The following is a 57,671-nucleotide window of genomic DNA, read 5'->3' as shown; positions in this document are numbered from 1 at the left end:
AGCTCTGAACCCGGCCGCGGCTGCCGCCCGGCCGCGGCTGCCGCCCGGCCGCGGCTGCCGCGCTGCTGCGGCGGTCGCGGCCGGGCGACGGGAACTCAGCAGGTCTGGTCGATCAGGGAGAACGTGGCGTAGTGGTCGCCGGTGTAGTAGTCCTCCTGGTAGGCCTGGCCGGTCACGATCCGGCGGGCGCCGCGGGTCGGGGAGCCCGGGGTGACGACGGTGTACTCGTGGTAGTAGCCGTAGGACTCGCTGGGCAGGACGCCCTCCCGGTTCTGGAAGACGACGCCGTCCTGGGAGTAGGGGAACGGCCCGTCGGAGGCGATCAGGTCGAGGGTGTCGGTGGCCTGCGGCGGGAGGGCGGAGAGGCAGACCGAGCCGCTCACGTCGGCGTGCGCGTCGGTGGCGACGGCGATCGGGGCGAGGGTCATCAGGGCGACGGCGGTGACGGCGGCGGCGCGGGACTTCCACGCGCGTAGAGGGCGAGTCATGTCCACCAGTGTGGCGAGACACCGTCAACTCCGGAAGCCTTCGGGAAAACTATTAACCAGTGAGTAACTACCCTTTACCCAAGGGGACTTGAGCCGTACGCAAGCTGCCGCGGCCGGCTCTCGAACCGACTGCGGAACGTCCACGAACCGCCCGCCCGGCGCAGGGGCCGACCGTCGTCGAACGGGCGCCGAGGCCGTCCCGCGCGCCCGATCCGGCCCTCGCCGCGCCCGGACCGCACCGCATAGAGTGACGGATCACGGCGGGCCGGACGATCTCTGACGGGGTGGACATGGGTACGGGCTCGGGCACGGCACTGACGGCCCACCAGTTGATCGGCCTGCTGGTCGACCCGGGCGGCTTCCGCGGCTGGGACGAGCCGCCGGCCGTCGACCGGGCCGACCCCGGCTACCGGGCCTCACTCGACCGCGCCCGAGAGCGCACCGGCCTGGACGAGGCGGTCCTCACCGGCGTCGGTCTGATCGACGGCCGGCCGGTCGCCCTGGTCGCCTCCGAGTTCGGCTTCCTCGGCGGCTCGATCGGCGTCGCCACCGCCGAGCGGATCACCCGCGCCGTCGAACGCGCCACCGCCGAGCGGCTGCCGCTGCTCGCCCTGCCGGTCTCCGGCGGGACGCGGATGCAGGAGGGCTCCGCGGCCTTCCTCTGCATGCTGCGGATCACCGCCGCCGTCCAGGCGCACCGCGCCGCCGGCCTCCCCTACCTCACCTATCTGCGCAACCCCACCATGGGCGGGGTCTTCGCCTCCTGGGGCACGCTCGGGCAACTGGTCCTCGCCGAGCCGGGCGCCCGGCTCGGCTTCCTCGGCCCGCGCGTGTACGAGGAACTGCGCGGCGTGGAGCTGCCGCCGGACGTCCAGCGGGCCGAGACGCTCGCCGGCCAGGGGCTGGTGGACGCCGTCGTACCGCCGCAGGAGCTGCGCGAGCTGCTCCGCCGCACGCTCGCCGTCCTCGCCGCCACACCGCCCTCCCCTCCTACTGCGCCACCGTCTCCCACGGCATCGGCGTCCCCCGCTACGGACCCCGCGCGCACGCCGGGAGACCCCGACGCCTGGGACTCCGTCCGCCGCACCCGTCGCCCGGACCGCCCGGGCACCCGCGAGCTGCTACGGCACACCACCGAGGAACTCGTCCTGTTGGACGCCCCCGGCGGCCGTGACGGCGCGCTGGTACGGGCGCTGGCCGTGCTCGGCGGGCGGCCCGTCCTGGTCGTCGGCCAGCAGCGCCGGACCCCGGACCATGATCGCCCCTTCACCGCCGCCGACCTGCGGGCCGTACGGCGCACCGCCCACCTGGCCGAGCAACTCGGGCTGCCGCTGGTCACCGTGGTGGACACGGCGGGCGCCGAGCTGTCCGCCGAGGCCGAGCTGGAGGGCATCGCGGTGGAGATCGCCCACTGCCTGACCACCCTGCTCGCACTGCGCACGCCCGTCCTGGCCGTGCTGCTCGGCCAGGGCTCGGGCGGCGGGGCGCTCGCCCTGCTCCCGGCGGACCGGGTGATCGCCGCCGAGCACGCCTGGCTGGCGCCGCTGCCGCCGGAGGGCGCCTCGGCGATCGTCCACCGGGACGGCGCGCACGCCGCCGAGCTGGCCCGCTCCCAGGGGATCGGGGCGCGCCACCTGGCCGAGGTCGGGCTGGTCGACGAGGTGGTCCCGGAGCTGCCGGACGCCGCCGAGGAGCCGGAGGCCTTCTGCACCCGGCTCGGGCAGGCGGTCGGTGCGGCGCTCGGCACCCTGGCGGCGGCCACCGAGGCGGACCGGCTCGCGGCCCGCGCCCTCCGGCACCGGCGGCTGGGCGACCTGCGCTGAGGAGGGCGTCCTGACCACCGCGGTGTGGCGCCGGCCTCGGGGTGACGGTGTGGCGCCGGTCTCAGCGCCGGATTGATCGTCTGTACCCACCGTGCCGCGCCCGGGCCGGGGCGTGACGCCCACCGGGCCCCGCACGGTGAGTGCGCTCACATGTGATCAACCACCACGACGGGTGGTAGTAGAGGCCTCCGGGGCGCCCGCGCCGCCCCACACCCCCCGCGTTCGCGCAGCTCAGCGCCGCTCGGCGGGCCCCGCGCGAGCGCGCTTTCGAATCCATGGCCGGCCGTTCCGGTACGACCGGGAGTCGTACCGAGAGGGTCTTGGCGACGGCCCGCCCGGTCTGCCAACAATGGCTCCGTCGTCAGCCGCACCGGCTCTGTCCCCCCGGTGAACGGCTTGCCGCCGACTCACGCCCCGTGACCTTTCCGGCCCCTGTCCGGCCGTGGTCCTGGGCGGGGAGTGATTCGGCCCAACCCGATTGAGGTCCTGTTCTTCATGCCCGCTTTCAAGTTCCGTAAGCGCACCTCCGCCGCGATTCTCGCCGGCGCCGCCGGTCTGACCGCCCTGGGCGCGGGTGTCATGCCCGCCACCGCGAACGCCGCCACCGCCTCCCCGCAGGCGATCGCCGCCCGGATCGTGCCGGCCAACCAGCTGGCGTCGTTCAACCAGATCATCGCCCACGAGTCGAGCTGGAACGTGACCGCGACCAACCCGAGCTCGGGCGCGTACGGCCTGGCTCAGGCGCTGCCGGGCTCCAAGATGGCCTCGCACGGCTCGGACTGGAGGACCAATCCGACCACCCAGATCAAGTGGGCGCTGGACTACATGAACTCCCGCTACGGCAGCCCGAACGCCGCCTGGAACTTCTGGCAGTCCCACCACTGGTACTAAGCCGACCCACCGGCTCACCGAACTCCACCCGTGACCTGACCACTCCCCCACACCCCGGGGTCGGACAGGGGCCACCGGGGTGCCCGAGAGGGCCCGGACCCGCGCGACCCGCGTGGTCCGGGCCCTCTCGTGGTTCCCGGGTGGCCCGGGCCCTCTCGTGGTTGCCGGGTGGCCCGGGTGCGGCTCCCCGGGGCGGCGTGGCTCCCCGGGCGGCCCGGACGGCCCGTCCGCGGACTACAGCTCGCCGGTGAGCCCGAGCAGCTCGCGCATCCGCGCGTACTTGGCGCTCAGCCGCTCGGCGGTCGCCGGGTCCAGCGTGGCGAGGCGGGCCGGATCGGAGTTGTGCGCCAGGTCCGCGCGCTTGACCAGCAGGGCGCCCGGCGTGTCCAGGATGCGCGCGGTGTACTCCTCGACCGGCTCGTCCGGGCGCCGGGTGAGCGCGTCCACGATCGCCTTGGTCTCCTGCGGCAGCGCGGCGCCGGCCAGCCACTCCCGGCTCAGCCGGTCGTCCTCGACGGTGTCGTGCAGCCAGCCCGCCGCGATCTGCGCGTCGCTGCCGCCGCGCGCCGCCGTCCCGCGGGCGACCGCCGCGATGTGCTCGCCGTACGGGTGGCCGTTCTTGTCCACCTGCCCCTGGTGGGCCCGGCGCGCGATCGACTCCACCTCGGACAGGCTCAGGTACTGGTGATCCTCCATCGGCTCATCGTAGGCCCGGACGGTCGGCCCGACCCGGGGGCGGGCTCCGTACCACCGGCCCTGCTCCCGTACGACCGGCCTCCTCGGACCGCTCCGGGCCGGGCCCGTCGACCACCCCGCCGGCGGCCACTGCTTTACTGCCCCGGGGGTTCATGGGCTTCGGGGGGGTCACCGCGCTCGGGAGTCGCGCCCCCGACGGGAGACCCCCGTCGCACCCGGCAGACCCGTCCGAGCGATCCGAGGAACCATGCCAGCCCTGCACCCCCTGCTGTCCGCCTTCGCGCCGATCTGGGCACTCACCGGCGTCGGCTACGTGGTCGGCCGTACCGGGCTGCTCGGGCCGCAGGCGGAGACGGTGCTCAACCGGTTCGTCTTCCACGTGGCGATGCCGGCCGCGCTGTTCCTGATGATCTCCCGCACCCCGCTGGACCGTTTCGCCAACGCCTCGATGCTCGCCTTCACGGCCGGAACCGTGGTCGCGATCGGCCTCGGGCTGCTCGCCGGGCGGCTGCTGTTCCACCGCAAGCCCGGCGAACTGGCCGTCGGCGCGATGGCCTCCGGCTACGTCAACTCGGCCAACCTCGGCATCCCGGTGACCATGCAGGTCCTCGGCGACGCCTCCTTCGTCGCGCCCGTCGTGCTGTTCCAGATCCTGGTGGTCACCCCCGCCGTCCTGGCCGTCCTGGACGGCGGCGCGGCCGGCCGGCGGGCCCTGCTCACCCTGCCCGTCCGCAACCCGATCCTGCTGGCCACCGCACTGGGCGCGCTCGCCTCGGCGACCGGCGCACACCTGCCCGCCGAGCTGAATCGTTCCTGCGAACTGCTCGGCGGCGCGGGCGTTCCGACCGCCCTGGTCACCCTCGGCATCTCGCTGCACAACCGCCCGCCGGTCGACAGCCGTCCACGCCGCACCGAGGTCGGGCTGACCGTCGTGCTCAAGACCCTGGTCCAGCCGCTGGTCGCCCTCACCGTGGCCGGCCCGCTGCTCCACCTGCCCGCCCACCAACTCCTCACCGTGGTGCTGTTCTCCGCGCTGCCCACCGCGCAGAACGTGTACACCTACGCGCGCGAGTACCGGCAGGGCACGGCCCTCGCCCGGGACGCGGTGCTCTGGTCGACGCTGCTGTCGATGGCGACCCTGTCGGTGATCAGCTGGACCCTCGGTCCCGCGTAGCCGCGGCCGTTCACCTCTCCCGGGCGGCCGCCACCACCTCGGCCATGGCCGTCAGGAAGCGCCGGGCCGTGTCCAACTCCCTTGGCCCGAACTGCCGCATCGCCGCGAGCAGATCGCCGATCAGCCCGCCGAAGAAGCTCTCCCCGAGCTCCATCGCCCGGTCCTCCACCAGCAGCCGCACCCGGCGCCGGTCCTGCGGGTCGCGCTCGCGCCGGATCAGCCCGAGCCGCTCCAAGCGGTCCACCAGCCCGGTGGTGCCCGCCGAGTTCAGACCCAGCGCCTCGCCGAGTCGGCCCGGGGTGACCACCTCCCCGGCCCTGGCCGCATCCAGCAGATGGATCAGCGCCCGCAGATCGGTCGGGTGCAGACCGTTGCGGGACGCGAACTCGGCGCCGAACAGATCGAGTTCGACGGTCAGACCGCGCAGCAGATGGACCAGCCGCATCGGCTCGGCAACCTCGGACACCGTGTCGTCCTTCCTCGGGTAGGCATGTGCCACTATTCTCTCGTTCAGCGAGATACTTGCTCGGCGTGACACTTGTTGGGCGAGTGGTCCAGCCACTCGGCCGTCATCACACCACACCAGCGGAGGCCCAGATGTCCGCCCGCACCGCCCCCTCCCTCACTCCCTTCCTCGCCGCCTACGACGCCCTGCTCGCCCGCTGGCCCGTCCCGGTCGAGGCGCTCACCGTCCGCACCGCCCAGGGCACCACCCGGATCAACGCCTGCGGACCCGCCGACGGCCGCCCGCTCGTCCTGCTCCACGGCGGCGGCGCCACCTCCACCATGTGGTTCGCCAACGCCGGCGCCTTGGCCCGGGCCGGACACCGCGTCCTCGCCGTCGACCTCATCGGCGACCCCGGCCGCAGCGTCCACGACGGCGCCGCCCTCGACGGCGTCCCCGGGCTGCTCGGCTGGATGAACGCCGTCCTCGACGAACTCGGCGCCCCCCAGGCCGACTTCTGCGGCCACTCCTACGGCGGCTGGATCGCCCTGGAGTACGCCCTGCACGCCCCCGCCCGGGTCGGCCGGCTCGCCCTGCTCGATCCCAGCCTGTGCCTCACGGGCTACCGCCCCGGCTACCTGCTGCGCGCCCTCCCCCTGTTCCTCCCAGGCCGCACTCCGGCCCGTGCCCACTCCTACCTCGACTGGGAGACCGGCGGCACCCCCGCCCTCGACCCCGCCTGGCGCGAGCTGTACGCCCTCGGCTACGCCGACTTCCCCGCCTCCCGCGTCGTCACCGGCCCCCGCCCCTCGGCCGAACGCCTCCGCACCCTCACCGCCCCCGTCCTCGCCCTCCTCGCCGCCCACAGCCGCGCCCACGACCCCCACCACGCCGCCCGGACCGCTCGGACCCTCCCCCGCGCGGAAGTCGCCGTCCTCCCCGACAGCTCCCACCACAACCTCCCCATGGCCGCCGCCCGGACCCTCAACCCCCTCCTCACCACCTTCCTCTGCCCCACCCATCACCCCTGACCACCGACAGAGCACATGCCACCCTCCTGGCCCCGGGTCCGGGGCCCCCTCGGCCTCCCCACCGACACCGCCCCGCCACAGGCTGGCCTCCGCCCACTGCCTCCACGACAATGACCTTCGTCGGCAGAGCGAGCGGGGGCACCATGGGCGATCGGCGCGACGGGCAGCGCTACTTCAAGGCGCCGATCCGGTTCCGGCGGACGGGCCGGAGGACCTTGGTCCTCTTCCCGACCACTCTGGCCTGTGCCCTCGCCTTCGTCCTCACCGCGGCGGCCAAGGGCCCGAATCCCGCGGTGACCGCCCTCTTCGCGGCCTGTGTGATCGTCGCCTACGTCATCGCCGCCTCCTTCGTGGGCCCCTTCTGCGGCAGTACCACCGTGCACACCGCGGGCCTCACCACCCGGACCCTGCTGCGGACACGGGTGGTCACCTGGCCGCAGGTGCGGTCGTTCGGGTTCTCACCGGAGGTCAACCGCGGCATCGATCACTGCCTCCTCGAGGTACGCCTGCACAAGGGGCGGGCGGTCGTCCTGCCGGGCCTGGTCGCCTCGAGCGCCGACGACCCGGAACTCAGGTCGCGCCTCTCGGCGTTGCGGGCCGCGTGGGCCGCGGCCCAGCCCGGTGCCACGACCGAGTGATCCGGAGGACGTCACGGGGAGGCCATCCCCTCCCCGTGCGACGCGGTTCCTCCCACCCGCGTCGAGAGCGTGCCGCGCTTCCCCTGCAACGGGCTCGGGAAGGTCCACAAGAACGTCCTCCGGGCCTGGCTCACCGGCGCCCGGCCGCTGCCCGACATCGATGACGACGAGCCGACCGCGCCGCCCGGCGACCGGCCAGGCGGCGCCTGACCGAACCGGGCCCGGAGGCCGTCGCCTGATGCGGCACCGACTAGGACAGCAACTGCGCGGGAACGTCGGTGGCCCGGGTGAACACCGAGAGCGGGAGCTGGGTGTCGCAGTACTTGTTGCCGGTGGAGACCACGCCGATCACCACGCCGCCGACGACCAGCGGCCCGCCCGAGTCCCCCTTGCATACGCTGTCGGTCGTACCGGCCCGCGGCAGACCGCAGACCTTGAGCAGCGGCGAGTCGCCGGGCGAGGTGTACGGGTCGCAGGAGGCCGGCGGGGCCAGCGTCAGCTGCGCCTGCTTGAGGTGCGTGCCGGGCCCGTCCGAGCCGGTGCGCCCGAAGCCCAGCAGCGTGGCCGTGCGGCCGTACCGGTACAGCGCCGCGTCCCCCTCCCGGGCCACCCGGGCCGGCGTCTGCGGCAGCGGACGGTCCAGGGTGAGGACGGCGGAGTCGTGGTCCAGGGCGGCGGTGTAGCGCGGGTCGACCCGGTAGCCCTTCACCCGGCGGACCTGGCCGCCGGAGCCGGTCAGGTCGGTCCGCCCGGCGATCACCCGCAGTGAGCCCGGGTCCTGCGCCTCGGCGACGCAGTGGCCCGCGGTGAGCACCTTGGTCGGCGCGATCAGCGCGCCGGTGCACCACTGCTCGCCCGTGGCGGTCTCCAGGGCCACGACGAACGGGTGGGCCTTGGTCGTGGTGTCCGATCCGCCGTGGACGGCGGCGGCCGGGGTGGCCCCGGCGGCCAGCAGTCCGACCGCGGCCAGGAGGGTGGCGGTCAGGCGTCGGTTCGAGGTGCGCATGGCGGGGGTTCCTTCTGGGTCGGTGGTGCGTGACGGGACGTTCGATGCCGTGGCCGCGTTCGGCGGCGGGCGGACGGCGTCGGTCACCCGCCCCTCGGGCTCGGTGCCGATCGCCGCCGGACCACAGACTGTCCCGGGATCCGTCCCGCCCGCCAGCCGCGCCCGGCGGTTCGGGACGTTGGAACGGTGACACCCACTGTGACCTGCGTATTCGTCCTTTCCTGGAACGCCGTGGCGGGACGCGGGAGGCCCTGGAACAGGCGGCGTGGGAGCGGCGGCATGCGGGTGACGGTATGGGAGCGGCGGCATGCGGGCGAGGCGAGGCGGGTGACGGCGAGGCGGGCCGGGCGTGGATGCGGCTGACATGCGGTCATTCCGGTGGCGGAGCGCGGTCGGCCCCGGCTTGCGCGCAGGAGCCGCCTCCGGGCGATCAGCGCAGGACGGCGAGTTCGGCGACCACGGCGCGGTGGTCGCTGCGCGGCAGGGCGTGCTCGGAGACGTCGACGGCGGTCAGCGCGGGCCCGTGCAGGACGTGGTCGATCTGGATCACGGCCGGGACGCGGTAGTCCGGGTGGTCCTGGGGCCAGGTCGGGAAGAGGCCCGCGCCGAGCTCCTCGTGGGTGTCGGTGAGGCCGGTGCCGATCAGGTCGCGCATCGGCCTGTGGTCGAGGGTGGCGTTGAAGTCGCCCAGCAGGACCGCGTTGTGGGTGCGCCCCGGTGCGGCGGCCCGCAGGTCGTGCAGTCCCTCGGCCCAGCGGCGGGCGTCGCCGAGCGGATAGTAGGTGTGCACGGCGACCAGCTGCACCGGGCGGCCGCCGACGTCGACGGTCAGGTTGGTGGTCGGCCAGGCCGGGTCGGCGCCCGAGTCGACGGGCAGCCTCGTGTAGAGCGCGGTGTCGGTGCCGGCCGGGCGCTCGCGGTGCGGCAGCAGGGCGCGGATGCCGGCCGCGTCCAGCGCGTCGGCGGCGGAGTCGCTCTGCTCCTCGACCGCGAGCACGTCGATCCGCTGCTCGCGCACCAGGTCGACCAGGGACTTCGGGGAGACCTGCCCCATGAAGTTGTTGCTGGTCGCCACCCGCAGCCGGGGCGCGTCGGCGGGCGCGTCGGCCCCGTCCGGGACGAGCCGGGGTACCAGCCACCACAGCTGCAGGGCCACCAGCGCGGCCGCGGCCCCGGCCAGCCACCGTCCGCGCAGCACCGTCACCACCGCCAGCAGCAGCACGCTGAGCAGCGCCGCGTACGGCAGCCCGGCCATCGGCAGGGCCCACACCGTGCCGTCGTCCCACCCGCACAGCCGCGCCACCGCGAGCACGGCCGGGCCCAGCAGCAGCACCCCGCACCCGATCAGCGCGGCGCGACGCCAACGGCCTCTGCCGGCGGGCGACGCGCTCTTCGACCTACCGTCCGTCACGGTGCTCCTTCCAGGGGCGGCGGCCGACAGCCGTGATCACCGGCCGCCGTCGTGAAGGACGGACGCGCGCGCCCGGGGCCCGGTTCCGCGCCGCGATGACGGTGGAGCCCTCGTGGCCGAGGACGCGGACCTCGCGGAACACCCGGCGGCCCGCCCCACATCCTGACCGGCCCCCGCTCACCCGCCCGGCGCCGTGCGCGAACGCCGCTGCCCGGCCCGCTCGTACGGAGCGGGCCGGGCAGCGGCGGACAGGGAGGGTGCGGCCGGTCAGCCGTCCGTCTCGTCGTAGCGGCCGTGGCCGAGGCGGCGCAGGTCGAAGGACCAGATGCCGCGGCCGAAGGTGGCGGCGTAGAGCTTGCCGTCAGGGCCGGTCTTCAACTGCTGCACCGCGGTGGTGGGCAGGTTGCGGCCGAGGACCCGCCAGTCGGTGGTGCCCGGTGCGCGGTAGAAGGCGGCGAGGTCGCCGCCGAGGACGAGGCCGCCGTTGGGCAGGATCCTGACCGAGGTGGCGGGGACGTCGGGCAGGTTGGCCGAGACGTCGGTCCAGTTGGCGCCGCCGTCACGGGTCTCGAAGAGGTGGCCGACACCGGCGCCGGGGCCCTCGGTCCAGGTGCGGGAGAAGCCGTTGAAGGCGACGAAGACGTGCTGGGCGTCGTTCTCGTCCACCGCGAAGGAGGAGATGTAGCGGTTGGGCAGGGTGCCGTCGACCGGCAGGGCGAGCTGGTGCCAGCCGGTGCCGTCGGTCTTGCCCACCGCGATGCCGCGGCTGAAGCCGACGTTGTTGCACGGGCCGCACCAGCCCGCGTACACCGTCCCGTTCACGGTCGCCACGGCGGTGGCGACGTGGCCGGCGCCCAGGTCGTAGGCGCTGGTCCACTCGCTGCCGCTGCGGATCGCGTAGCCCTTGTGCTGCACCCAGACGTGCCGGCCGCCGGCGATCCAGGTGTCGATGTCCTTCGGGTCGGCGGTGATCGGCGCGATGAAGCGGGCGGTGCCGGCGTCCTTGTCCGGCGGGGCGACCTCGTACGAGGTGGCCTTGGCCGGGTCGGTCTTCCAACTGCCGTTGTTGACGGCGCAGTTCTGGGTGACCCAGATGTCGAGGTAGACGTACTCCTCGGCGATGTTGCAGCCGTTGTTCGGGTCGACGATGGTGTCGGCGCCGTCGCCGCCGAAGTTGGAGCCCATCACCTTGTCGTGGGCGCGCAGGATCGACTCGCCGTTGTCCTGCATGCCGCCGCTGACGATCACGCCCCGCCCGGAGCGGTCCGCCGGGTCCTTGCCGACGCCGACCGAGTAGTACTGCAGGGTGTCCATGGTGCCGTCGGCCAGGGACTTCCAGTCCGTGGCGTGGCCGGAGGCGTCCGCCGCGCCGTTGACCGGGCGGCTGTAGATGCCACCGTCGTTGCCGACGTACACACTGGACTTGCCCTTGTTGGCGCCGAAGGCGACGGCGTGCTGGTCGGAGTGGGTGGTCTGCGGGCAGTCACCGCTCTGCTTGGCCGGGTCGATGCTCCAGCACGGGAAGCCGAAGTTCCAGTACGGGCCCGGGACGGTCCAGGTGGAGCCGCCGTTCTTCGTCTCCAGGACCTCCTCCAGGCCCGCGTAGACGTGGTCCGGGTCGGCCGGGTCGACCTGCAGGGACTGGTTGTACCAGGCCTGGATGCCGGGCTGGTAGCCCTCGTCCTGCAGCGCCGAGCCGGAGTTCCTGAGCTTCTCCTTGTCCGCGATCTGGGTCCACGGCCCGAAGGGGGAGCCGGACTTGGAGACGTAGATGCCCTTGAGGCCGGTGTCGGGGTCGGTCGCCGCGACCTCGGGCGACTGGTCGATGGCGTAGTAGCGGGAGCCGTCCGCCGAGGCGGCGAAGGTCACGTTGCCGACGTTCGCGGCGTCGGTCGGAAGGTCGCCGAGCGAGCCGACGCGCTGCCAGCTTCCGTCCGCGGCCTTGCCGTAGAAGCCGTTGTAGGTGTCGCCGCCGCGCCAGCCGACCGCCAGGACGACCTTGCCAGGGTCCCTGGGGTCGATCGCGATGTCGTTGGCGATGTTCTTGTACGGCGCGGCCGGGTCGCCGGCCTTCGAACCGCCGGGCAGGTACTCGGGGTTGGGGGCGAACTCCAGCACCCACGGGCCCGAGAGGTCCGTCGTGGAGTGGCTCCACACGCCCCGGCTGGTGGCCGCCCACACCTTGCCGCCGCCGAAGCGCAGCGCGTGGATGACGGTGGACTCCAGCTCGGCGCCGCCGACCCGCATGCCGGGCTGGAACTCGCCGCGCTTCGGGTCCGCGAGCACGTACACGCCGGTGCCGACGTACGAGGTCGCGCCGGTGTTGGACTCACCGGTGGCGTACCAGAGCCGGCCGCCGCCGTCCAGGTTCAGGGTGCCCGTCGAGAGGGACGGGAGCTTGTCCGAGATGGACTGCCACTGGCCGCCGCCGGTGCGGGAGCGGAACACGCCGCCGTTGGCGCCGCCCGCGTACACGTAGCCGTCGGCGTCGGCCGCGATCCCGGTGATCCGGCCGGTCACGTACCCGGATCCGCCACTGGAGTTGGAGTTGACGTCCCGGTAGCGCGGGTCGTCGGAGTCGTACGGCTTGTCGGTGACGTGGTCCCAGTTGCCGCCGGTGTGCGGCATCGACTGCAGCTGCGCCCAGGCCGCGCCGTAGGCGCCCGGCGCGACCACGCCGGGGGCGGTGCGGGCCTCGGTGTACTGCGCGGTGCCCTCGGCGGAGTTCTCCGCCTCGTCGCCCCCGTCCTCCCCGGGGGCCTCGGCCTTGGCGCTGAACGACGGGCCGGAGGCAGCCGCCTGGCCCCGGACCTTCTTCGCGTGCTTCTGCCCGATCTCGGCCTGGTGCTGGGCCTGGTGCGGACGCGGCCCGGGCTCGACGGCGGGCGCGGCGAGGGCCTGGGTGCTGGTCAGCCCGAGCACGGTCAGGGTGACGGCGGGCAGCAGCAGCCGTCGGTGTTGCCTCTTGGGCACGATGGTGGGTCCTCCCCGTACGGCGCCGGCGGCGCGGTCGCGCGTTCCGGCGGAAACAGAGCGAAGCCTTGCGGGTCTGCCGTCGCTGAGGAAGGTCGGCGACATAACGAGTTATTAAAAGCATTACTGTTGAAGGCTTGTTGCATTCACCGTATGACAGGGCGCCGACCGGGAACTGCTTCTCCGTCACCCCCGCCGGGGCGTTGCCCGCATCCGGAGGTCGTCCGGTCCGAAGGACGCTCCCAGGACGGGGCGGAGCTTCCCCTGGCCGGGCAGGTGTTCCAGGCTCCAGCGGGCGGTGATCGTGGCGAGGGCGACGGTGGCCTCGGGACCGACGTCTGAACCGAGGGCCCGCCGGCCTGCCCGGGGCCTCACACCGGCACGTTGTCCGGAACTCGAAGACTTGGGAGAGTTGGGCCATGCCCAAGAAACGCCAACGTCCCGAGACCATGGCCGAGATCACGGCCGCGCTGCCGCCGGTCGAGTACTGGTACGGCGAAGGCATTCCGTCCCCGGCCGGCCGTACGGAGTTCACCGACGACGACGGCCGGCTGTGGCGCAAGGTCCGCGGTCCGCTCCACCGCAACCTCGCCAGGCGTCTGGCGACCCAGGCGGACGTGCTGATCGTGGGAGAGGGCGCCGGCGGACACTTCCGCCACGTGCCGGCGGCCGACCGGCTCGCGGCCTGGCACGAGATCAAGGACCGGCTGCACGCGGACGAGGCACCGAGCTACCACCCCTACGAGTTCGCCTCCGCGGACGGCCTCCTGACCCTCCTCTACATCGAGGAGAGCTGCTGAGGCCTCCGGCGGGCGGGAGGGGGTTGGAGCCGGTGCCGGTGCCGGATCGGGTTCGGTTCCCGACCCGGCACCGGCTCCGGCGGCAGCGGCTCCGGCTCCGGCTCCGGCTCCGGTCGCGGCCGCGACCGCGGCCGCGGCCGTCGCCCCGGTGCTACCGCTCGGTCAGCGCCCGTGCCCGGACGGCGCGGCGCAGCGTGTCCAGCTGGTCCACCAGTCCGCGCCGGGTCGCCGCGGTGAGGTCCGGGTCGGCCAGGCAGGCCTCGGCCGCCCGCACCGTCTGCTCGGTGGCGGCGAAGGCCGGGAAGCCCGCCGTGGTGAGCACCCGGGCCAGCGCGGGGCCGCGGCGGCCGGCGGCCGGCCCCAGCTCCTTGAAGTAGCGCGCGGTCAGCTCCTCCAGCAGGTCGGCCTGCTCGGGCTGCCACAGCCCCCGGGCGGTGGCGATGGCCAGGTAGTTGGAGAGCTCGCCGTGGAACAGCGCCTGCCAGGCGGCCTCCTTGGCCGCGGGGTCGGGCAGTGCGGCACGGCAGCGGGCGGCGCCCTCCTGGCTGGTGCTGCTGGGGTCGGCGGCGAGTTCGGCGGCGATCTCCGGCTCACCCACCGCACCGAGCACGCACAGCCGCAGCAGCAGCTGCCAGCGCAGGTCCGGGTCGAGCACCGGCCCGCCGGGTACCGTGCCGGCCGCCAGCCAGTCGCGCAGCTCGGCGGCCTGTGACTCGCCGTCGGCGGTGGCGATCACGCCGCGCACGGTCACCAGGCGCAGATCGGTGCGGCCCGGCTCGCCCTCGGTGCGTCGCAGCAGGGTGCGGCAGACCTGGGCCAGTCCGGCCAGGGCCTGCGGGCGCCCGGACGGCGGCAGCGCGCAGTCCACCACGAAGTCGCGGGCGAAGGAGAGCACCGCGTCCACCAGGTGCACCGAGGTCTCGCCGGGCAGGTGGTCGGCGACCAGCCGCAGGTACTCGCCGGGCGCCAGCTCCCCGTCGCGCACCTGGTCCCGGGCGGCGCTCCAGAGCACCGCCCGGGCCAGCTCCTCGGGCACGGCGCCGAGCGAGGAGCGCACGGCCTGCCAGGAGCCGGGGTCGAGGCGGATCTTGGCGAAGGTGAGGTCGGTGTCGTTGAGCAGGGTCAGCTCGGCACCGGCCGGCGGCGTGACGGTGGCACCGGCCGCCAGGTCGACCGACACGCGGTCGGCCTGCTCCAGGGCTCCCTCGGCGGTGCGCCGGTAGTGGGCCACGGTCAGCTGGTGCGGGCGCAGCGTGCCGTCGGCCGAGGTCTGCTCGATCCGGCCGTCGGTCAGCCGCAGGGTGTCCACACCGGTGGTGCGCAGCCAGCGGTCGGCCCAGCCGTGGACGTCGCGGCCGCTCGTCGCCGCCAGGGCCCGGAGCAGGTCGTCGAGGGTGGCGTTGCCGAAGGCGTGCTCGTCGAAGTAGTCGTTGACTCCGGCCAGGAAGGCCTCCTCGCCGAGCCAGGCGACCAGTTGGCGCAGTGCGGCGGCGCCCTTGGCGTAGGAGATGCCGTCGAAGTTCTGCAGCGCCTGGGCGGTGTCGTCCACCGTGCCGGGTGCCACCGGGTGGGTGGAGGGGCGCTGGTCGGCGTCGTAGCCCCAGGTCTTGCGGTTGGCGGCGAAGCCGGTCCAGGCGCTGGTGAAGCGGGTGGAGGAGGCGGTGACGCTGTAGGCCATGTACTCGGCGAAGGACTCGTTCAGCCACAGGTCGTCCCACCACTTCATGGTGACCAGGTCGCCGAACCACATGTGCGCCATCTCGTGGATGACCACCATGGCGCGCTCCTCGCGCTTGGTGTCGGGCACGGCGGACCGGAAGACGAACTCGTCGCGCAGGGTGACGCAGCCCGGGTTCTCCATCGCGCCGGCGTTGAACTCCGGTACGAAACACTGGTCGTAGCTGTCGAAGGGGTACCGGTGCCGGAAGACCCGGTGGTAGTGGTCGAAGCCCTGTCGGGTGATCTCCAGCAGCTCGTCGACGTCGGCGTCCAGGTGGGCGGCGAGCGAGCGGCGGCAGTGCAGGCCGAGCGGGATCCCGTCGTGCTCGGCGCGCACCGAGTGCAGCGGGCCGGCCACCACGGAGACCAGGTAGCTGCTGATCGCCGGGGTGGGCGCGAACTCCCAGCGGCCGGGCGAGACCTGGCGGCCCAGGCTGTTGCCGACCACGGTCCACTGCTGCGGCGCGGTGACGGACACCGTGTACCGCGCCTTGAGGTCGGGCTGGTCGAAGGACGCGAACACCCGCGGGCCGTCGTCGAGGAAGGACTGGGTGTAGACGTAGTCCTCGCCGTCGGCGGGGTCGGTGAAGCGGTGCATGCCCTCGCCGGTGTGCGAGTAGACCATGTCGGCCTCGACGGTGAGCTCGTTGTCGGCCGCCAGGTCGGTCAGCGGGAAGCGCCCGGCCCGCAGGGCGGCGACGTCCAGTTCGCGGCCGTTCAGCGCCACCCGGTGCAGGGTGGCCGGCTTGACGTCCAGGAACGTCCCGGCGCCCGGGGTGGCGCAGCCGAAGCGGATCACCGTGGTGGAGCCGAACAGCTCCCGTCCGCGGGTCAGGTCGAGGTCGACGTGGACGGTGTGGACGTCGAGCAGCCGGTGGCGCTCGACGGCCTCGGCGCGAGTGAGTACTGAGGTATCGGACACAGGGGCCATGCTGCTCCATCCAAGGGGCGAACGGTACGGGCTTTTCGGCTCCGGGCTTCGTGACGTCCCGCCACGGCGCCGCGCGAACACCGTTCGGCGGATCGCGGTGACGACTGCCACTTTGCCGGAGGCCGTGTGAAAGAACGAGGAGGTGGTACCCGTGAACGCGGTATCGGCATGGGTATCCCCTCCGGGGTCACGGTCGGCCGATGGGTCGTCGTCCGGGAGCGCCGTCTCTGAGCACTCCCGAATGGCACGACCGTGCACTTCACCTCCGAGCAGCGCCCCGACGACGGCGTCCTCGAACGCGAATTCACCCTCGCCTCACCCTCGGCGAGATCCCCGGCACCCTGTGGACGCCTCCTGGGCCCACCTCCGCACCGGCCCCGCTGCGCGGCGCAGGGCTACCCGGCGGCCTCCCTCGACGCTGTCCGGGAAGGGCCGTCGGCAGCCGTCGAAGAGACCCCACCGGCTTCGCCGGGCTGCCGCCCCGTCGTCGCCACCCGCAGCGCCGGGAACGCACTAGTCTCCTTGTCCGGACGCGCCGTTGTCAGTCCGTATGGTTCCGGGTTCCGTGCCCTGCGGCGGGTGGCTACCGTCCGAACCGTCGGACATCCGGCGGTCCGGACGGGCCGCCGTCACGCGCCTTCTGGAGGTCACGGTGACCGCGAACCACCCCACCCGCAGGAGCATCCTCAAGTCCGCCGGCGGGCTCGGCGCCGCGTTGGCGCTCGGCGGCGCGAGCGTCCTCGCGACGGCTTCGGCGGCCCGCGCGGCCGACGACGGCTTCGGGCTGCACATCACCGACCGCAACGAGGGCGACGCCCGGATGTGGTACTACCGCTTCGCGACCGCCGAGATCGGCTGGCAGCCCGCCGTCAACGTGCTGCTCCCCGACGACTACCACACGAGCGGACGCACCTACCCCGTGCTCTACCTGCTGCACGGCGGCCTCCAGGACTTCATCGAGTTCGACCACCAGGGCGTCCGCGACTGGACCATCGGCAAGCCGCTGATCGTCGTGATGCCCGACGGCGGGCAGGCCGGCTGGTACTCCAACCCGGTCGGCACCAACGTCGGCCCCCGCAACTGGGAGAGCTTCCACATCAACCAGCTGATCCCCTGGGTCGACGCCAACTTCCGCACCTACGCCGAGTACGACGGCCGCGCCGTGGCCGGATTCTCCATGGGCGGCTTCGGCGCCCTGAAGTACGCCGCCAAGTACTGGGGCCACTTCGCCTCGGTCAGCGCCCACTCCGGCCCGGCCAGCCTGCGCCGCGACAACGGCGCGGTCGTGCACTGGGCCAACGTGTCCGCCGCCGCCAAGGACCTGGCCGGCGGCACCATCTACGGCGCGCCGCTGTGGGACCAGGCGAGGGTGACCGCCGACAACCCGGTCGAGCGCCTGGAGAGCTACCGCAACAAGCGGATCTTCCTGGTCGCCGGGACCAGCCCCGACCCGACCAACCCCTTCGACACCTTCAACGAGACCGCGGTGCTGGCCGGCCAGCGGGAGTTCCGCGCCCTGTTGGACGGTGCGGGCATCCCGTACGAGGCCCACGAGGAGCCGGGCGGTCACTTCATCCGCGACTACATGTTCCGGCGCGACATCGACGGCATCATCGACCGGCTCCGCAAGGCGTGAGGGGCGCTCCGATGATCTCCCGCTTCTCGCGGCCTGCCCTGGCCGCGGTCGCCGCCCTGTTGCTGCCGTTCACCGTGCCGGCAGCCTCCGCCGTGGCGGCTCCCGCCATGTCCGCTCCCGCCACGGCCCCTGTCGCCCGGGCCGCCACGGCCGCCGGGTTCGCGGCGGCCTGCCCGGCCCGCGGCCAGGTCTCCCAGCACTACTCCGCTGGGCACAACGGCATCGACATCGCCAACGACTACGGCACACCGATCTACGCGGTCGGCGACGGCCAGGTGCTGATCTCCGGCACGGCCCAGGGCTACGGCCAGTGGATCCGGATCCTGCACCCGGACGGGACCATCACCGAGTACGGGCACATGTACGAACGGGACGTGGCCGCCGGCGACCACGTGACGGCCGGCCAGCAGATCGCGCTGATGGGCAGCGAGGGCGAAGCCACCGGCCCGCACCTGCACCTGCGGGTCTGGGCCGACCCGGACGCGTCCGTGCGCACCGACCCGGAGCCGTACCTCACGGAGCGCGGTGTCACCGTGCCCTGCGTTCCCGGAAGCGGCCCGAGCCCCGCCCCGTTGGTGTATCCGGCGGAGTCCGGCCGGGTGGTCTCGGCGCGGTCGGCGGACGGACGCCTGGAGGTCTTCGCCGCCGGGGCGAACGGCGTCTCCCACGCCTGGCAGACCGCGATCAACGGCGGGTGGTCGGAGTGGGAGAACCTCGGCGGCCCGGGCGGCGCGGAGCTGGCGGTCGGGCCCAACGCGGACGGCAGGTTGGAGGTGTTCGCCATCAACGGTGGCACCTTCCAGCACCGCTACAAACTCCAACCTTCCGGCGCCTGGTCCGGCTGGGAGGACTTCGGCACCGGAGGCCACGACATCGCCGTCGGCTCCAACCACGACGGCCGACTCGAAGTCTTCGCCTCAGGACCGGTCGGCATCTACCACCGCTACCAGACCGCGCCCAACGGCGGCTGGTCCGGCTGGGACCCCACGGGCGGGGGACCCGCCGACAGCGAGATCGAGCTCGGCAAGGCCCCCGACGGCCGACTCGAAGTCTTCGCCCTCAACGGCAGCACTGCGCAGCACCAGTGGCAGACCAGCGTCAACGGCGCCTGGTCCCCCTGGGAGGACTTCGGCACCGGCGGCCACGACCTCACCGTCAGCCACAACCAGGACGGACGCCTCGAAGTCTTCGCCTCAGGACCCGCCGGCGTCTACCACAAGTACCAGACCAACCCCACCAGTTGGTCCGGCTGGGACCCCACCGGCGGCCCCGCCGACTCCCGGCTCACCAGCCGGCAGACCGCGGACGGCCGGGTCGAGGTCTTCGCCATCAACGGCAGCACCGCGCAGCACATCTGGCAGACCGGCCTCAACGCCCCGTACGGCCAGTGGGACACCTTCGGCACCGGCGGCACCGAGATCGGCTCCGCCACCAACGCCGACGGCCGGATCGAGGTCTTCGCCTCCAACACCGACGGGGTCCACCACAAGTGGCAGACCGGATTCTCCACCTGGTCCGACTGGGCCTGGCTGAACACCACACCCGGACCCGCCGTCAGTCGAGGAGCCACCCGGTGACCAGAGCGCACCTCCCCCTGCTGTCCGCGCTCACCTCGCTGGGCGTGGCAGCGGGCCTGATGGTCGGCGCCACGCCCGCGCCCGCCGCCACCGGCATCGACCTGTGCGCCGAGGTCGGCTACACCGCGGGCTTCCGCGGCGGCGCCCTGGTGACCGCGATCGCCGTCGGCATGGCCGAGTCCAGCTGCAACCCGCTGGCGTCCAACGTCCAGGGCAACAGCCCGCAGTCCACCGACCGCGGTCTGTGGGAGATCAACGACTACTGGCACAGCGAGGTCACGGACGCCTGCGCCTACGACGCCCAGTGCAACGCCAACGAGGCCTACCGCATCTCCAACCAGGGCATCGACTGGCACCAGTGGTCGACCTACGCCGCGGGCGCGCACCTTCGGTACATGGACGCGGCGCGGGCCGCCGTGGACCGGCTCGGCCACCACGAACCCGGTCCGGCGCCCGTGGTGTATCCGGCGGAGTCCGGGCGAGTGGTCTCGGCCCGGTCGGCGGACGGACGTCTCGAGGTCTTCGCCGCCGGGGCGAACGGCGTCTCCCACGCCTGGCAGACCGCGATCAACGGCGGGTGGTCGGAGTGGGAGAACCTCGGCGGCCCGGGCGGCGCGGAACTCGCCGTCGGCTCCAACGCGGACGGCAGGTTGGAGGTGTTCGCCATCAACGGGAGCACCTTCCAACACCGCTACCAACTCCAGCCTTCCGGCGCCTGGTCCGGCTGGGAGGACTTCGGCACCGGAGGCCACGACATCGCCGTCGGCTCCAACCAGGACGGCCGCCTCGAGGTCTTCGCCTCAGGACCGGTCGGCATCCACCACCGCTACCAGACGGCACCCAACGGCGGCTGGTCCGGCTGGGACCCCACGGGCGGGGGCCCTGCCAACAGCGAGATCGAACTCGGCAAGGCCCCCGACGGCCGACTCGAAGTCTTCGCCCTCAACGGCAGCACTGCGCAGCACCAGTGGCAGACCGCCGTCAACGGCGCCTGGTCCCCCTGGGAGGACTTCGGCACCGGCGGCCACGACCTCACCGTCAGCCACAACCAGGACGGACGCCTCGAAGTCTTCGCTTCAGGACCCGCCGGCGTCTACCACAAGTACCAGACCAACCCCACCAGTTGGTCCGGCTGGGACCCGACCGGCGGCCCCGCCGACTCCCAGCTGACCAGTGAGCGTTCGCCGGACGGCAGGGTGGAGGTCTTCGCCATCAACGGCAGCACCGCGCAGCACATCTGGCAGACCGGCGTCAACGCGCCGTACGGCCAGTGGAACACCTTCGGCACCGGCGGCACCGAGATCGCCGCGGCGGGCAACGCGGACGGCCGGATCGAGGTGTTCGGCTCCAACACCGACGGGGTCCACCACCGCTGGCAGACCGGATTCTCCACCTGGTCCGACTGGGCCTGGCTGAACACCACCCCCGGACCCGCCGTGCCCTGACAACGCCCTGGAGCACAGCGATGCACCCCATCGGCAGGCGCGGCCTGCTGTGGGCGGCCGGAGCGGGAGCACTCGTGCTCCCGCTCGCGGGCCGTACCGCGCCAGTGGCATCCGCCGGCCGCCGCCGGACCCCACCCGTGGGTCGGCGGCGGCCGGCGGCCGTGGGCCGCCTTCGGCGACCGCCCGGCGGCACCGCCGCGTTCGGGGGCGCCGATGCCCTGACCGTCGGCACGCCGATGCCCTGACCCCGGGGGGCGCCGATGCCCTGACCCCGGGGGGCGCCGATGCCCTGACCCCGGGGGGCGCCGATGCCCTGACCGAACACCCGTGCACTCCGCTGCCACCTTGTCAAGTAGCGTGCGGCTCCGGTTTATTGTCGTACGCGAAGAGGTACCGTTCGTCCGTCCGACCTGAGCCGGCACGGCACGGGGGACGGTGTGCGAGGACGGTGCGCGGGGACGGAGGCGCGGTGCGCGGGACGGGGCAACGGTGAGCGGGATCGTCGTCCACCTGCCGGCGGGGAACGGCGACACCCCGGTGACCTTGCGGCTCGGCCCAGGAGAGCGGGCGCGCTTCGGCCGCGGATCCGCCCACACCCCGGTGGAGCTGCGGCTCGGCGACGAGTCGGTCTCACGGCTGGCCGGTGAGATCCACGCCACCGACGACCACTGGCAGTTGAGCAACCTCAGCAACACCCACGCCTACCTGGTGGAGAACCCGGAGGGCGCCGGCGAGTACCTGCGGGTGCCACCACGACGGGTCGGCGCTCCGATCCCCTTCGAGTTCTCCCGCGTGGTGCTGCCATCCCGGCGGGAAACCCCGCTGTCCTTCCAGGTGTTCGCACCCGACCACGTCTACCTGGACCCGGACACCCGCGGCGGCTCCCGGGAGAGCCGAACCATGACGGCGTACTCGCTGGACGAGACCGCCACCTACTTCCTGGTCCTGGTCGCGCTCTGCGAGCCGTGGCTGCGCGACCACTCCCCCGCCGCCGTTCCCACCACCCCGCAGGTGGTCGCACGGCTGCACGGCCACCCCGCCTGCGCCCGGCTCACCGCCCGCGCGGTCAGCTCGCACCTCGACTACCTCGCCGACGAGAAGCTCCGCATCGACCTGCCCGACGGCGACCGAGCGGACCGCCGCGGCGGCAAGCGTGAGGCCGTCGTGGGGATCGCCCTGAAGTTCGGCATCGTTCGCGAGGAGCACCTCGCGCTCCTGCCGAGCCCTGGCCCCGGACCCGGCCGGTCCGGACGGTAGGGAGGGCGGCGATGCTGCAGGACCCCCCGGCCTTCCCCGTGGACAGCGAGGAACTGCTGCCGGCCGGCCATAGGGTCGGCGAGTGGACCGTCACCGGGCCGATCGGCGAGGGCGCCTGGGCCACGGTGTACGCCGCCCGACGGACCGACCACCGGAGCGACCACCGGAGCGACCACCGGACCGAGGGCGGGACCGACCGCGGGAACGACCACCGGACCGACCGCGGGAACGACGAGCCGGACGACACCGTCGCCCTCAAGGTGCTGCCGACCGCCGGACTCGCCCCCCGCCAGGCCCGCCAGGTCGCCGAAGCCGCCCGGCGCGAAGCCGAGTTGGCCCGCACCGTCCCGCACCCCCGGCTGGTACGGCTGCTCGACACCCTCGTCCTGGCCGCCCCCGACCAGCCCTCGCTCGACGGCGCGATCGTCCTGGTCATGGAGCGCGCCCGGTGCACCCTGCGCGACCTGCTCGCCACCGGCGTCGACGAGGCCGAGGGCGCCCGGATCGTCACCGGCATCTGCGAGGGCCTGGCCCACCTGCACCGCTCCGGCTGGGTCCACACCGACCTGAAACCGGAGAACGTCCTCATCGGCGCCGACGGCGAGGTCCGGCTCTCCGACTTCGGCCTCGCCATCGAACTCACCGGCACCCACGGCCACGGCGCCCCGATGGGCACCCCCGACTACCTCCCGCCGGAGCGCTGGCGGGAGCCGCTGGGCGAACACGGCGTCAAGGTCCGTACCACCGCCGACATCTGGGCGCTCGGCATCGTGATCCACGAGGTCTTCACCGCCGGCGGCCGACCGTTCCCCGGCACCACCCCCACCGCCCGCTGCGCCGCCGCCCAGCAGTACGCGGAAGGCCGCGCCGCCCTGCGGCTGGCCGCGGCCGTCCCCCCGTTCTGGCGCGCCCTGGCCGCCGACTGCCTCGCCCCCAGCCACGCCGCCCGCGCCCCGCACACCGCGGAGAGCCTGCTCGGCCGCATCCGCGCCCATCGCCCCGACCGGCGCCCGCACCGCCCCCGCCGCCCGTACCGGCGTCCTCGCCCGCGCACCGCCCTGCTGGCCCTGGCCTCCTGTGCCACGGCCGCCGCCACCGTCACCGCCCTGTGGCCGCACCCGGGACCGTCCGGACGACCCGCCCACGTGCGGGTCTTCAACGCCGAACGCGGCTGCCAGGACCGCACCGACCGCGACCCCCAGTGCAGCCTCGGCCTCGCCGTCGACCCCCTGCGCCCCTACACCGCCGACAACGTCGTCCCCGAGCGGGTCTGGCACGACGACACCCTCGACGCCGACTGCCAACTGCCCACCGGCCTCCCCGTCATCAACGAGGAGGACCTCACCTCCACGCTCTGGTACCGCATCCGTCTGCCGGGCTCCTCCACCACCGCCTGGCTCCCCGCCGTCCGCACCAGGGACCGCCCCGCCCTGCTCCGCTGCCCGTGAGCGCCGCCGACCGGGCCACCCTCCCCTCGGCCGGCCCGCGTTGGGGGTGCCCCGCTGCTCGGGCTCGACGGCGCCGCCGTCACCGAGCAGCGGACGAACCTCCCCCTCCGGAGGACGGGGGTCAGGGAGCGGGTGACCGCCTGCCGGCCGCTCCGGCGGCGCGTTGGCAGAGCTCGACGAGGGAACCGAGGAACTGGCCGCCGTAGGCGCGGGCGGCGGCGCAGGGGTCCGGGTCGGCGGTGGCGGCCTGGCCGGGCGGCCGAGCGGCGGAGGGGGCGGGCCGCGGTCGGTGGTGAGCGCCCGGGAAGTGCGGTCGCTGACCCGGCCGGGCGCCGTCCTCACCCGGCTCGGCGGCCGGGGTTTCCTGCTCGTCGGTGGGCGCGGCGTCCGGCGTGGGGACGGGCTCCGCGGCCGTCGGCTCCGGCGGGGGCGGCGCGGGGACCGGCGCCGGGGAGGGCGACGGCGCGGAGTGCTTCAGGGCCCCCACGACGGCGGGGGCGACCGGCTGGTCGTCGAGTGCCGGTCGCGGGCCCATTCCGAGGTAGGCCCGCGGGCCGGCGTCCGCCGCCCCCGAGAGCAGCGCCGTCGCCAGCACGACCGCGACGACGGCGCCACGCCCGAACGCCCGGACCGGGGACGGGCAGAGGGGCGGACGCCCGGCGCCGGCGTCCGCCGAGGGCTCGGACTCCAGCAGTTCCACCCGGCGCCGGCAGACCTCCGCGTTGCGTGAAGCCGCCCACTGCTCGGACGCCCCCTGGTCGGCCCACGCGGTGGCGGTCCCGGTGAACAGGTCGGCCGCCAGGCCTGGGTCCCCGCCGACCGCCGCGACGTACGCCCGCACCTCCTGCGCGCGCAGCGCCTCCGGGTGCGTGGCACCGCGCTCCAGGGCGACGTGCTGATGGAGCTCCTCGGCCAGGCGAGCGGCGAGAACCGTTTCGCCGACCTCCATGGCGCCCCGGATCAGGGCCACCCTGGGGGCGTAGGCGGCGGGCGGCTTCTCGGCTGCCGTCCTTGACGACGTGTCGGTCGGATCGGTCATGGGCCCCTCGCAGGTGGTCTCCGAACGATGGATCACGTCACCTATACCGGTCGGGGCCACCCGGCGGCCGGTCCGCGGTCGTCCCTTCGGGTGAAACCGTCAACGAGCGATCGGACGCCGTCCGAGGTTTCGGCCGCCCCGATCGGCCTCCGGTCGGGGCGCGGTGGGCCGCCGTAAGGCCTGCGATCGGCCTCCCGTCGGCCGCCGGTCCGCCCGGCGGCCGACCGGCGCGCCCGTAACGGCTCCGCGCCGGGTTCGCCGCTTCGAGTGACAGGCCGACAGCAGGGGCACACGTCCGACCAGCGGTGGACCCGTCCGCGTCATCGGGTCAGCGGACCACGCCGGAAAGGTCCAGTCGCTCCGTGCGACGGTCGGCTTCCGGCGGCGTGGAAGAGGGAGCGGATGACATGGATCAAGCCGTCGTTCCTCTGGATGATGTACCGCTGCGGGTGGGCGCGGAAGGAGGGGCAGGAGACCGTCCTCGCGATCGAGATCACCCGCGAGGGCTTCGAATGGGCCCTGGAGAACAGTTGCCTGTCCCACTACGAACACGGACTGCACTCCGACCGGGCTTCCTGGAAGCGCGAGTTGAAGCGGTCCCCGGCCCGGGTGCAGTGGGATCCCGAACGGGATCTGCACCTCCGGCCGCTGGCCCATCGGTCACTCCAGCTCGGCCTCGCCGGCGAGGCGGCTGGTCGGTACGCGGACGAGTGGATCGTCGCGATCGACGACGTCACGGCGCTCGCGCACACCATTCACGCCCACGTGCGGGACGGGGACCTGGACGCCGCGCGGAGACTGCTTCCCGCCGAACGACCGTATCCGGCGGGCGACACGCTGCTGACCCACCTGGGTTGCTGAGCCGGTACCGAGAACGCGACCGGCGGCACCCGGAACTGTCGGATCGGTGGCTCCGAGCCGGCTGTGGAATCGAGCAAGGACAGCCCTGCCGGGCGGGGCCTCGGGGCTGTCCGACGGCGCCGTGTGAGGACGAGTGCTCCCGAGGCGGTCGCAGATGCAAGGGGCGACCTGGGGGCGTCAGTTCCCGCTCGGGAACTCGCCCTCCTGGATCGCGGCGATGGGGCGGACCCCTCATGCCGAGCACCTCGTCGGCTCTTTCGACCGCGCCAGAAGTCGACCCCGCCGACTTCCCGCGCACTCAGCTGACGGGCCGGGCGGAAACCGCCGTGCGCGAGTGAGCTCCGTGCGCGAGACTGCCCGGATGGACATGGGCAGAGACACGGTGGCAGAGCTGGTCGGACAGGCCCTCGGGGCGCCTGACCGGCACACGAGCGAGGACCTGCTGCGGCGCGCCGCCGAAACCGACGCTCACGGCGCGGTGGCGCGCGCGGTCGACCTGCTCCGGTCGCCTCAGCCCCTGGAACGGGCCCTGGGCTGCGATCTGCTGGGGTTCGCGAGCGACACCCACGAGGACGTCCGGGCCGAAGTCGCCGTCACCCTGACCGCCCTGGCCGCTCGGGAGTCCGACCCCGACGTCCTCTGCTCGCTGGCACACGCCCTGGAGCAGACCGAGGACCCCCGTGCCGCACCCGTCCTGGTGGCTCTGGCCGAACACGAGGACTCCGAGGTGCGGCAGCGGACGGCCATCGCGCTCGGCGGCTTCGCCGACGGGCCGCCCGACGGGCCGGAAGTCCGCGCGCTGGTCGCCCTCACCCGGGACGCGGACCCGGACGTACGCGACTGGGCGACGTTCTCGCTCGGCTTCCAGTCCCGGGTCGACACCCCGGCGGTCCGGGCCGCCCTCTGGGAACGGACGCGGGACGCCGACCCGGACGCCCGCGCGGAGGGCATCCGTGGCCTGGCGCGGCGGCGCGACCCGCGCGCCGCCGCGCTCCTGCGCGAGCTGCTGGCGGACCCCGACGGCGCCGAGGTGCTCACCTTCCGCGCGGCCGAGATCCTGGGCGCCCCCGAACTGCTGCCGCTCCTGGAGGACTACGACCCGGACGACCACGGTGTCGCCGAGGCCATCGCCGCCTGCGATCCGGCGCGCAGGGCCCGGCACGACGAGGCCGCCTGGACACTGGTGCGCACGCTGGAGCAGCTGCGGCCCGAACTGGCGCCCGCGGTCTGGGCGACCCGCTGCGAACCCGGCCTGACCCTCGGCCTCGGCAGCGGCCCCGACGCACCGGTCTACGACGTCGCCGCACTGCTCGCGCGGGCGGGCGGCGATCCCCAGCGGGCGGCCGAACTGGTGGGCGGTGACCACCCGTTGGCCGTCGGCCGCTGAGCACTCCTGACGAGGGTGCCGGCAGCGGGGCGAGGTCGGCCGCGTCATCGCGGGCGAAAACCCGGCGACGTCGGCGGCCTTCCCCGGGATACTGGTCGCCCATGGATGAGGTCGAAGTCGTCGTCGCCCATTCCGAGCGTGCGACTCTGCGGGTCGGCGACGTGTTCCTGAAGGTGGACGCCGACCAGGCGCGCATCGACGTCGAGGTCGAGGCGATGTCCCTGGCGCCGGTGCCGACCCCGGAGGTCCTGTGGCGCAAGCCGCCCGTGCTCGCGCTCGCCGCGGTTCCGGGGACGACGCTCGGGCGCCTCGGTGGGCCGTCGACCGGGTCGTCGGCGGCGTGGGCCGCGGCGGGCGCCGCCATCCGGAGGCTGCACGACGCGCCGCTGCCGTCCTGGCCGGGACGGGCCGGGCGGAGCATCGCCGCGCTGGCGGCGGAACTCGACGACGAGTGCGAGTCTCTCGTGACGCACGGCGTCCTGCCCGCCGACCTGGTCGCCCGCAACCGCCGGGTCGCCGAGGCCGCACTCCGGCCGTGGCCCCCGGCGTTCACGCACGGCGACCTGCAGATCGCGCACGTCTTCGTCGACGGCGACGAGGTCACGGGCATCATCGACTGGTCCGAGGCGGGCCGGGGTGACGCCCTGTACGACCTCGCCACCTTCACGCTCGGACACGAGGAGCACCTCGACGACGTCATCGCCGGCTACGGCACCGACACCGGCGTCGACGTCGACGTGATCCACGCGTGGTGGTCGTTGCGCAGCCTGCTGGCGGTCCGCTGGCTGATCGGGCACGGCTTCGACCCCTACACACCGGGCTGTGAGGTCGACGTGCTGAGATCCCGGATGTGAAGCCCTCGATATCCGCCGGCCGCTCCCGGAACATCCCGAAGCCGGGAACGTGAGAAGTCGGCCCCGCCGACTTCCTGTGCATCCGGCTGTGCATCCGGACCATGGCGAAGACCTGCCCGTCAACGCGTCCGTCCACGGGCCGTCGACGTCGTGTACACCCCGACCAGGTGGCATCACCTCGGGCCGGTTCCAAGAGGGGAGCCGGCCCGAGAGGAGAGCCCAGAGATGATCACCCGTCGTACGGCCGCCGCCGTCGTCCTGTCCGCCGCGACCGTCGTGTCCGGGACGGCCTTCGGTGCCGGGACCGCCGGCGCGGCCGAGTCGCTGCCGACCAGCGGCGCCGCCTACCGCATGTCCAACTACGCGGGCGGTGCCCTCCAGTGGGACAGCCGCGACAACGGCCTCAACGTGGCGGTCCGCGAGTCCGACCAGTCCTCCGCCCGGCAGTCCTGGACGTTCCGGGACGAGGGCCAGGGCACCTGGTCGGTCAGGGCGCCCGGCACCGACATCGCGCTCGACCGCGACCGGGGCGGGAACACCGTCGGGGCCCGGAACTACGTCGGCACGGCCAACCAGCGGTGGTGGCTGGAGAACACCTCGGCGGGCGGCGGCCGGGCCTGGCGGCTGCACAGCGTCTCGGACAACGGCCTCTGCCTCACCCGCGACAGGGACCTGAACGCCACACTGGCCGCCTGCGACCCGGGTGATCCGACGCAGTCCTGGAACCTCGACCGCAGCGGCATCACCACACCACCGACCACCGACCGCCCGGCCATCGACCTCGACTACTCACAGGCCCCGGACCTCGGCCCGTGGCTGGAACAGCAGAAGAAGACCGTCGCGGACTACTACCCGGCGATCTCCGACCTGATCATCAGGGGAGCCTTCAAGGCCCCCGCCCACTTCAAGATCATCATGGACCCGGCGCTGACCGACCACCCCGCGTACGCCTGGACGAACCCCGCCACCGGCGTCAAGGAGATCCACGTCAACATCGGCTACACCCGGGACAACAAGGGCGACACCGGCTTCCTGGTCCACGAGGCCGTCCACGTCGCGGTCGCCGACAATCCGACGGACCGCCCGTGGTGGCTGGGCGAGGGCCTCGCGGACTGGGTGCGCGACTACAACTTCCAACCCGGCACCGGCGCCCAGCACTTCGACCCGGACACCAGCTACGACAGCGGCTACCAGGCCACCGCCCGTTTCATCGACCACATCTCGAAGACCTACGGCAGGCCCGACCTGGCGCACCTGCTGAACACCACCGAGTACAGCGAGCAGCTCTGGGTCCAGCTCACCGGGAAGAGCGCGCAGCAGCTCTGGAACGAGATGCCGAAGTAGCGCCCGAGGGCACCGGAGGGGACATCATCCAGGTCGATGCTCGGCGACACCCCGGTCGCGGCGCGCACTCGGCGGTGCGGATCCGGCGAGGACTCGCACCGCCGAGCCGAGCACACCGCTGGTCGCGCGGGCTACGAGGCGATGATGCCGTAGAGCTTGATGTCCGCGGGAAGCAGCTTCCCGCTCCCGGTGACCGTCACCTTCCCGTCGCTGTACGTGTTGCCCTTGATCCCGGCCTCCGGATCGGCCATGACGGTGAAGCAGAGGCGGGTCGCGTCGGTCGTGCTCGTGTTCAGGTGACTGTCGAGACTGAAGGACAGCACCTTGCCGTCGATACTCGTCGAGAGCACCTTGGGCACGGTGGCCGCGAATTTCTCTTCGTCGTAGTAGTAGTAGCTCCCCCAATCGATCCATTTCCAGCCGGTCGGAGCGGTGAGCTTGTAGGTCAGCACGCCCGGCTTGTATTCACCGTTGCGCGGCTCCACACCCAGCGTGATGGTGAAGATGTGGAAGCCCTTCTTGCCGGCGGGGCCGACGGGAGCGCTTTCCTGCCTGCTCGCCACAGCGGTCGCCGGGGCCTTGGCCAAGCCGGTCGCTTCCTCCGGCGCCAGTGTGGCCGTCGTTTCCGTGGGCATCATGGAGATCCATCTGCCTTTCTGCGCATCGGGTTTTCTCGACCGGGCGGAGGGTCGCCCTCCGTCACCGCGCGGCTACCCGTCCATCGGGTCCGTACACACCGATCGCCCACCCGTTTCAACCGGGCCCGGCGAACGGTCGCCGTGTCACAATCGATGAACGCCAAGGCCGAGCATTCGTCGACGAACCTGGCGATCGTGCTCCACACGGAACGCATGCGATCAAACCGTGCCGCTCGTACGATGATCAGTGGAGGCCAGGTATCAGATGGGAACCTACCCGTACGCCTTCCACATCGCCCTGGACGGGAACGGCATGAACGGCCTGGAGGGCGCCGCCGGCGTCTGCGTCTTCCGCTACGACCCGGACAGCGGCGAGTACGCGTACCGGGTCCAGTACTACGACGGCGTCTCCGGCGGCCACGCCGTCAGCATCACCCCGGACCGCCGGTTCGGGTTCCTCGGCAACGCGGGCCAGCAACTGCTCTTCTACGACGTGCAGTCCCTGGACGAGAGCGAACGCGTCTCCACCCTGCGGTTCGAACCCCCCGACGCGGCCATCAAGAGCAGCACCCACATGGTGTGGCTGGACGGCACCCACGGCATCACCGCGATCGGCGACGGCTTCTGGCTGGTGGACCTCGACCGCCCCACCGAGGCCCAGCGCATCGGCGACCACCTGCTCAAGCTCCCGCACGCCATGAAGCGCACCGCATCCGGCCGCTACCTCGTCTACGGCGGCATGGACCACCCGGGCCGGGGCGAGGCCGCCGAGGTCGGCATCTTCGACCTGGAGAAGCGCGTCGCCCGGCGGGTGCGGCTGCCGACGACCTGCTGGCACGTGGCCTGCCACCCGAGCGACGAGCGCTTCTACGCGCTCTCCTTCCGCGTCCTGCCCCAGGAGGGCCGGGACTGGCACGAGTGGGCCATGGCCTACTTCAAGGAGTACGTGTACGAGATCGACGCCGAGACCGGGCAGATCCTGCGGCACTGGGCCGCCGGCCAGTCCTTCCCCGCGCACATCAACTCCGACGTCTGTGTCTCCGACCGCGAGCTGATCTACTGCAACGGCGGCAGCGGCACCATCGTCATGATCGACCTCGCCGACTTCGCCTCGTACCGGGTGATCGACGAACGTCCGCGCCTGGCAGCCCAGTTGCGCTCCGCGCGACAGGCGGCGCGGCAGGTCACCGACGCCTTCACCCGGGGCTCGCCCGGCCCGAGCAGCAAGCACTTCGTCGGGGCCCTGCGGGTCACCCGCGGCACGCTCGTCGACGGGGTCTACGCCTGCCAGCTCTCCGCCGACCAGTCCCTGCTGTTCACCGCCAACCGGGGACTCAACACGATCACCGTGTACGACTACCCGGCCAACACCGTACGGCTGCGGGTCGCGATGCCGGAGCTGCGCACCCACGTCCCCGACCTGCCCGTCTGGACCGACCCCCGTCTGGGGTTCCACCACAGCACGCTGCTGAGCCCCCGGCCGGCCGATGCCGGGAACCCGAACTGAGGAGTGGCCATGAGCCCCGAGACCCCCGAGCAGCTGAACGACGAACTCCGGGCGGGCTGGGAGAACCTCCGGTCCACCGCGACCACGATCGCCGAGCTCCAGACCACGATGTGGGGCGACTGGGCGGAGCTGACCACCGGACTGGCCACCGGCAAGGTCGCCTGGGGGGAGGTCTACACCGAGTTCTGGAAGTTCGTCGCCGACGAGGACCTGAGGTTCGCCCAGGAGCTGAGCGGACTCGGCATCGACTACGCCCAGCGGGTCGCGGAGGTGACCTGGGAGCACGAACAGCGCCTGCGCGACCAACTCCGCAGGATCCTGCGAGGACGCGACGTCGATCCCGCCACGGACGGTGACGCGGCGGCCGGGGGCGGCCCGGGCGGTGCCCCGGACGCCGACCCGGGCGGCGACACGGCCGCTGACCCGGGCGCCGGCACGAACGGTGACACGGACGGCGGCACGGACGGTGACACGAACGGCGCCGGAACCGCCTCCAAGCCCTCCCGGCCCAGGAGCACCAAGCAGTGACGGTCAGCCCTCCGCCGCCTCCCCGTCCTCCAGCGGCCGGGGCAGCAGCTCCCGCGCGGCCGTCACCTCCGGGTGCGGCCGCAGCCCGGACCTGACCCGGTCCGACAGGTGCGGGCTGGTGAGCAGCCAGCCGAGCGCCTCGACCAGCGCCTGTCGCGCGGGCCTCGGCCGGTAGCCGAGTCCCGCGGCCTTGTCGTGCCGGTACCAGTAGAAGCGCCCCATGGTCCGGGCCTCCGCCCGGGTGGTCGCCGGGGCCCGGGCGGTCAGCACCGCGCGGATCTCCCCCAGCGTCGCCGCCAGGTACGCGCCGGTGTGGCTGGCGGTGGCCCACGGTCCGCGGGTTCCGCACAGCTCGGAGACGGTCTGGTGGATGGTCCGCCAGGCCCAGTTCTCGCCGCCGAGCAGGTACCGCTCCCCGGGCAGGCCGCGCTCGGCGAGCAGCACGTGGCCGGCCGCGACGTCCCGGACGGAGACGATGTTGCAGCCTCCCGGATAGGTGGTGCGCAGCGAGTCGGCCAGGTACCGGGTGATCAGCGCGTTGCTGGGCACCAGCCGCCAGTCGGGCCCGCCGACCACGATGGTCGGGCAGGCCGCCACCACCTCCAGGCCGAGTTCGGTGCCCAGGGCGAACGCCGTCCGCTCCTGCTCCAGCTTGGTGACGAAGTAGTCCGGCAGGTACTCCTCTCCGGGCAGCCACTCCTCGTCCCGGGCGACCGGTCCGCCCGAGGAGCCGCAGGTGATGGAGGAGGAGGTGACCACGACCCGCCGGACCCCGGCCTCGGCCGCCGCCCGCAGCACCTCGCAGGTGCCCTCGACGTTGGCGCGGGCCAGTTCCTCCCGGCTGGTGTCCCAGTAGGCGAACACGGCGGCGCAGTGGAAGACCGTGTCGCAGTCCTCGAACGCGGGCCGCAGGGTGAGCGGGTCGCGCAGGTCCGCGTTGACCAGCGGCACGTCCAGGCCGTGCAGCTGGCGGAGGTCGCTGCTGCGGCGCACCAGTGCCCGCGCCTCGTGGCCGGCGGCGCGCAGCGTGCGCACCACCTGGGACCCGACGAGCCCGCTGGCGCCGGTGACGCAGGCCCTCACGGGGCTTGCCTCGACCGCCGGTCCCGGGCGGCGGCCTCGCGCAGGCCCTGCCAGAAGCCGGCCACGGCGGGGCGCAGCGACTCGCGGAACTCGTCCAGCAGGGGGGAGCGGGTGGGGATGTCGCCCGGCGTGACGTGCCAGAAGCCGTCCGGCCCCAGGCGTCCGGGCGGGGTCGGCACGGTCAGGGCCTGGGCGGCGACGGTGCGCACCATCCGGGCGGCCTCGGTCAGCCGCCGGGTGGGCAGTTCGGCGGCCTCCAGGTCGTCGTACTCCTCCCAGGGCCGGCCGATCCGGTAGGGGCGGCCCTCGTACTGGGCCTCGAAGTTGTCCAGGGTGCGGGTGAAGAAGCGCTGGTAGGAGTCCTGGACGAGGGGGTCCCTGAGTCTGGGCCGGGTGTCGGGGCGGATCACCTGCCAGGTCAGCGGCAGGGTGAACCGCTGGCGGACCCGGATCACGATCCGGGTGCGGTCGCCGTCGGCGGCGGGGAGGAAGGTCACCGAGCCGTCGTCGTACTCGGCGGAGCCGTTGGGGCTGCGGACGGTGCGCCAGGAGATCCGCTGCCGCTGTTCCCGGTAGTCCACCGACTCCAGCTTGCAGACGTCGATGGGCGGGCCGCCGTAGTACGCCAGGTAGTTCGGCTGCGCCAGGTACAGGTTGCGTTCGATCTGGCGGGTGGGGCGGCCCTGGGCGTCGCGGGTCACCACGTGGAGCCGTCCGCCCAGGTAGTCGGTCATGTGGCTGATGGACCGGCTGATGTCGACGCGTCGGACGAACTCCCGGTAGGGGGCGTTGACGGTGCGTTCGCAGCCGAACAGGATCGAGTGGCCGACGTGTTGCCAGCGCATCTGCCAGGCGTCCGGGGGCAGTGCGTCGATGACCGTCTCCAGCGGCCGCAGGAGATCGGTGATCCGGTCGAAGTCCTCGTGGGTGTAGGCGGCGGGGTCGACGCCGAGGGAGACGTCCCGGTGCCGCAGACCGTCCTTGGCGTTCCCGGTCCGCCAGGCGCGGACGGCGGAGGAGGCCGAGGCCGTCGCGCCGACCATCGCGCACAGGGTGGCGGCGGCCGCCGGGTTGGTGTCCGCCGCGCGGATCAGCGAGGTGAGGAGGCGGGAGAGCCGGGCGAGCGCGGGGTCGGTGACCTCTCCGGCGTTCGGGGCGACGCGCCAGGCGGCGACGGTGAACAGTCGGTGTGCCGATCCGTCCGGAGCGAGTCGGCGCACCGCCTCGACCAGGGACCGCGGCGGGTTGCGCCACCCCCGGTAGGGCGTGAGGTCTCCGTCGATCCGGTACGCGTCCGGCAGTCCTCGGTCACCGAGCACGCGGGCGTTGAGCGGTGAGGAGACGGGGTCGACGCCCATCAACAGGGACCCGACCACGTCCGCGAGCACGCCGTCGGGCGCGGCGATCACGGTGTCCGTCCGCAGCGGCCGGCCGACCTGCGAGCCGGCGCAGCCGTGGCTGCTCACCACGGCGTCGATGAGGTGGAAGTCGGGCGGGTAGGAGCGCAGCAGGTCGACGATGACCTCGGCGCCGTCGCGCCGGGCGCGGTAGTGGTGGTGCTTGTCGGTCTGGGGGAGCACGCCGAACAGGTTGGCCAGGCACAGGGCGTAGCCGAACTCGTGGTGGGTGCTGTTCTTGGCGATGTTGATCCGGAAGCCCGCCTCCAGCCAGCCGCGGGCCATGCCGCTGCCGTGCAGGACGGCGCTGTCGGGGAAGTCGGCCGGCTCGACGTCCTCGGAGAGGTCCACGAGGCGGTAGGCGTTGCCCTGCGGGGTGCGTCCGCCGTAGCCGAGCCGACGGCAGGCCTGGCCGAGCCCGGGGCCGGACAGCCAGGTTTCGGGGCCGCAGCGGGCGGCGCCGACGTTGACGTCGCGGTAGCCGCGGTCGTGCAGCAGGTCGATCAGGTGCTCCACCAGGGCGGCGCTGACCGCGGTCGCCGGATCGCCGTACGCGGACGCGCCCGGGGTCAGCAGTACCGGGACCGTCTCCGGAGCGCCGTGCGCCCGTTCCGCGAGCAGTTCCCAGAGCCCGGCCCGGGCTACGGCGTCCGCCAGCAGGTCGGTGGCGGTCAGCGGTCGGCCCCGGGTGGAGCGGGCCACGGCGGCGACGACGGTCACATCTCCCCCAACGCCGGCGGACGGTCCTCCCGCGCACGGCCGGGCCGTCACCGATTCACCGGAAAGCATCCCAAAGAGGTCGAAAGGGATGCTACTGCCCGGGGGCGGATAGCGGGGCGGGGCGCGCTCGTGTTCCCGGGCCGGCCTCTGGCGCCGGGCCGGCTTCAGGCGCCGGGCCGTCGGAAATCAGCGGGCAACCGAACAGACCGGGGCACAGTCGGACCGATTCGGGCGGGATGGGACGATACCTGCCATGTCAAGCACGTCTTCCCTGGTCCGGGTCACCGATGCCCCGCCCGAACCGCTCCGCCGCCTGCTCCTCGACCTCGGCGAGGCCCTGCTCGGCGGCGGCCTGCCCGTCCATGACGTCGAAGAGGAACTCCACTGGCTGGGGCGGGCGTTGGGGGCGCCGGAGGTGCGGGTCGCCGCGCTGACCAACGGGCTGTTCGTGTCGCTGGACGCGGACGGGGCCACCCGGTTCCAGCCGGTCGGCGGCGCGCTGCGGTTCGAGCAGACGGCCGACGTCCTGCACCTGGTGCACCGGCTGCGGGCGGGCGAGCTCGACGGGCCCAGGGCGCTGGCCGAACTGGACCGGATCCGGCGGGCGCCGGCCCGCTGGCCCGCGTGGGTGGCGGATCTCGGGGCGCTGCCGGTCGGCGTGGGGGTCTGCCTCTTCCTCCAGCCGGCGGCGGCGAACGTGCTGGCGGCCGGGCTCGGTTCGCTGATCGTGGTGGGGCTGACCGTGCTCGCCCGACGGCTGCCGTACCTGCGGCCGCTGCTGCCCGTCACGGCCGGCTTCCTGGTCGCCCTGCTGGTCCTGGCACTCGCGCGGGCCTCGCTGCTGGAGGGCCCGCTGCGGACGATCGTGGCCACCCTGGCGATCCTGCTGCCGGGCGGGCTGCTGGTCACCGGGCTGTCCGAGATCGCGGCGGGCGCGGCCAGCGCGGGCACGGCCAGGCTGGTGTCAGGCGCGGTCCAGCTGGCGCTGTTCCTCGCCGGGGTGGCCGCGGCCGCGACGGCGACCGGCATGCCGGCCACCGCGCTGGCCAACGTCCAGGTCGCCAAGCCCAGCTGGTGGGTGATCGCGCTGGGGTTGGCGATCGCGGTGGCGGGCGTGGTGGTCAACGTCCACACACCGCCCTCGGCCATCCCGTGGATCGTCGCCGTGATCGCGGTCAGCGTGACCGCCCAGGTGGCGGTGGGGTCGGTGCACGGCGCGGCGATAGGCGGCCTGGCCGGGGCGGTCGCCGCCGCGGTCGCGGCCACCCTGGTGCACTGGCTGCCGGGCGGTCCGCTCTGGCAGGTGCTCTACCTGCCGGCGTTCTGGATCGTGGTGCCGGGCTCCTTCGGTCTGTTGAACACGGCGCAGATAGAGGTCGGGAACGGGGCCCAGTCGGTCCTGGCGGCCGTGTCGGCGGTCTTCGGGGTGTCGATCGGCACGCTGATCGGCGCGGTGATCAGCCGGATCCCCCGCCCCTCCCGCGCCGTGCTGCTGTCCCGGGCCTGACCCGGGGCGGCGGCACCCTGACGGGATGGCGGGCGGACCCGGGTCCGCCCGCCATCCCGTCAGGCGTGGCGCAGGGCCTCGGTGAGGCGGCGGCCCGCCTCGACGACGGCCTGGGAGAGCTGGGCGCCGGGGTGGCGGGTGAGCCGTTCGATCGGGCCGGAGACCGAGACCGCGGCCACCACCCGGTTGGACTGGCCGCGGACGGGCGCGGAGACGGAGGCGACCCCGAGTTCGCGCTCGCCGACGGACTGCGCCCAGCCCCGGCGCCGTACGCCGCTCAGGGCGGTGGCGGTGAAGCGGGCGCCCTGCAGCCCGCGGTGGAGGCGCTCGGGCTCCTCCCAGGCGAGCAGGATCTGGGCGGCGGAGCCGACCTTCATGGGGAGGGTGATGCCCACCGGGACGGTGTCCCGCAGGCCGGTGAGGCGTTCGGCGGCGGCCACGCAGATCCGTACCTCGCCCTGCCGGCGGTAGAGCTGGGCGCTCTCGCCGGTGAGGTCCCGCAGCTGGGTGAGGACCGAGCCGGCCGCGGCCAGCAACCGGTCCTCGCCGGCGGCCGCGGCGAGCTCGCCGACCCGGGGGCCGAGCATGAACCGGCCGTGCACGTCCCGGCTGACCAGGCGGTGGTGTTCGAGTGCGACGGCCAGCCGGTGGGCGGTGGGGCGGGCCATGCCGGTGGCCGCGACGAGGCCGCCGAGGGTGGCGGGGCCCGCCTCCAGGATCCCGAGGATCGAGGTGACCTTGTCGAGCACGCCGACGCCGCTCGTGTTCTCCATGGGTGGGGTACTCCAGTCTCAAGGCCCGGGAGCAGCGGGTCGGCGCTGCTCACGGCGGCTCCTGGCGGGGAGCCGGGGGGTGGTCAGCGAGGACGGGCCGCGGAAGTCGGCCGATTGCCTGCGCCGGGCACGAGACGGGTACGCGAAAGCGCCGGGGCGGGAAGCGCCCGGGCGAAGGACAGCACAGAGAGCACCGTGTCTCCTCATCTTTCCCGCGCCACATTGGCGACAGGCCGGAGTTGGCACTGATCCCGGACGGCACGGCGCGTACTTCGGACGCCGGGTCGAACGGGGAGTTGCCGGGGCTTCGTAGGGCCGGTCCCTCCACCCCTCTGGATGATTCGCCAGGAACGATACAAGACTCTCCGGGCCCGCTGCCAAGCCCCCTGCTCTCGACGGCGGGCGGGCGGGCCCGCTCAGCGGTGGCGCGGCTCCGGCAGTCCGGTGCGCGGGGCCGGGTCCGGGCCGCCGGGGGCGGTGGTGTCCCAGGCCCGCAGCGCGGCGAGGGCGGCGGCGCGTTCGGGCGCCGTCGGCCGGGTGCCCTCGGCGCCGAGCATGTAGTCGGCGACCGGGGTGAGCAGCAGGGTGGCGCCACCGGCCGGGAGCAGCAGGGCCTCGTCCCACTGGTGCCGGATGACGGTGCGGCGCAGCAGGGTGCCGTGGCGCGGCAGGGTCCCCCTGCGCGGCCGGTGTGCGCGGGTGAGGGTCCGGCGGCGGCGGAGTTCGGGGCCGACCTCGGTCTCCAGGACGGTGCGCACGTCCCGCAGGGAGCCGAGCGGCACGTGCTCGGCGGCGAGGTCGAGCAGGGCGGCGGCCTCCGGGGCGAGCCGGTAGGCGGCGAGGACCGCGGCGGTCTCGGCGGGGTCGAAGGGCTGTCCGGCGAGCTGGGCCACGTCGATCACGTCGCCGGTCAGGAAGGTGCGCGCGAGCCCCTCCTCGGCGAGGGCGATCAGGCATTCCACGTGTTCGTCGGCGGCCAGGTAGGGGCGGACGGGGACGGTGGCGAGGTCGCCGGTGAGCGCGGCGGTGGCGACCCGCACCTGGTACCAGGGGTCGAGCAGCGGGTCCTCGGCCGGCCAGCGCAGGGTGACGGTGGTGTGCCGGGGCCGCTCGCCGAGCAGGGTGACCTCGACGGACTCCACCGGGTGGTCGGTGACCAGCCGGTTGACGGCCTGCCAGAGCGTCGCCTCGGTGGGGCTGACGAGGCTGAGCCCGCCCAGCGGCCGGGGCAGGTCCGGCGGGTAGTAGCCGGCCAGGGGGAGGTCCCGGATCGGGCGGACACCGGTGGCGTCGGCGAGGTCTCGGGCGACCCGGGCGTAACACTCGGCCCGGTCGCGGGCGCGCTGCAGCTCGGCCCGGGCGTGCCCGCCCATCCGCACGCCCTCGCGGGAGAGCGCGGCGAGCACCAGGTACGGGAGGTGGCGGTCGGCGCGGGCGCGGTGGAGCAGTTCGGCCGGCCCGGCGGCCGGGTCGACGTCGAGCAGCCGGTGGAGCAGGTCGCTGGTCAACGGGTCGGTGCCGACCGGGGCGGTGTCGAGCCGGTCGGTGTGCAGCAGGTCGGTGTCCATGGGCGTCCGCCTCCGAGAGCCGTGGGGGGCGCCCGGGCGGCGGCCGGGCGGCCGGGGACGTGGCGGGTCCGACGGCCGGGGCCGGGCCGGCGGCGGGTGCCACACCACCGATTGTGGTGACGGCCGATCAACACCGGATCACCACCGGGTCGACGATCTCTCGACACCACGCCCGGTGGCGTGGGTTGATAGGGGCTCATCAAATCGGGGGACGGCACGTGCGCGGGCGGGGGCGAGCACATGAGGCGGGCAGGTGCAGTCATGGATGAATTCCGGTTCTCGGTGCTGGGACTGATGAGAGCGCAGCGCGGCACGACCGCGCTGAAGGTGGGCAGCCCCCAGCAGCAGGCGATGCTGGCGGTGCTGCTGCTCCGGCCCGGGCACGGCGCGAGCGCCACCGACCTGATCGACGCCCTGTGGGGCGAGGAGCCGCCGGGCACCGCGATGACGACGGTGCGCACCTACGCCTGGCGGTGGCGCAAGGTCCTGCACGGCGAGGAGCCGGACGCACCGACGGTGCTGACCTCGGTCGGGGACGGCTACCGGCTGGTGCTGCCCAAGCACGCGGTGGACGCGGCGCAGGCGGAGGAACTGGCGGGGCAGGCCGAGCGGACGGCGGCGGCCGGGGAGCCGCAGCAGGCGCGCGACCTGCTGAACCAGGCGCTGGAGCTGTGGCAGGGCGAGCCGCTGGCGGGCATCCCCGGCCCGTTCGCGCAGCGCCAGCGCCAGCGGCTGCAGGAGCTCCGGCTGACCCTGCTGGAGGAGCGGATCGCGCTGGACCTGGCGCTGGGCCGCTACTCCCGGTGCATTCCGGAGCTGACCTCGCTGACCACCGAGCACCCGCTGCACGAGCGGGCGTACGGGCTGCTGATGCGGGCGCTGTACCAGGCCGGACGGCAGGCGGACGCGTTGGCGGTGTTCCGGGGCGCGCGTCAGCTGTTCCTGGCCGAACTGGGCGTGGCGCCGGGGGCGGAGCTGGACCTGCTGCACCAGCGGATCCTGGAGGGCGACCCGTCGCTCGCCGCCCCGGCGCCGGCCGTCGCGCCGCGGTCGGCCCCGCCCGTCTCCGTGCCGCCGGCCTCCGTCCCGCCCGGCTCCGGACCGGCGGAGCCCGGCGCGCCCGGGGCCGAGTCGTCGGACCCGCGCGCCAAGGTCGGGGCGGCAGCGGACGCACCCGCCGCCCCGGCCGGGAGCGGCGCCCCCAGACCGGCCCAACTGCCGCCCGACGCAGCGGACTTCACCGGACGTACGGCGCTGGTCGAGCGGCTGGGCGGGGCCCTCGGCGCACCGGGCCAACAGGCGCTGGCGATCGCGACCGTGGTCGGCATGGGCGGGGTCGGCAAGACCGCGCTGGCCCTGCACGTCGCCCACCGGGTCCGCGAGGCCTACCCGGACGGGCAGCTCTACGCGGACCTGCGGGGCGCCGACGCCACCCCGGCCGATCCGGAGGCGGTGCTCTGCGGCTTCCTGGTGGCGCTCGGCGTGTCGGCCGACGCGGTGCCCGACGGCCTGGACGCCCGCTCGGCGCTGTTCCGCTCGGTGGTGGACGGCCGGCGGCTGCTCCTGGTGCTCGACAACGTCCACGACACCGCGCAGATCAGACCCCTGCTGCCGGGCGCGGTCGGCTGCGCGGTGCTCACCACCAGCCGCACCCGGTTGTCCGGCCTGCCCGCGACCGTCCAGGCCGACCTCGGCGTCTTCGAGCCCGAGGAGGCGCTCGAACTGCTGGGCCGCACCATCGGCGCCGAGCGGCTGGCCGCCGAGGCGGAGGCCGCCCGGGAACTGCTGCTCATGTGCGGGCACCTCCCGCTCGCGGTGCGGATCGTGGCGGCCCGACTGGCCGCCCGGCCGAGCTGGACGGTACAGACGCTGGGCCGCCGGCTGGCGGTCGAACGCCGCCGGATCGACGAGCTGCGCATCGGCGACCTGGAGGTCGCGGCCGCCTTCGAGCTGAGCTACCGCCAGTTGACACCCGCCCAGGCCAGGGCGTTCCGGCTGGCCGCCTCGGTGGACGGCCCCGACCTCGGGCTGCAGGCCGCGGCCGCCCTGCTGGACCTGGACGAGTACGACGCCGAGGACCTGCTGGAGGCCCTGGTGGACGTGGCGATGATGGAGTCGCCGTTCCCCGGCCGCTACCGCTTCCACGACCTGCTGCGCGCGTTCGCCCGGCGCCGTCCGGACGATCCCGGCGCGGCCGTGGCGGCCCGCGACCGGATGCTGGACCACCTGCTGGCCACCGCGTGCACGGCCTTCCAGCACGCCGTCCCCGGGGACCCGGCGGCCGGGGCGCTCGGGCCGGCGCGCGGTGCGGGCGTCCCGCTGGACGGCCCGGACGGGGCGCGGGCCTGGGCCGAGGCGGAGGGCTCGGGGGCGATCGCGCTGGCCGCGCAGGTGGCGGGCTGGACGATGACGAACGACGGCACCGACGGTTCGGCCCCCGACCCCCTGGGCGCCGCGATCGACCTGCTGATCGCGCTCACGCCGTTCCTCCTCGCCCCGCCCAGCCGCCAACTGGCCACCACCGCCGAGGCCCTGGCCGCCGCCGCGGCCCATCGCGCCGACCACCGGGCAGCTGGCCGGGCGCACTTCCTCCGCGGCAACGTCGCCCTGGCCACCACCCGGCTGGAGGAGGCGGAGGCCGCCTCCCGGCTGGCGGTGGCCGCCTCCCGCGAGGCGGGCGACACGGTGATCCTGCGCCAGGCGCTCAACGACCTCGGCCTGGTCTGCCAGTTCCTCAGCCGCTACGACGAGGCCGTCGGGCACTACGACGAGGCACTGCTGCTGGCGCGCGAACTCGGCCACCGCTCCGGGGCGCTGGTGACGACGGTGAACGCCGCGCTGGCGCGGGTGCGAAGCGGGCGGGCCGCCGAGGCGGTGCAGATCTGCCACGAGGCGCTGGCCGAGCTGCGGACCCGCAACGACGATCCGGGCCGGGCGTACACGCTGTACGTGCTGGGGCTGGCGCTGCACGGGCTGGGGCGGCACGAGGAGGCGGTCACCTGGTTCGGCGAGTGCCTGGCGGTGGCCTCGGCGGCCGGTCTGCGGGCCCGGGCCGGGCACGCCCGCTACCGGATGGCGGACAGTCTGCGCTCGCTGGGCCGGACGGACGAGGCGCTGGAGCACGCCGGGCGGGCGCTGGAGCTGTGCGAGGAGCTGGGCGCCGAGCGGGACCAGGGCCACGCGCTGGTGGTGCTGGGGCGGACGCTGGCCGACCTCGGGCGGGAGGCCGAGGCGGACGTCCGGCTGCGGGAGGCGCACCGGATCTTCGTGCGGCTGGGGCTGCCGGAGGCGCGGGAGGTGGCGGGGCTGCTGCCCCGGGGGGAGGGTTCGGCCGCGTCGGGCCGGTCGTTGCCGGGTGGGCGGCGGGCCGCCGACCGGCTGTCCTCGGGCTGCTGAGGAATCGATCCTGCGGGCGGTTTCCTCGCTGAGCTCAGGAGCCGGTGCTGTTCCAGTCGCCGGTGCTCAGGAGCCGGTGCTGTTCCAGTCGCCGGTGCTGCCGTGCCCGGTGCTGGTGGGGGTCGGGGTCGGGGTGGGCGTCGCGTCGCCGCTCACCACCGCCGCCGTCCCGCTGTCCACCGTCTCCGCCACGGCCGCCGTGGCGGAGAGGCCGGCGCCCAGGGTGAGGGCCACTCCGAGGCCGACCGTGAACAGGCGGAGGCGGGTGCGGGCGGTGGCCGGACGCTGCGTCATCTCTGCTGCTCCCTTGAGTCGCTTCCCTGGTGGGAAGGGGTTCCGTCGTGGTGTGGCACCAGTCTGGCCGGGAGCGTTCAACGGCCGATCTACAGCCGAGCACCGGTGATCACCAGGCCTCGCCAGGGATCACCGGTGCCCGGCACCGCCCGATCCGGCGGCTCAGGCCGCCGAACGGATCTCCAGGGTGCAGCACTTCACGCTGCCGCCGCCCTTGAGCAGTTCGCTGAGGTCCATCCCGATCGGCCGGAAGCCGCGCTCCCGCAGCCGCGCCGCCAGGCCGACGGCCGCCTCCGGCAGCACCACGTGCAGGCCGTCGCTCACCGCGTTGAGGCCGAACACCTCGGCGTCGGCCCCGTCCACCAGCAGGGCGTCCGGGAACAGCCGGTGCAGGACGGCGCGGCTGCCGGCCGAGAAGGCCTCCGGGTTGTACATGATCTCGTCGCCGTCGAGCACGGCGAGCGCGGTGTCCAGGTGGTAGTAGCGCGGGTCGACCAGCTCCAGACCGACCACCGGCCGGCCGAAGAACTCCTGGGCCTCCGCGTGCCCCTCGGCCACGCTGCGGAAGCCCCGTCCGGCCAGCACGTGGCCGGCGGTCAGCAGGAGGTCTCCCTCGCCCTCGTTGACGTGCTCCGGATCGCAGGTCTCGAAGCCCCGGGCGCGGAACCACTCCAGGTACGCCGGGCCCTCGGCGGCCCGCTCGGCGTTGCGGAAGCGAGCGCCGAGCACCCTGCCGTCCACCACGGTGGCGCCGTTGGCCGCGTACACCATGTCGGGCAGGCCGGGCAGCGGGTCGATCAGGTCGACCCGGTGGCCGAGTTCACCGTAGAGGGCGTACAGCCGCTCCCACTGGGCGACGGCGAGGTCGGTGTCCACCGGCTTGGCCGGATCCATCCACGGGTTGATCGCGTAGCTGACCTCGAAGTGGGTCGGACGGCACATCAGGTAGTGGCGCGGACGGGCGGTGCGGGTCATCGGGGCCTCCGGGTGAGGGCAGGTGGGGCGGGAGGTGCGGCGGGGAGGTGGGGTGGTGCGGTCAGGCGGCGGGGGCCGACGGCCGGGTCGGGAAGTCACGCAGGCCGCGCAGCGGGCTGGCCAGCAGCACCCCGCCGGCCGAGAGCAGCACGCCCGCCATCAGCCAGATGGTGCCGCGCGCGCCGATCGTCTCGCCGAGCCAGCCGCCGAGCAGGGCACCCACCGGGATCGCGCTGTAGTTGAGGGTCGCGGAGCTGGCCCGGACCCGGCCGATCAGCTCGGGCGGGCAGTAGGCCTGGGAGAAGCTGCCGGCCAGGACGTTGCCCGCCACCACGCCGCAGACCGCGACGGCCCAGGCGAGCGCGCTGACCACGAGCGGCAACCGCTCCCCCGCCAGCGGCAGCAGCAGGATGAAGGGCGCGACCACCAGCTCGCAGACCAGCAGCCCGCGCGCGGTGCCCAGCCGGCGGGCGATCCGCCCGGCCAGCATCGCGCCGGCCAGCCCGCCGACGCTCACCAGGGCGAACACCGCACCGACCGCGCCCGGTTCGATCCCCACGCTGCGCACCAGGAAGACCGTCTGCACCGCCTGGATGCCGTTCAGCCCCAGGTTGCCGACCGCCGCGAAGCAGGCGAACGTGCGCAGGTACGGGTCACGCAGCAGGAACCGGACGCCCTCGCCGATCTCCCGCGGGATGCCGCGCCGCTCGGACACCGGCGGGGGGCGCTCCTCCGTCCTGATCCGCCGCAGGAAGACCGCCGACACCAGGTAGCTGAGCGAGTCGGCGAGCATTCCGCTGGCGGCGCCGAGGGCCTGGGCGAGCAGACCGGCCACGCCCGGGCCGGCGATCTCCGCCGCCGACGCCCCGGAGCGCAGCTTGACGTTGGCCTCCAGCAGGTCGGACTTGGCCACCAGGGTGGGCAGCACCGCCCCGTAGGCGGTGGAGAAGAACACCTTCACCGCCCCGGTCAGCAGCGCCACCACCACCAGCTGGGCGAGCGAGAGCGCCCCCAGCCAGGCGGCCACCGGGACGCTGCCGAAGAGGACGAGCAGCAGCAGGTCGCAGACCAGCATCACCCGCAGCCGGGGCCAGCGGTCCACCCAGGCGCCGGCCGGCAGGCCGAGGAACAGCCAGGGCAGCCAGGCGGCGGCGTTGACCACGCCCACCGCGAGCGGTCCTGCGCCCAGGGTGACCACGGCCACCAGGGACAGCGCCACGCTCCCGACGGCCGTACCGAGGGTGCTGGTGGTCTCACCGATCCAGAGCCGGCGGAAGTCCCCGTGGGCCCACAGGCCCCAGCGGCCGCGCGGGCCGTCCGGCGGGGCGGCCGGGGACTCGATCGGGACGGTGGTGGTCATCGCGGGTCACGCTCCCGGCTTCTCGGTGGGCGGGTTCTCGGACGGCTTGCCGGACAGCGCGTCGGACGGCGCGTCGGACGGCGCGTCGGACGGCACGCCGGACGGCTTCTCGACGGCGTGCAGCTTCTCGGCCAGCACGGCGGCGATCCGTGCGAGCGGTTGCGGCCGGGTCAGTTCGCCGTGCGCGCAGTCGAGGCGGTGGCCGTCGATCCGGCCGTCCAGGTACGGCCGCCAGGCCTGCTCGTACGGCCAGTCGGCGGGCTTGCCGGTGGTCGCCCCGAAGAAGACGGCATCCCCCGGGTAGCGGGCGGGCACGTGCTCGGCCATCAGCTTGCGGTGCCGGTCGAAGACCTCCGGCAGCACCGTCACCGCATCGCCGAGCACCGCCCGCAGGCCGGCGAGGCCCCGGCCGTCCGCCGGGTCGTAGCCGAGCGAGTGCAGCAACTCGGCCAGGCTGTCGGCGGTTTCGACGGGCGGCGGGGCGGCGTCGGTGCGGGCCGCCGGGGCGCCGTCGAGCAGGGCCAGCAGCCCGACCTCGGCGCCCTCGGCCCGCAGCCGCACGGCCATCTCCTGCGCGACCACCGCGCCGAAGGACCAGCCCAGCAGGTGGTACGGGCCGTCGGGGCGCACCGCGCGGATCTGCCGCACGTAGTCCTCGGCGATCTCGGCGACGCTCGCCGGTGCGTCGCCGCGCAGGCCCCTGGCCTGGAGGCCGTACACCGGCCGTTCGGGGCCGAGGTGGCGCAGCAGCCCGGAGTAGACCCAGCTGATGCCGGCCGCCGGGTGGACGCAGAACAGCGGGGGCCGGTCGCCTCCGGCGCGCAGCGGCAGCAGGACGTCCAGGGCGTCGGCCGCCGGGCCGTGGTCGGGGCTCCGGTCGAGGTGCCGGGCGAGGCCGGCCACGGTGGGTGCCTCGAACAGCGCCCGCATGCCGGGGTCGGCGCCGAGGGCGGTGCGGACGCGGGCGAGCAGCTTCATGGCGAGCAGGGAGTGGCCGCCGAGGTCGAAGAAGTCGTCGTCGATGCCGACGCGCTCCAGGCCGAGGGTCTCGGCGAACAGCGCGCAGAGCAGCTCCTCCCGGGGGGTGCGGGCGGCGCGGCCGCCGGTGAGCGGCCCGAAGTCCGGTGCGGGCAGCGCCGTCCGGTCGAGCTTGCCGGTGCCGGTGAGGGGCAGGGCGGCCAGCGGGACGACGGCGGCGGGCAGCATGTAGCCGGGCAGGTGGCCGGCGGCGAAGGCGCGCAGCTCGGCCGGGTCGAGCGGGCCGTCGGTGACGACGTACGCGACCAGGCGCAGCCCGTCCTGGTCGGGCAGGACGGCGGCCTGGTGCACCCGCGGGTGGCGCGTCAGCACGTGCTCGATCTCGCCGAGTTCGATCCGGAAGCCGCGGATCTTCACCTGGTGGTCGGTGCGGCCCAGGTACTCGACGCCGCCCTCGCGGGTGCGGCGGGCGAGGTCCCCGGTGCGGTACATCCGCGCGCCGCCCGGCTCGAAGGGGCAGGCCACGAAGCGCTCCGCGGTCAGGCCCGGCCGGTCGAGGTAGCCGCGGGCCAGCCCGGCGCCGGCCAGGTACAGCTCCCCCGGCACGCCCGGCGGGACGGGATTGAGGTACTCGTCCAGGACGTACGCCCGCACTCCGGGGATCGGGCCGCCGAGGCCGGGGCGCGGTGCGGCGGCGACGGGCTGGCCGAGGGTGTAGACGGTGGCCTCGGTCGGGCCGTACAGGTTGTGGGCGACGGTGTCCGGTGCCTCGCGCAGGGTGGTCCAGAGCTGCTGTCCGACGGCTTCGCCGCCGAGCACCAGCACGGACGGTGCGGCCTCCTCCAGCAGGCCCTCCGCCAGGAGTCGCTCGGCGTAGGAGGGGGTGAGGTCCATGGCGCCGATGCCGGTGGCGCGGATGTGCCGGACCAGGGCGGCCGGGTCGCGGCGCAGTTCGTCGCCGATCAGGTGCAGCTCGTGCCCGGCGAACATCCAGAGCAGGCTCTCCAGCGATCCGTCGAAGGACAGTGAGGCGGTGAGCGCGGCGCGCAGTCGGCCGTGCGCGGCCTCGGCGGGGGCGACCACCCCGGCCAGGTGGGCGGCCAGCCGCGCGGCGATGCTCCCGTGCGGGACGACGACGCCCTTGGGGCGGCCGGTGGATCCCGAGGTGTAGATCAGGTAGGCGGCGTTGTCGGCCGAGGCGCGCGGTGCCGGATCGGTGTCCGATCCGGTGGCCTCAGTGCCGGCCAGGGCGGGGGCGACGACCAGGGCGGGGGTGCCGGCCAGGGCCTCGGGCTTCGGCCAGCCGTCGTCGGTGAGGACGAGGGCGGGGGCGGCGTCGGCGAGGGTGCGGGCGGTGCGGTCGGCGGGGTGGTCGGCGTCCAGCGGCAGGTAGGCGCCGCCGGCCTTGAGCACGGCCAGGATCGCGATCACGCTCTCGGCCGAGCGGGGCAGGGCGAGGGCGACGACGGACTCGGGGCCGACGCCCTGCCCGATCAGGTGGTGGGCGAGGCGGTTGGCGTGGGCGTTCAGCTCGGCGAAGGTCAGCGCGGTGTCGCCGCAGACCAGCGCGACGGCCTCCGGGGTGCGGGCGGTCTGCGCCGCGAAGGCGGCCGGGAGCAGCGGGACTTCGGCCGGCAGGGCGGCTCCGGCGGTCGGGAGCGCGGCCCGCTCCTCGGCCGGGAGCAGCTCGATCCGGCCGATCGGCAGCTCCGGCTCGGCGGCCACCGCCGTCAGCAGCCGGCCGAAGCGGACGGCGATCGCCTCGACCGTCTCGCGGTCGAAGAGGTCGGTGGCGAAGTCGATCGCGCACTCCAGGCCGGCGGGCGCGCCGTCGGGGTCGAAGGACTCGCCGAGGCCGACGCTCAGGTCGAACTTGGCGACCGTTCCGGCGGAGGACTCCACGGAGGCGTCCAGTCCGGCCGGGGCGAGCGGCGCGCAGTCGCCCGACCGGCCCTCCAGCAGCAGCGCCACCTGGAAGAGCGGGTGGCGGGCCAGTGAGCGGGCCGGGTTCAGCTCCTCGACCAGGCGCTCGAAGGGCACGTCCTGGTGGGCGTGGGCGTCGAGTTGGGTCTCCCGGACGCGGGCGAGCAGCTCGGTGAAGCTCGGGGAGCCGGTAGGGGTATCCCCAGCGGAGCGAGGGGAAGTGTCGGTGCGCAGCACCAGGGTGTTGACGAAGAAGCCGACCAGGTCGTCCAGCGCCTCGTCGGAGCGCCCGGCCACCACCGAGCCGATCGGGATGTCGGTGCCGGCGCCGAGGCGGGTGAGCAGGGCGGCGAGCGCGGCCTGGACGGTCATGAACATCGTCACCCGGTGTTCGCGGGACAACTCGCGGAGCGCGCGGTGGAGTTCGGCGCCGTAGGGCACGACGACCCGCTCGCCGCGGTGGGTGGCGGCGGCGCGGCGCGGCCGGTCGACGGGCAGCGACAGTTCCTCGGGCAGGCCGGCCAGCTTCTCGCGCCAGTGGGCGAGTTGGCGGGAGAGCGGGCTCTGCGGGTCGTCCTCCTCGCCGAGCAGCTCGCGCTGCCAGAGCGCGTAGTCGGCGTACTGGACGGGCAGCGGCGCCCACTGCGGGGCCCTACCGCCGGTGCGGGCCGCGTAGGCGGTGGCGAGGTCGCGCAGCAGCGGGCCCATCGACCAGCCGTCCCCGGCGATGTGGTGCAGGACGAGGGCGAGCAGGTGCTCGCCGGGCCCGGCCGGGATGAGGTGGGCGCGGACGGGCAGGTCGGCGGCCAGGTCGAAGGGCAGGGTGGTGCGGCTCTCGGGGTCGGTGCCGGGCGGCAGTTGCTCGACCGAGACGCGGGCCTGCCCGGCGGGCAGGACCCGCTGGTACGGGGTGCCGTCCTCGCTCTCCGCGATCAGGGTGCGCAGGCTCTCGTGCCGGGCGACGACGTCACCGAGTGCCAGTTCCAGTGCGGCCGGGTCCAACTCCCCTGCCACGCGCAGCAGGAGCGGCAGGTTGTAGAGGGCGCTGGGGCCCTCCATCCGGTCGATCAGCCACAGCCGCTGCTGGGCGGAGGACAGCGGCACCCGCTCGGGGCGCTCACGGTCGGCGGTCAGTGCCGCCCGCTGCGGGCCGGCGCCCAGCCGAACGGCCAGCCCGGCCGCGGTCGGCGCCTCGAAGACGTCCCGGATCGCCAACTCCGCGCCCAGCGTGGACCGCACCCGGCTGAGCAGCTTCATGGCGAGCAGCGAGTGGCCGCCGAGGTCGAAGAAGTCGTCGTCGATGCCGACCGCCTCCAGGCCGAGCACCTCCGTGAACAGCCCGCAGAGGATCTCCTCCTGCGGCGTGCGGGCGGCGCGGCCGGCCGACAGCGAGGCGAAGTCCGGTGCGGGGAGCGCCCGGTGGTCGACCTTGCCGCTGCCGGTCAGGGGCAGCGCGTCGAGCAGGACGACGGCGGCCGGCACCATGTAGCCGGGCAGCGTCTCGGCGGCGAACCGCCGCAGTTCGGCGGCGAGTTCGGGCGCGTCCTGGGCCGCCGCGCAGTGGGCGACAAGGCGTCGGTCGCCGGTGTCGCTCTCCCGGACGGTGACCACGGCCTGGCGGACGGCGGGGTGGCGGGCCAACACCTGCTCGATCTCGCCGAGTTCGACGCGGAAGCCGCGGATCTTCACCTGGTGGTCGGTGCGGCCCAGGTACTCGACGCCGCCCTCGCGGGTGCGGCGGGCGAGGTCCCCGGTACGGTACATCCGCGCGCCGCCCGGCTCGAAGGGGCAGGCCACGAAGCGCTCCGCCGTCAGGCCCGGCCGGTCGAGGTAGCCGCGGGCCAGCCCGGCACCGGCCAGGTACAACTCCCCCGGCACGCCCGGCGGAACGGGATTGAGGTACTCGTCCAGGACGTACGCCCGCACCCCGGCGATCGGGCCGCCGAGACCGGGGCGCTCCACCGCGGCGAACGGCTGGGTCAGCGCGTAGACGGTGGCCTCGGTCGGGCCGTAGAAGTTGTGGCCCGCCGTGTCGGGGTGCTCCCGCAGCCGCTGCCACAGCGCCCGGCCGACGGCCTCCCCGCCGAGCAGCAGCAGGCGTGGCGCGGGTGCGTCCAGCAGCCCCTCCTCGATCAGCTGCTCGGTGTAGGACGGGGTCAGGTGCAGGGCGTCGATGCCGGCCTCGGCCGTGTGCCGGACCAGGGCGGCCGGGTCGCGGCGCAGCTCGTCGCCGATCAGGTGCAGCTCGTGCCCGGCGAACATCCAGAGCACGGGCTCCAGGGAAGCGTCGAAGCAGAGCGAGGCGGTGAGCGCGATCCGCTGCCGGCCGTGGGCCTCCTCGACGCCCCGGATCAGGGCGGCGCGGTGGGCGGCCAGCAGGGCGGCGACGGCGCCGTGCGGGACGACGACGCCCTTGGGGCGGCCGGTGGATCCCGAGGTGTAGATGACGTAGGCGGCGTCGCCCGGGTCGACGGCGCTCCACTGCGGATCGGCGGCGCTCCACTGCGGGTCGTCGGTGTCGCCTTCCGGCGGGGCGGTGACGTCCAGGGTGCGCAGGCCGGTCAGCACCTCGGGCAGCGGCCAGCGGTCGTCGGTGAGGGCGAGCGCCGGGCGGGCGTCGGCGAGCATGTGGGCGGTGCGCTCGGCCGGGTACTCGGCGTCGAGCGGCAGGTAGGCCGCGCCGGCCTTGAGCACGGCGAGCATGGCGATCACCGTCTCCGCCGAGCGGGGCAGGGCGAGGGCGACGACCGACTCCCGTCCGGCGCCCGCGGCGCGCAGGCGGCGGGCGAGGCGGTCGGCGCGGGCGTTCAGCTCGGCGAAGGTCAGCCGGGTGTCGCCGCAGACCAGTGCGACGGCCGCGGGGGTGCGGGCGGCCTGGGCCGCGAAGGCGGCGGGCAGCAGCGGGACTTCGGCCGGCAGGGCGCCGCCGGAGGCCGGGAGCGCGGCCCGCTCCTCGGCCGGGAGCAGCTCGATCCGGCCGATCGGCAGCTCCGGATCGGCGGTCACCGCCGCCAGCAGCCGGCCGAGTCGGACGGCGATCGCCTCGACCGACTCGCGGTCGAAGAGGTCGGTGGCGAAGTCGAGGGCGCAGTCGATCCCGGCGGGCTCGCCGTCGGGGCCGAAGGACTCCTCGGCGATCAGGCTGAGGTCGAACTTGGCGGAGCCGGTGCCCGCTCCGAGCGGCTCGACCCGCAGGCCCGCCGTCGACGGCTCGGCCCGCTCGTTGCTCTGGAGCACCAGCATGACCTGGAACAGCGGGTGGCGGGCCAGTGAGCGGGCCGGCTTGAGCTCCTCGACCAGGCGCTCGAACGGCGTGTCCTGGTGGGCGTAGGCGCCGAGGGCGGTCTCCCGGGCGCGGCCGAGCAGTTCGGCGAAGCTCGGGTTGCCGGAGGTGTCGGTGCGCAGCACCAGGGTGTTGACGAAGAAGCCGACCAGGTCGTCCAGCGCCTCGTCGGAGCGCCCGGCGACGACCGAGCCGATCGGGACGTCGGTGCCCGCGCCGAGGCGGGTGAGCAGGGCGGCGAGCGCGGCCTGCACCGTCATGAACAGGGTGACCCGGTGCTCGCGGGACAGGGCGAGCAGTTCGCGGTGGCGCCGCGCGTCGAGGGTGAGCGCCACCCGGTCGCCGCGGTGGGAGGCGACGGGCGGGCGGGGGCGGTCCAGCGGCAGCGTGGCCTCCTCCGGGAGGTCGGCCAGGGTGTCGCGCCAGTAGGCGAGTTGGCGGGCGGCCAGGCTCTGCGGGTCCTCCTCGTCGCCGAGCAGTTCGCGCTGCCAGAGCGCGTAGTCGGCGTACTGGACGGGCAGCGGCGCCCACTGCGGGGCCGCACCGCCGGCGCGGGCCGCGTAGGCGGTGGTGAGGTCGCGGACCAGTGGGCCGAGGGACCAGCCGTCGCTGGCGATGTGGTGCAGCGCCAGCACCAGCACGTGCTCCTCGGGCGAGACCCGCAGCAGGGTGGCGCGCAGGGGCAGTTCGGTGCGCAGGTCGAAGGCGTGGCGGCACAGCCCGGCCACGGCGGCGGCCACCTCGGCGGCCGGGCAGGCGCGCGTCTCGAGGGGGGCGGCGGCCTCGCCGGCCGGGAGGATCCGCTGGTACGGGGTGCCGTCCTCGCTCTCGCCGATCAGGGTGCGCAGGCTCTCGTGCCGGGCGAGGAGGTCGCCGAGCGCCGACTCCAGTGCGGCGGTGTCCAGTTCGCCCGCCAGGCGCAGTGCCAGCGGCGCGTTGTAGAGGGCGCTGGGGCCCTCCATCCGGTCGATCAGCCACAGCCGCTGCTGGGCGAAGGACAGCGGCACCCGCTCGGGGCGCGTGCCGGTTCCGCTCAGCGCCGCCCGCCGCGGGCCGGCGCCCAGCCGGCCGGCCAGTCCGGCCACGTTCGGCGTCTCGAAGACGTCCCGGATGCCCAGTTCGGCTCCGAGTGCGGACCGCACCCGGCTGAGCAGTTTGGTGGCGAGCAGGGAGTGGCCGCCGAGGTCGAAGAAGTCGTCGTCGATGCCGACCGTCTCCAGGCCGAGCACCTCCGCGAACAGCCCGCAGAGGATCTCCTCCTGCGGCGTGCGGGCGGCGCGGCCGGCGGACAGCGCGGCGAAGTCCGGTGCGGGGAGGGCGGTGCGGTCCAGCTTGCCGTTGGCGTTCAGCGGCAGCGCGTCCAGCGGCACGATCGCGGCGGGCAGCATGTAGCCGGGCAGGGTCCTGGCGGCGGTGGCGCGCAGGTCGGCCGGGTCGAGCGGGCCGTCGGCGACGACGTACGCGACCAGGCGCAGCCCGTCCTCGTCGGGCAGGACGGCGGCCTGGAGCACCCGGGGGTGGGCGGTCAGGGCGCGTTCGATCTCGCCGAGTTCGATCCGGAAGCCGCGGATCTTCACCTGGTGGTCGGTGCGGCCGAGGTACTCCAGCTCCCCGTCGCGGGTGCGGCGCAGCAGGTCCCCGGTGCGGTACATCCGCGCGCCCTGCTCGAAGGGGCAGGCGACGAAGCGTTCCGCCGTCAGGCCCGGGCGGTCGAGGTAGCCGCGGGCCAGCCCGGCGCCGGCCAGGTACAACTCCCCCGGCACCCCGGTCGGGACGGGGTTGAGGTACTCGTCCAGGAGGTAGCCGCGCGTGCCGGCGACGGTGCGGCCGAGGACGGGCCGTCCGGTGGCCGCCAGCGGGTGGATGAGGGCGTCGACGGTGCACTCCGTCGGGCCGTAGAGGTTGTGGGCGGCGGTGCCCGGCGCCTCGCGCAGCCGGGTCCAGAGCGCCTGGCCGACGGCCTCGCCGCCGAGCAGCACCAGGGCCGGCGCGGGCTCGTCCAGCAGGCCCTCCTCGAGTAGCTGCTCGGCGTAGGAGGGGGTCACCTCCAGGACGCCGATCCGCTGTTCGCGCACGTGGCGGACCAGGGCCCGGGCGTCGCGCCGCACGTCGCCGCCGATCAGGTGCAGCTCGTGCCCGGCGACCAGCCAGAGCAGGCCGTCCCAGGAGGCGTCGAAGCAGAGCGAGGCGGTGAGGGCGACCCGCTGCCGGGCGGTGTCGGCCATCACCCCGGTGCGGTGGGCGGCCAGCAGGGCGGCGATGCCGCCGTGCGGGACGACGACGCCCTTGGGGCGGCCGGTGGATCCCGAGGTGAAGATGACGTAGGCCGCGTCGGCCGCACCGGCCCGCGGCGCCGGGTCCGTCTCCGGGCCAGGGCCCGGTACGGCGAGGTCGAGCGCGGGGTGTCCGTCGAGCGCCTCGGGCAGCGGCCAGCGGCCGTCGGTGAGCACCAGTGCGGGGCGGGCCTCGGCCAGCATCCGGGCGGTGCGCTCGGCCGGGTGGTCGGCGTCCAGCGGCAGGTAGGCGCCGCCGGCCTTGAGCACGGCCAGGATCGCGATCACGCTCTCGGCCGAGCGGGGCAGCGCGAGGGCGACGACGGACTCGGGGCCGACGCCCTGCCCGATCAGCCGGTGGGCGAGGCGGTTGGCGCGGGCGTTCAGCTCGGCGAAGGTCAGCCTGGTGTCGCCGCAGACCAGCGCGACGGCCTCCGGGGTGCGGGCGGCCTGCGCCTCGAAGGCGGCGGGCACCAGGGGCACCCGCTCGGGCAGCGGCGTGTGGTCGCCCGCGGCGGCGGACCGATCCCCGGCGGGCAGGACGTCCAGTTCGGCGACGGACCGCCGGGGGTCCTCGACGACCTGACGGAGGATCAGGTCCAGTGCGGTGGCGAGCCGTTCGGCGCTCTCGCGGTCGAACAGGTCGGTGGCGTACTCCAGGACGCCGGCCAGCCCCCCGGCGGCGCCGTCGGCGCCCTGCCGCTCGACCAGGCGCAGGGTGAGGTCGAAGGTGGCCGTCCCGAAGTCGACCGGCTCCTCCGTCACCGTCACGCCGGGCAGGTCCGGGCCGTCCTCGACGGCGCCCGCGAAGGCGAGCATCACCTGGAACAGCGGGTGGCAGGCGGTCGACCGGGTCGGGTTCAGTTCCTCCACCAGCCGCTCGAAGGGCACGTCCTGGTGGGCGTGGGCGGCCAGGTCGGTCTCCCGGACGCGGGCCAGCAGGTCGGCGAAGCCCGGGCGGCCGGCGAGGTCGGTGCGCAGCACCAGGGTGCCGGCGAAGAAGCCGACCAGCTCCTGCACGGCCTCGTCGAGGCGCCCGGCCAGCGGGGTGCCGATCGGCAGGTCGGTGCCGGCGCCGAAGCGGTGCAGCAGGGTGGCGTACGCGGCCTGGAGGACCATGAAGAGGGTCACGCCGTGTTCGGCGGCGAGCGCGGTGAGCCGGGCGTGCAGGTCGGCGTCGAACTCCAGCGGGACGACCGCGCCGCGGTGGGAGGCGACCGGCGGGCGGGGGCGGTCCAGCGGCAGCGGCAGCTCCTCCGGGGCGCCGGCCAGGGTCTCGCGCCAGTGGGCGAGCTGGCGGGAGAGCAGGCTCCGCGGGTCCTCCTCGGAGCCGAGCAGCTCGTGCTGCCAGAGCGCGTGGTCGGCGTACTGGACGGGCAGCGGTGCCCAGCGCGGGGCGTCGCCGGCCAGGCGGGCCCGGTAGGCCTCGGCGAGGTCGCGGTAGAGCGGGCCGAGCGAGGCGCCGTCCCCGGCGATGTGGTGGACGACCAGGACCAGCACGTGCTCCTCGGCGCCCTCGGGCCGCAGGTAGGCGTGGACCGGGAGGTCGGTGGCGAGGTCGAAGGTGTGGCCGGCGAGTTCGTCGGTCGGGCGGTCGGTGACGGTGAGCAGGGCGGCGGTGGGGGCGTCGAGGACGCGCTGGTACGGGGTGCCGTCCTGCTCGCCGATGACGGTGCGCAGGGCCTCGTGCCGGTGGACGACGTCGCCGAGGGCGGCCGCCAGGGCGGTGGGGTCGAGCGGCCCGCTCAGCCGCAGGGCGAGGGTCACGTTGTAGGTGGCCGAGGGGCCGTCGGCCCGGTCGAGGAACCAGAGGCGGCGCTGGGCGAAGGAGAGCGGCACCCGCTCGGGCCGGACGGCGGAGCGCAGCGCCGGGCGGGCCGGGGCGGGGGTGTCGGCCGCGCGCTCGGCGATCCGGTCGGTGAGCCCGGCGACGGTGGGCGCCTGGAAGAGGTCGCCGATGGCGAGTTCGACGCCGAGTTCGGCGCGGGCCCGGCCGACCAGGCGGGTGGCGAGCAGGGAGTGGCCGCCGAGGGCGAAGAAGTCGTCGTCGATGGTGATGCCGTCGATGCCGAGGAGGTCGCCGAAGAGTTCGCAGAGCACCCGTTCGCGCTCGTCGCGGGGGGCGCGCCCGGTGTCGTCGGCGGCGAGGTCGGGGGCGGGCAGGGCCCGGCGGTCGACCTTGCCGTTGGCGTTGAGCGGCAGCGCGTCCAGCAGGACGACCACGGCGGGGACCATGTAGCCGGGCAGCACGGTGCCGGCGAAGGCGCGCAGTTCGGCCGGGGTGAGCGTGGCCTCGGCGGTGCAGTAGGCGACCAGCCGGGTGTCGCCGGGGCGGTCCTCGCGGGCGATCACGATGACCTGGCGGACGGCCGGGTGGCGGGAGAGCGCGGCCTCGATCTCGCCGAGTTCGATCCGGAAACCGCGCAGTTTGACCTGGCCGTCGATCCGGCCGAGGAACTCCACGGCGCCGTCGGCGCGCAGCCGTACCAGGTCCCCGGTGCGGTACATCCGCTCGCCGGGCCGGTACGGGCAGGCGACGAAGCGCTCGGCGGTCAGGCCGGGCCGGCCGAGGTAGCCGCGGGCGAGGCCGGCGCCGGCGAGGTACAGCTCGCCGGGGACGCCGGGCGGGACGGGGCGCAGCCGGGCGTCCAGGACGTAGGTGCGCATGTTGTCCATCGGGCCGCCGATCGGCACCCGGGGGCCGTCGAGGTCGGCGGGGACGAGCGGGTGGTGGGTGGCGAAGGTGGTGGTCTCGGTGGGCCCGTAGACGTGGGCGAGCAGCAGGTCGGGGCAGGCCTCCAGGACGCGCCGCATCAGCACGCCGGAGGCGGCCTCGCCGCCGGTGCAGACGACGCGCAGGGCGGCGAAGGTCTCCGGGGCCTGCTCGGCGACGAGGTCGAACAGGGCCTTGGTGAGGAAGACGGCCGTGACGCCCTGGCGGACGGTGACGGCGTGCAGGGCGGCGGCGTCGAGGGCGCCGGGCGGGGCGACCACGACGGTGCCGCCGGCCAGCAGGGGCGTCCAGATCTCGTACGTGGCGGCGTCGAAGGCGTGCGGGGAGTGCAGCAGGACGCGCCGGTGCCGGCCGTCCCGCCAGCGGCGGTCGGCGGCGAGGTCGAGGACGTCGCGGTGGCGTACGGCGACGCCCTTGGGGCGGCCGGTGGAGCCGGAGGTGTACATCGCGTAGGCGAGCTGGTCCGGGTGGACGGGCAGGCCGGGGCGGTGGTCGGGGGCGCCGGCCTCGTCGCCGGGGCGGACGACGGCGGCGCCGTGCGGGAAGCCGGGGTCGGCGCGGTCGGTGAGCAGGACGGGGGCGCCGGTGTCGGCGAGCACGCCGGTCATCCGCTCGGGCGGCAGGCCGGGGTGCATGGGGACGTAGCAGCCGCCGGCCTTGAGGACGGCCAGGGTGGCGACGACGACGTCGGCGGAGCGCTCCATCAGCATCGCGACGGGGGTCTCGGGGCCGACGCCGAGGGCGCTCAGGTGGTGGGCGAGGCGGTTGGCGCGGGTGTCGAGTTCGGCGTAGCTGAGGGCGCCGTCGTCGTGGACGAGGGCGGTGGCGTGCGGGGTGCGGTCGGCCTGGCGCTCGAAGGACTCGGCGAGGGTGCCGGACCAGCGGGGGGCGTCGGTGGCGTTCCACTCGGTGAGGATGCGGGTGCGCTCCTCGGGGGCGAGCACGTCGAGGGTGCCGATGGGGGCGTGCGGGTCGGCGGCGGCGCCGGCCAGCAGCCGGCCGAGCCGTTCGGCCAGCGCGGCGACGGTGTCGCGGTCGTAGAGGTCGGCGGAGTACTCGATCGAGCCGGTGAACCCGGCGGGGGCGCCGTCGGGGCGGTGCCGTTCGGTGATGCCGATGTTGAGGTCGAACTTGGCGACCCGCAGGCCGATCGGTTCGGGGGCGGACTCCAGCCCGGGCAGGGCGAGTTCGGCTTCCTGGCCGTGGTTCTGCAGTACCAGCAGGGTCTGGAACAGCGGGTGGCGGCCGAGCGCCCGGGGCGGGTTGAGCTCCTCGACGATGCGCTCGAAGGGGAGGTCCTGGTGGGCGAAGGCGTCGAGTTGGGCCTCCCGGACCCGTCCGAGCAGTTCGGCGAAGCCCGGGTCGCCGGACGAGTCGGCGCGCAGGACCAGGGAGTTGACGAAGAAGCCGACCAGGTCGTCCAGGGCCTCGTCGGAGCGTCCGGCGACGCCGGTGCCCAGCGGGATGTCGGTGCCGGCGCCGAGCCGGGTGAACAGGGCGGCCAGGCCGGCCTGGAGGACGGTGAACAGGGTGGTGCGGTGGGTGCGGGCGAGGTCGAGCAGGGCGGTGTGCAGGCCGGCGTCCCAGGCGAGGTCGACGGAGTCGGCGGCGCCGGTGGGGGCGGGCGGTCGGGGGCGGTCGGTCGGCAGCTCCAGTTCCTCCGGGAGTCCGGCCAACGCGGTTCGCCAGTGGTCGAGTTGGCGGGCGAGCAGGCTCCCGGGGTCGTGCTCGTCGCCGAGCAGGTCGCGCTGCCAGAGCGCGTAGTCGGCGTACTGGATCGGCAGCGGTTCCCAGTCGGGGCCGTGGCCGGCGAGCCGGGCCCGGTAGGCCTCGGCGAGGTCGCGCAGCAGCGGGCCGAGC

38 protein-coding genes and 1 riboswitch (2 of these 39 running past the window's edge) are annotated in these 57,671 nt (G+C 74.5%); of the genes, 21 read left to right on the top strand and 17 right to left on the bottom strand.

Annotated features, from left to right (window positions below):
- Positions 1-8, top strand: the end of a protein-coding gene (locus tag ACZ5OX_RS13050; protein ID WP_449787561.1) for an MOSC domain-containing protein. The gene continues 811 nt to the left of window position 1, outside the view; the window shows 8 of its 819 coding nt (coding positions 812-819); its start codon lies beyond the left edge, outside the window; the stop codon is at positions 6-8.
- A gap of 87 nt (positions 9-95) precedes the next feature.
- Here ACZ5OX_RS13050 and ACZ5OX_RS13045 read toward each other — a convergent pair whose 3' ends face one another.
- On the bottom strand, positions 96-488 hold the full coding sequence (locus ACZ5OX_RS13045) for a ribonuclease (protein WP_465629962.1): 393 nt from the start codon (positions 486-488) through the stop codon (positions 96-98).
- A 290-nt stretch (positions 489-778) separates the two neighbouring features.
- Here ACZ5OX_RS13045 and ACZ5OX_RS13040 point away from each other — a divergent pair, with 290 nt between their 5' ends.
- Positions 779-2,311, top strand: coding sequence for a carboxyl transferase domain-containing protein (locus ACZ5OX_RS13040; RefSeq protein ID WP_465629961.1), 1,533 nt, complete (start codon positions 779-781; stop codon positions 2,309-2,311).
- 495 nt (positions 2,312-2,806) lie between these two features.
- Entirely contained in the window at positions 2,807-3,202 is a 396-nt protein-coding gene (locus ACZ5OX_RS13035; RefSeq protein ID WP_465629960.1) for an aggregation-promoting factor C-terminal-like domain-containing protein, read from the top strand.
- A gap of 234 nt (positions 3,203-3,436) precedes the next feature.
- Here the strand turns inward: ACZ5OX_RS13035 and ACZ5OX_RS13030 are convergent, their stop codons facing one another.
- Complete coding sequence (locus tag ACZ5OX_RS13030) at positions 3,437-3,898, bottom strand: HD domain-containing protein (protein ID WP_449787564.1); 462 nt, start codon at positions 3,896-3,898, stop codon at positions 3,437-3,439.
- Between the two features lie 247 nt (positions 3,899-4,145).
- Between ACZ5OX_RS13030 and ACZ5OX_RS13025 the strand changes: the two genes are divergently transcribed.
- Positions 4,146-5,072, top strand: coding sequence for an AEC family transporter (locus ACZ5OX_RS13025; RefSeq protein WP_449787565.1), 927 nt, complete (start codon positions 4,146-4,148; stop codon positions 5,070-5,072).
- A gap of 10 nt (positions 5,073-5,082) precedes the next feature.
- Here ACZ5OX_RS13025 and ACZ5OX_RS13020 read toward each other — a convergent pair whose 3' ends face one another.
- On the bottom strand, positions 5,083-5,517 hold the full coding sequence (locus ACZ5OX_RS13020; RefSeq protein ID WP_465630136.1) for a MarR family winged helix-turn-helix transcriptional regulator: 435 nt from the start codon (positions 5,515-5,517) through the stop codon (positions 5,083-5,085).
- Between the two features lie 152 nt (positions 5,518-5,669).
- Between ACZ5OX_RS13020 and ACZ5OX_RS13015 the strand changes: the two genes are divergently transcribed.
- The 3 genes from ACZ5OX_RS13015 to ACZ5OX_RS13005 all read left to right on the top strand — a co-directional run bounded on the left by ACZ5OX_RS13015 (position 5,670) and on the right by ACZ5OX_RS13005 (position 7,396).
- Positions 5,670-6,548 carry an alpha/beta fold hydrolase gene (locus tag ACZ5OX_RS13015; protein ID WP_465629959.1) on the top strand — a complete coding sequence of 293 codons (879 nt, stop codon included), beginning with the start codon at positions 5,670-5,672 and terminating at the stop codon, positions 6,546-6,548.
- A 143-nt stretch (positions 6,549-6,691) separates the two neighbouring features.
- Complete coding sequence (locus ACZ5OX_RS13010; RefSeq protein ID WP_465629958.1) at positions 6,692-7,186, top strand: PH domain-containing protein; 495 nt, start codon at positions 6,692-6,694, stop codon at positions 7,184-7,186.
- Between the two features lie 69 nt (positions 7,187-7,255).
- Positions 7,256-7,396: a hypothetical protein gene (locus ACZ5OX_RS13005; RefSeq protein WP_465629957.1), complete on the top strand. Its 141-nt coding sequence runs from the start codon at positions 7,256-7,258 to the stop codon at positions 7,394-7,396.
- Between the two features lie 40 nt (positions 7,397-7,436).
- Here ACZ5OX_RS13005 and ACZ5OX_RS13000 read toward each other — a convergent pair whose 3' ends face one another.
- The 3 genes from ACZ5OX_RS13000 to ACZ5OX_RS12990 form a co-directional block, all read right to left on the bottom strand.
- Positions 7,437-8,192: a S1 family peptidase gene (locus ACZ5OX_RS13000; RefSeq protein ID WP_392876383.1), complete on the bottom strand. Its 756-nt coding sequence runs from the start codon at positions 8,190-8,192 to the stop codon at positions 7,437-7,439.
- 430 nt (positions 8,193-8,622) lie between these two features.
- Positions 8,623-9,603 (bottom strand): endonuclease/exonuclease/phosphatase family protein, encoded by a 981-nt coding sequence (locus ACZ5OX_RS12995; RefSeq protein ID WP_465629956.1) that lies wholly within the window; start codon positions 9,601-9,603, stop codon positions 8,623-8,625.
- A 267-nt stretch (positions 9,604-9,870) separates the two neighbouring features.
- Entirely contained in the window at positions 9,871-12,576 is a 2,706-nt protein-coding gene (locus tag ACZ5OX_RS12990) for a glycosyl hydrolase (protein WP_465629955.1), read from the bottom strand.
- Between the two features lie 419 nt (positions 12,577-12,995).
- Here ACZ5OX_RS12990 and ACZ5OX_RS12985 point away from each other — a divergent pair, with 419 nt between their 5' ends.
- The gene (locus ACZ5OX_RS12985; protein ID WP_465629954.1) at positions 12,996-13,376 is read left to right on the top strand and encodes a hypothetical protein; all 381 of its coding nucleotides are present in this window, start codon (positions 12,996-12,998) and stop codon (positions 13,374-13,376) included.
- 151 nt (positions 13,377-13,527) lie between these two features.
- On the opposite strand, the gene pepN is transcribed toward ACZ5OX_RS12985, so the two are convergent.
- Positions 13,528-16,017, bottom strand: a complete 2,490-nt coding sequence (pepN, locus tag ACZ5OX_RS12980; protein ID WP_465629953.1) for an aminopeptidase N — start codon at positions 16,015-16,017, stop codon at positions 13,528-13,530.
- 661 nt (positions 16,018-16,678) lie between these two features.
- On the opposite strand from pepN, the gene ACZ5OX_RS12975 reads away from it, so the two are divergent.
- The 5 genes from ACZ5OX_RS12975 (at position 16,679) to ACZ5OX_RS12955 (ending at position 23,389) form a co-directional block, all read left to right on the top strand.
- Positions 16,679-17,662 (top strand): alpha/beta hydrolase, encoded by a 984-nt coding sequence (locus ACZ5OX_RS12975; RefSeq protein WP_465629952.1) that lies wholly within the window; start codon positions 16,679-16,681, stop codon positions 17,660-17,662.
- Positions 17,663-17,673: 11 nt separating this feature from the next.
- Complete coding sequence (locus tag ACZ5OX_RS12970; RefSeq protein ID WP_465629951.1) at positions 17,674-19,239, top strand: DUF8189 domain-containing protein; 1,566 nt, start codon at positions 17,674-17,676, stop codon at positions 19,237-19,239.
- Between the two features lie 59 nt (positions 19,240-19,298).
- A complete protein-coding gene (locus tag ACZ5OX_RS12965; protein ID WP_465630135.1) occupies positions 19,299-20,684 on the top strand; it encodes a DUF8189 domain-containing protein in 1,386 nt (461 codons plus the stop codon).
- A 489-nt stretch (positions 20,685-21,173) separates the two neighbouring features.
- On the top strand, positions 21,174-21,941 hold the full coding sequence (locus tag ACZ5OX_RS12960; protein ID WP_465629950.1) for a serine/threonine protein kinase: 768 nt from the start codon (positions 21,174-21,176) through the stop codon (positions 21,939-21,941).
- Positions 21,942-21,952: 11 nt separating this feature from the next.
- On the top strand, positions 21,953-23,389 hold the full coding sequence (locus tag ACZ5OX_RS12955; protein ID WP_465629949.1) for a serine/threonine-protein kinase: 1,437 nt from the start codon (positions 21,953-21,955) through the stop codon (positions 23,387-23,389).
- 121 nt (positions 23,390-23,510) lie between these two features.
- On the opposite strand, the gene ACZ5OX_RS12950 is transcribed toward ACZ5OX_RS12955, so the two are convergent.
- The gene (locus ACZ5OX_RS12950; RefSeq protein WP_465629948.1) at positions 23,511-24,428 is read right to left on the bottom strand and encodes a hypothetical protein; all 918 of its coding nucleotides are present in this window, start codon (positions 24,426-24,428) and stop codon (positions 23,511-23,513) included.
- Positions 24,429-24,695: 267 nt separating this feature from the next.
- Here ACZ5OX_RS12950 and ACZ5OX_RS12945 point away from each other — a divergent pair, with 267 nt between their 5' ends.
- The 4 genes from ACZ5OX_RS12945 to ACZ5OX_RS12930 all read left to right on the top strand — a co-directional run bounded on the left by ACZ5OX_RS12945 (position 24,696) and on the right by ACZ5OX_RS12930 (position 28,874).
- Positions 24,696-25,289, top strand: a complete 594-nt coding sequence (locus tag ACZ5OX_RS12945; protein ID WP_465629947.1) for a DUF4291 domain-containing protein — start codon at positions 24,696-24,698, stop codon at positions 25,287-25,289.
- A gap of 361 nt (positions 25,290-25,650) precedes the next feature.
- Positions 25,651-26,676 carry a HEAT repeat domain-containing protein gene (locus ACZ5OX_RS12940; RefSeq protein ID WP_465629946.1) on the top strand — a complete coding sequence of 342 codons (1,026 nt, stop codon included), beginning with the start codon at positions 25,651-25,653 and terminating at the stop codon, positions 26,674-26,676.
- A gap of 101 nt (positions 26,677-26,777) precedes the next feature.
- Positions 26,778-27,530, top strand: coding sequence for a phosphotransferase family protein (locus tag ACZ5OX_RS12935; protein WP_465629945.1), 753 nt, complete (start codon positions 26,778-26,780; stop codon positions 27,528-27,530).
- Between the two features lie 225 nt (positions 27,531-27,755).
- On the top strand, positions 27,756-28,874 hold the full coding sequence (locus tag ACZ5OX_RS12930; protein WP_465629944.1) for a basic secretory protein-like protein: 1,119 nt from the start codon (positions 27,756-27,758) through the stop codon (positions 28,872-28,874).
- A gap of 131 nt (positions 28,875-29,005) precedes the next feature.
- Here the strand turns inward: ACZ5OX_RS12930 and ACZ5OX_RS12925 are convergent, their stop codons facing one another.
- On the bottom strand, positions 29,006-29,512 hold the full coding sequence (locus ACZ5OX_RS12925) for a hypothetical protein (RefSeq protein WP_465629943.1): 507 nt from the start codon (positions 29,510-29,512) through the stop codon (positions 29,006-29,008).
- 265 nt (positions 29,513-29,777) lie between these two features.
- Between ACZ5OX_RS12925 and ACZ5OX_RS12920 the strand changes: the two genes are divergently transcribed.
- Positions 29,778-31,019, top strand: coding sequence for a hypothetical protein (locus ACZ5OX_RS12920; RefSeq protein ID WP_465629942.1), 1,242 nt, complete (start codon positions 29,778-29,780; stop codon positions 31,017-31,019).
- A 9-nt stretch (positions 31,020-31,028) separates the two neighbouring features.
- Positions 31,029-31,547 carry a hypothetical protein gene (locus ACZ5OX_RS12915; protein WP_465629941.1) on the top strand — a complete coding sequence of 173 codons (519 nt, stop codon included), beginning with the start codon at positions 31,029-31,031 and terminating at the stop codon, positions 31,545-31,547.
- A gap of 3 nt (positions 31,548-31,550) precedes the next feature.
- On the opposite strand, the gene ACZ5OX_RS12910 is transcribed toward ACZ5OX_RS12915, so the two are convergent.
- Complete coding sequence (locus ACZ5OX_RS12910) at positions 31,551-32,630, bottom strand: NAD-dependent epimerase/dehydratase family protein (RefSeq protein WP_465629940.1); 1,080 nt, start codon at positions 32,628-32,630, stop codon at positions 31,551-31,553.
- Positions 32,627-34,747, bottom strand: a complete 2,121-nt coding sequence (locus ACZ5OX_RS12905) for a DUF362 domain-containing protein (RefSeq protein WP_465629939.1) — start codon at positions 34,745-34,747, stop codon at positions 32,627-32,629. The genes ACZ5OX_RS12910 and ACZ5OX_RS12905 overlap by 4 nt, the downstream gene beginning before the upstream one ends.
- A gap of 253 nt (positions 34,748-35,000) precedes the next feature.
- Between ACZ5OX_RS12905 and ACZ5OX_RS12900 the strand changes: the two genes are divergently transcribed.
- A complete protein-coding gene (locus tag ACZ5OX_RS12900) occupies positions 35,001-36,254 on the top strand; it encodes a threonine/serine exporter family protein (RefSeq protein WP_465629938.1) in 1,254 nt (417 codons plus the stop codon).
- Between the two features lie 59 nt (positions 36,255-36,313).
- Here ACZ5OX_RS12900 and ACZ5OX_RS12895 read toward each other — a convergent pair whose 3' ends face one another.
- Together ACZ5OX_RS12895 and ACZ5OX_RS12890 are read right to left on the bottom strand one after the other, a co-directional pair.
- Entirely contained in the window at positions 36,314-37,027 is a 714-nt protein-coding gene (locus tag ACZ5OX_RS12895; RefSeq protein WP_449787585.1) for an IclR family transcriptional regulator, read from the bottom strand.
- 200 nt (positions 37,028-37,227) lie between these two features.
- Positions 37,228-37,370, bottom strand: a riboswitch (SAM riboswitch).
- A gap of 73 nt (positions 37,371-37,443) precedes the next feature.
- On the bottom strand, positions 37,444-38,595 hold the full coding sequence (locus ACZ5OX_RS12890; RefSeq protein WP_465629937.1) for a hypothetical protein: 1,152 nt from the start codon (positions 38,593-38,595) through the stop codon (positions 37,444-37,446).
- A 261-nt stretch (positions 38,596-38,856) separates the two neighbouring features.
- Between ACZ5OX_RS12890 and ACZ5OX_RS12885 the strand changes: the two genes are divergently transcribed.
- Positions 38,857-41,991 carry an AfsR/SARP family transcriptional regulator gene (locus ACZ5OX_RS12885; protein ID WP_465629936.1) on the top strand — a complete coding sequence of 1,045 codons (3,135 nt, stop codon included), beginning with the start codon at positions 38,857-38,859 and terminating at the stop codon, positions 41,989-41,991.
- A 66-nt stretch (positions 41,992-42,057) separates the two neighbouring features.
- On the opposite strand, the gene ACZ5OX_RS12880 is transcribed toward ACZ5OX_RS12885, so the two are convergent.
- From ACZ5OX_RS12880 to ACZ5OX_RS12865, 4 genes are all read right to left on the bottom strand, one after another.
- Positions 42,058-42,285: a hypothetical protein gene (locus tag ACZ5OX_RS12880; protein ID WP_465629935.1), complete on the bottom strand. Its 228-nt coding sequence runs from the start codon at positions 42,283-42,285 to the stop codon at positions 42,058-42,060.
- 162 nt (positions 42,286-42,447) lie between these two features.
- Positions 42,448-43,260 (bottom strand): dimethylargininase, encoded by an 813-nt coding sequence (gene ddaH, locus ACZ5OX_RS12875; RefSeq protein ID WP_465629934.1) that lies wholly within the window; start codon positions 43,258-43,260, stop codon positions 42,448-42,450.
- A 61-nt stretch (positions 43,261-43,321) separates the two neighbouring features.
- Positions 43,322-44,620: an MFS transporter gene (locus tag ACZ5OX_RS12870; RefSeq protein ID WP_465629933.1), complete on the bottom strand. Its 1,299-nt coding sequence runs from the start codon at positions 44,618-44,620 to the stop codon at positions 43,322-43,324.
- A 6-nt stretch (positions 44,621-44,626) separates the two neighbouring features.
- On the bottom strand, positions 44,627-57,671 hold the 3' portion of the coding sequence (locus ACZ5OX_RS12865; RefSeq protein WP_465629932.1) for a non-ribosomal peptide synthetase. 410 nt of this gene lie beyond the right edge of the window; only the last 13,045 of its 13,455 coding nucleotides appear in the window; the start codon falls outside the window, past its right edge; its stop codon occupies positions 44,627-44,629.

The organism is Kitasatospora sp. NPDC032121 (assembly GCF_055580145.1).
The sequence above is the reverse complement of the archived record's forward strand: the minus strand, read 5'-3'. Positions and strand labels throughout refer to the sequence as shown.

Coding starts and splice junctions, on each gene's coding strand:
- ACZ5OX_RS13045 (WP_465629962.1), bottom strand. CDS start 488: ATGACTCGCCCTCTACGCGCGTGGAAGTCCCGCGCCGCCGCCGTCACC.
- ACZ5OX_RS13040 (WP_465629961.1), top strand. CDS start 779: ATGGGTACGGGCTCGGGCACGGCACTGACGGCCCACCAGTTGATCGGC.
- ACZ5OX_RS13035 (WP_465629960.1), top strand. CDS start 2,807: ATGCCCGCTTTCAAGTTCCGTAAGCGCACCTCCGCCGCGATTCTCGCC.
- ACZ5OX_RS13030 (WP_449787564.1), bottom strand. CDS start 3,898: ATGGAGGATCACCAGTACCTGAGCCTGTCCGAGGTGGAGTCGATCGCG.
- ACZ5OX_RS13025 (WP_449787565.1), top strand. CDS start 4,146: ATGCCAGCCCTGCACCCCCTGCTGTCCGCCTTCGCGCCGATCTGGGCA.
- ACZ5OX_RS13020 (WP_465630136.1), bottom strand. CDS start 5,517: ATGCGGCTGGTCCATCTGCTGCGCGGTCTGACCGTCGAACTCGATCTG.
- ACZ5OX_RS13015 (WP_465629959.1), top strand. CDS start 5,670: ATGTCCGCCCGCACCGCCCCCTCCCTCACTCCCTTCCTCGCCGCCTAC.
- ACZ5OX_RS13010 (WP_465629958.1), top strand. CDS start 6,692: ATGGGCGATCGGCGCGACGGGCAGCGCTACTTCAAGGCGCCGATCCGG.
- ACZ5OX_RS13000 (WP_392876383.1), bottom strand. CDS start 8,192: ATGCGCACCTCGAACCGACGCCTGACCGCCACCCTCCTGGCCGCGGTC.
- ACZ5OX_RS12985 (WP_465629954.1), top strand. CDS start 12,996: ATGCCCAAGAAACGCCAACGTCCCGAGACCATGGCCGAGATCACGGCC.
- ACZ5OX_RS12970 (WP_465629951.1), top strand. CDS start 17,674: ATGATCTCCCGCTTCTCGCGGCCTGCCCTGGCCGCGGTCGCCGCCCTG.
- ACZ5OX_RS12965 (WP_465630135.1), top strand. CDS start 19,299: ATGGTCGGCGCCACGCCCGCGCCCGCCGCCACCGGCATCGACCTGTGC.
- ACZ5OX_RS12955 (WP_465629949.1), top strand. CDS start 21,953: ATGCTGCAGGACCCCCCGGCCTTCCCCGTGGACAGCGAGGAACTGCTG.
- ACZ5OX_RS12950 (WP_465629948.1), bottom strand. CDS start 24,428: ATGACCGATCCGACCGACACGTCGTCAAGGACGGCAGCCGAGAAGCCG.
- ACZ5OX_RS12940 (WP_465629946.1), top strand. CDS start 25,651: ATGGACATGGGCAGAGACACGGTGGCAGAGCTGGTCGGACAGGCCCTC.
- ACZ5OX_RS12935 (WP_465629945.1), top strand. CDS start 26,778: ATGGATGAGGTCGAAGTCGTCGTCGCCCATTCCGAGCGTGCGACTCTG.
- ACZ5OX_RS12930 (WP_465629944.1), top strand. CDS start 27,756: ATGATCACCCGTCGTACGGCCGCCGCCGTCGTCCTGTCCGCCGCGACC.
- ACZ5OX_RS12925 (WP_465629943.1), bottom strand. CDS start 29,512: ATGATGCCCACGGAAACGACGGCCACACTGGCGCCGGAGGAAGCGACC.
- ACZ5OX_RS12920 (WP_465629942.1), top strand. CDS start 29,778: ATGGGAACCTACCCGTACGCCTTCCACATCGCCCTGGACGGGAACGGC.
- ACZ5OX_RS12915 (WP_465629941.1), top strand. CDS start 31,029: ATGAGCCCCGAGACCCCCGAGCAGCTGAACGACGAACTCCGGGCGGGC.
- ACZ5OX_RS12900 (WP_465629938.1), top strand. CDS start 35,001: ATGTCAAGCACGTCTTCCCTGGTCCGGGTCACCGATGCCCCGCCCGAA.
- ACZ5OX_RS12895 (WP_449787585.1), bottom strand. CDS start 37,027: ATGGAGAACACGAGCGGCGTCGGCGTGCTCGACAAGGTCACCTCGATC.
- ACZ5OX_RS12890 (WP_465629937.1), bottom strand. CDS start 38,595: ATGGACACCGACCTGCTGCACACCGACCGGCTCGACACCGCCCCGGTC.
- ACZ5OX_RS12885 (WP_465629936.1), top strand. CDS start 38,857: ATGGATGAATTCCGGTTCTCGGTGCTGGGACTGATGAGAGCGCAGCGC.
- ACZ5OX_RS12880 (WP_465629935.1), bottom strand. CDS start 42,285: ATGACGCAGCGTCCGGCCACCGCCCGCACCCGCCTCCGCCTGTTCACG.
- ddaH (WP_465629934.1), bottom strand. CDS start 43,260: ATGACCCGCACCGCCCGTCCGCGCCACTACCTGATGTGCCGTCCGACC.
- ACZ5OX_RS12870 (WP_465629933.1), bottom strand. CDS start 44,620: ATGACCACCACCGTCCCGATCGAGTCCCCGGCCGCCCCGCCGGACGGC.